Source organism: Nostoc cycadae WK-1, assembly GCF_002897135.1.
Taxonomy (GTDB): Bacteria; Cyanobacteriota; Cyanobacteriia; order Cyanobacteriales; family Nostocaceae; genus Nostoc_B.
This window is the reverse complement of record NZ_DF978433.1, coordinates 155,892-199,822: the sequence shown is the minus strand read 5'-3', so window position 1 is coordinate 199,822 and position 43,931 is coordinate 155,892. Positions and strand designations below refer to the sequence as shown.

The following is a 43,931-nucleotide window of genomic DNA, read 5'->3' as shown; positions in this document are numbered from 1 at the left end:
TACAACCAAGCTCTGCCCCTCAGTCGTGCCGTGGGCGATCGCTCTGGGGAAGCTATTACATTGGCTAATAGAGGTATATTATTTCAAAATACAAATCGACCAAGTGAAGCTATTACTGATTTAGAAAAATCTCTGGAAATCAACTTAGAATTGCGCCGGAGTTTACAGCAAGAAAATCGCCAAAAATTTCTACGGCAAAATGACTGGAGTGCAACTGCTTTAGTTGATGTCTTGATTGATCAAAAGAAATATGACCAAGCTTTTGCCTGGGTTAACCTGTTCAGCACTGCTGATTTAGCTGACTACAATCGTCTAATTAATGCCAAAGTTGCCAACCCCGCAGCCCAACAAGCTATTAATAATTGGAATGAAAAAAATCAACAACTAGAATCTCAACGACAACAACTGCAAAATAACTTTTCCGCAGATGTCGCCCAAAAATTTCGCCAATTAGAAACGCAAGTCTATCAGCAAGCCACAGATATATCTCGCCAATTCCCCGAAGTTGCCGAACTCTTTGAAACCACACCCGCCGATATTGACAAGCTGAAATCATCCATCCCCGCCGACACAGTAGTAATTCAACCAGTCTTGTTGACAAATGTGACATATATACCAAATTCTCTAGCAATATTTATCTTAACTAAAAATAAAGTAAACGTTATTAAAACATCCATCAAACCCGATGAATTTGAGCAACTGCTTACCCAATATCTAGAGCAATTAGAAGATGACAGTGATTTTGGCTTTGCAGAAAATAGCACTAAATTATATGATGTTCTCATTCGACCTGTAGAAGCTGAAATTCAAAAATTACAACCCAAGCAATTAAGCATCATCGCCACAGGCAAATTCAGCTATCTCCCTTTTGAAACCCTCAGAGACAGCAAAACAGACAAGTATTTAATCCAAAAATATCCCGTTAATTATCTCACTCGCATTTCTACAAGTTCTTTAAGTTCATCAAAAGAAACTATAAGCAAAGCACCAAAAGTTTTGGCTTTTGGTAATCCTGTACCTCGTGAATCACAGAATTTACCAGGTGCAGAAACAGAAGTCAACGAAATCAAGAAATTACTACCAGGAAGCGAAGTTTATCTTCATAATAAAGCCACCCTGGCAAATTTCAAGAACAATGCTTTGCGCTTTGGTTTTGTCCATTTAGCAACTCATGGCTGCTTCCAAAATGCCGACTGTAAAGAACTCAATTTAAAAAATAACTCATTGCTATTTGCCGATGCCCAATTTAACATTGCTGATGCGGCATTGTTAGGGTTAAAAGGTACACAATTATTAACCCTTAGTGCTTGTAAAACAGGCGGGAGTGTTGCTTATATATTTGAACGTGCTGGTGCTAAAGCAGTGATGGCGAGTTTGTGGGTAGTTGAGGATCCCGCAACCTCAAAACTCATGATTGATTTTTATGCAAATCTCCAGCAAGGTAAGACTAAAGGAGAAGCACTACAACAAGCCAAGTTAAAGCAAATTGAGCGTCATCCCTTTTATTGGTCGCCATTTGTCATCATTGGCGATGCACGGTGATCGCCCCTACTATAATGATCACCAAATATCTGGATGAATTTCTTTATTAATGCGTAAGTCTTATTTATGATGATTTCTACTCAACGCATAATTTATTGTATAAATCCAACGTGCGATCGCCCGGCTAATTCTATAGAAGAGCGCATCTGTACCAATTGTCAAACTCCTTTAATTCACCGTTACCTCTGGGCTACTGGCACTTTAGCCGCCAATATTCTACCCGAAACGCAAGTTGCAGAGCGATATGAAGTTATTCAACAACAAATATGGCTGGATACTCAACCAGGGCTACCACCAGAAACCTTACAAGACTTACCAAAAGCTGTTATTCCTTACTTAAAGCTATATCAACAGCAGTTACATCTTCCTCAAGTCTATGGGGTGGCTTTTTTTGAGGATGAAGATGATATTCTCTTACTAGAAAATGCGCCGATAGATGCAACAGGCAACCTTTATCCCACCATCACTGATGCTTGGAAACAAGCCACAGCAGTTAGACAAGTTTATTGGCTATGGCAAATTCTTCAACTTTGGCAACCCTTAGCAGAACAGGGAGTTGAGCAAAGTTTACTAATTCCCGATAACTTAAGAGTGCAAGGTTGGTGTGTGCGGTTGTTAGAACTGCATCCAACCCAAGTTGATGAAAAACTCAGCTTACGTGATTTAGGAAAGTCTTGGCAGTCTTTAATAGCATTAGCCCAACCACAGATAGCTCAATCATTGCAGAATATAGTTGAGCAAATGTGCGATCGCCCAGTAGATTTAGAAACTATCACCACTCAACTGAATACGCTGTTACTCTCAGCCGCCGCCGAATTACCTCTTAGTTTGCAAGTTGCAGGCGCAACAGATATAGGCACAGAACTCACCCAAAACGAAGACACTTGCTATCCCAGTACCGATGAACCATATAATCCACTCATGCCGCGCTTATCGATGGTTTGTGATGGCATTGGTGGACATCAAGGTGGTGAAGTTGCCAGCCAAATGGCAGTACAATCATTAAAATTGCAAATCCGTGCCTTATTAGCAGAAGTCGCCGAACAAACTGAACCCGTAGCGCCAAAATTATTGCAAGAACAGCTAGAAGCCAGTTTGCGGGTAGTCAATAATTTAATTTCCTCCCGCAATGATGAGCAAAAACGCCAAGGTAGAGAACGGATGGCGACAACCTTGATAATGGCGCTGCAATTACCCCAAAGAATCGCCACAATCTCAGGATGGACATCTGATAACGCCCATGAACTTTATTTAGCCAATATAGGAGATAGCCGCGCTTACTGGATAACCCGTAACTACTGCCAATTACTCACCGTAGATGATGATGTAGCTTGGAGAGAAGTCCGCTATGGCAGAAGTTTATATCGTCAAGCACTCCAGAGACAAGATGCAACGGCTTTGACTCAAGCATTAGGCACAAAAGATGCGGAATCTCTGCGGCTGTCAATTCAACGATTCATCATCGATGAAGAAGGATTATTATTGCTGTGTTCTGACGGTTTAAGTGATAACGATTGGGTAGAACATTCTTGGCAAGAGTTTGCTATTCCTGTATTAACAGGTGAACTCTCAATTGCAGAAACTGTCCAGAATTTGATTAATTTTGCCAACCAAAAAAACGGTCATGATAACACGTCGGTTGTTCTCACTCTTTGCCGTCTTTCTAAAGAATACTTAGTGCCAGTAACTTTAGTATCGCCACCAGAAGAGATTGTCGAACCAGAAATACCAGAATTAGAAGAACCTGCTTTGGCAGAAAGCGCTCAAGCCTTATTAGATTTGGATTTGACAGAAGAACCAATACCTCCACCAATACCCACACCAATCAAAAAACCTCGTCGAAGTAAGCCTTTAGTACTCGTTGGCGGATTATTCGCCATGTTAGTTGGCGCAACAACTCTGGGATTATTCGCTTGGTGGCTACTAAACCCCCAAACCTTTCAACAAATGTGTGGAAAATTACCCCAACCAATACAGTCAGCCTGTCCCCAGCGTCAGTAATCAAAACCCACACTATTTACACCCCTAAGTTCTCTAACTGTCAAACACAGCATCTAGGAACGTAATATCCATTTGATGTAGAATTGGAACTGTCGTGAAAGCGCACAGAAAAACTAAAATAAGTCTTTCTTAGCCTGTTAGCAGACAAATCCTCAAACAGCGCTTCTGAGACACCCGTAAGCGTGGACAAGTGCAATGAGGAGAAAAAACAGTCAGACATTTGTCGCTGATGATGATTAAAGCCTGCACGGTCAGGCTTTGTTTGTATAAAAGTTGCAAACGCATAAATATAGAGCGTTTGTTTTGATTAGATGGGAAAAAAAACTGTTCTCAACATTTTTTTTTCAACCAGCACGTTCGATGAGGGATGGCTGTGGAGATGCTTGTGGAACCGCAAAAGCTAGGTGTAAATGTTCTTATGAAAGTTGGCGATCGCGTCCGTGTTAATCAATCGGTAGTAGTCTACCATCATCCTGAACATCGCTCTCAAGCTTTTGACCTCAAAGGCTCAGAAGGCGAAATTGTGGATATTGTGACTCAATGGCAAGGTAGACCTGTAAGTGCTAACTTGCCAGTATTAGTTCAGTTTAGTAAAAAATTTAAAGCCCACTTGCGCGAGAATGAGTTAGAAATTATCTAAACTTCTCAAAAGCGGCGAAGGAACCACCGAAAAATGTTGAGTTCGCCGCGCATTTTTTTAAGTTCTTGACGGTGATATTTTGCTTCAGCGTCATACCATTCACAATAACGCTGAAACTCTAAGCGTTGCTGAACTTCATAATAAAATTCATGGGTGGTTTGGTACCCACTAAAAGTTGCTTCAACTTCAGGTTGGGGAGAGGGAATAATATGAGGTAATTCTTGACGCATGATTCTCACAACATAGTGTTCTGGGTCTTGAGAGATTCAACTACCAAAACTTCCAGACTATTGAAATTATAGCTATTAGCAACAACACGACTGGGGCTGAGATAACTGGCTACCACGCAACAATTTTTAAAGCCAGCCTCGTAAGCCATAAATCAAATTACCTATATATTCTTTCAAAGCATTAGTAAATTGATGTAGGTTATCTGTATTCGGTAACAAATTGAGTAAAGCTGCTTTGGGTGTACTACCAAGTTCTTGTAGTTCGCCTTGAGTAACGAGAAAATCAGTCGGCGCAGGGATAGCATCAATGCTTTGACGGCGGAAAATTTTCAGCGATCGCGGCATGTGCATAGCCGAAGTCACCAATAATACTTTGTGAATACCACGAGACTGCAAAATTTTCTTGACATTCACAGCATTTTGATAAGTATTGAGAGATAATGGTTCTTCAATAATTGCCTGTGATGGTACACCGATTTCTGTCAGAATACTGGCCATATCTGTTGATTCTGGCGTACCACCATTTCGCCAGTCGATGCGACCACCACTCACAATAATTACAGGTGCTTTTTTTTGACGATATAGCTGTGCTGCATAGATGATGCGATCGCCTTGTTCACTTAAATCAACATCAGGTCTCGGAAAAAAGGCTGATTTAGTTGCACCACCCAAAACTATAATTGCTTCAGCATTTGGCATTTGCTGAGATGGGAGATTTTGCCATTCTAGCGATCGCACCAGTGCCTTAGCCACCCAAGCATTGCTACAAAGTAATAATAAGCTTAAAGAAAAGGCGATCGCAGCTGTTGCTGTGCGCGGTTGTTTCCATACTGTGATTAAAGCCACTACTAAACTCACACTGGCTAATCCTAAAGGATAAAAAAACAGTGGCAGCAACTTAGAAAGGTATAAAAACATATTGGTTACTAATGCTAAATGAAAACTGAAAAGATGTCAGTAACAATAACTTTTGCCTTTTGCCTTTTGTCTTTTGCCTTTATTCATTACCTTTCCCAAAATCTAAAATTAATCCCTCTAGCGCGACGGAAGCGACGAGTAGGTCTTCTTTTTTGCTGTGTAGTAGATCTGAGGCTTGGTCTTTCTTCTCCCTCTTCTATAGTTTCAACTGGTAGCTGAGTTCTAGTTTCTTCTTTGCTACCCCACCAAGCAATAATCCAGCCGCTACCAATAGCACCTATTCCCCCTAGCAAGATACTCATCGGTGCTGAGTAACCCAACCACACAAAGCCTAGTAAGAAAAATAACCAGTATTTAAGTCCAGCATCAATACCATCAGAAGAGGCGACTGTTGGCGCTTGGGGACTATTTTTACTCACACTGGTCATCCAACCCAAGGTGAACCCACCCAGAATTCCTAAGAAAATACTCAGGGATGCGGGTGAACCAGTCAATATTAAAATGAAGGTTAAAAATGACCCAAATATTAATTGCGAAATAAAGTCAGGGGTGAAATTAAATAAGTTGTTATTTTTAGCCATGAGTCCAGTAAGGGTATAAGGGTATAGGGGTGTAAGGGTGTAGGGGTAGGGACAAAATTTTAACTAATACCTTACCCCCTTACCCTTTAAACCCTTTTTTCGCTCAGAAGTTTTAATTGTGCCTCGTGTGCTTGAGTGGTATCCCAAGTATGAACGTAGGGTGTTTCTGCTTCAGTAAAAGCTTCAGCTTGTTTGAGTTGTGATGCTAATAAATCTACCGTAGCGTCAGCAATATCACCAGTACGATTGATCAGACGCGCTTGAATTACTTCGACGGGTGCTGTGCAGTGGATAATCTGGAGAGGTAGTTGGTAGTTTTTTGCTTGGGAAATAGCTTCTTGGCGTTGTTGTTGTCGGTCATACTTAGCATCTAAAATCACTGTGAAACCTTGATTAGCTAGTATAGTTCCCAAGTTCAACAACCGTGTATATGTTTTCTGGGTCATTTCTGAGGTATACAAATCATCACCCCCACGTTCTGACAAAGAAATTCCTGCCAAATGCTTGCGTACAGAATCTGAGCGAATATGAATCGCATTAAATTGTCGAGCTAAATATTTGGCTGTTGTACTCTTACCAGAGCCTGATAAACCCGACATTAAAATCAGCCGTCCTTGTTTGGGTTGAGTATATTCCCAAGCCAGCTTGTAATATTTGGCTGCGGTTTTTGTCGCCTCTTGTTTTACTTCTGCTGGTACACCAGGATCATCTAATAAAAATGACGTTACTTTTGCCCTTACATAAGACTGCCGATTTAAATATATAGGCAATACCTCTAAGCCTTCCCAATCACCAGTCTGCTCTAAATAAGTATTTAAATAAGCATTACTTAAGTCTTGACGTTCTTGCGCTTCCAAATCCATCACCGCATAAGCAACATCGAACATGACATCAACAAAGCGGAATGGTTCGTTAAACTCTATGCAATCAAATAGCAGAATTTTATCTTGCCACAAACAAATATTGCGGAGGTGTAAGTCTCCGTGACATTCTCGAATACGGTGGTTTTGAATTCTTTTTTGAAATAACTCTTGCCTTTCAGCAAAAAATTTATCTGTATAAGCTTTGCAGTCATCAAATTGCTGCTGTGTCTGGGGGCCACCGATATATTTTTCGGTTTGCTCGTAATTTTCATCAAATGCTGCCCGTACTTGCGATACTTCGCCAAAAGTGCGAATGTAATCATTTGTCTCGGTTTTGGCATGATACTGAGCTACAACCCGTCCCAATTCTTTCAAGTTAGCTTCATTCAACTTGCCCTCTGCAAATAAGTTACTCAATAGGGTTTTTTGGGGAAACTCACGCATTTTGACTACATATTCTACAGCTTCTCCTGTTCCTCCTAGACGATATTCCTCTCCTTCCAAAGTTATGGGTAACACTTCCAAATACAGTTCAGCGGCTCCTCGTTTATTAAGGCGCAACTCTTCCTGACAAAAATGCCGCCGCTTTTCCAAAGTCGAAAAATCCAAAAACCCAAAATTCACTGGTTTCTTCAGCTTATAGGCGTAATCTCCCGTCAGCAATACATAAGAAACGTGGGTTTGGCTGAGTTGAATAGGTTCTGTTACAGGGTGGGGATAAAATCCCGGCTGTAACATCTGCTGAATTAAAGCTGGAAGAGTTACTTCTGTCATATTGCCAGTATTAGTTTTTAAACCGCAGATTATTATCTCAAATCATCGGCGTGCATCGGCGTAAATCGGCGGTTGCAATTTTTAATTTAAATATTCACGTTTGTAGCTTAACAAAAAACCAGGGTTTTACCCCTGGCATCATCAGCAATTATCACTAATTTAGAGTGTTGTTAAAGACAGGTCATACACCTGTTCTAACCTTGATTATTACCAGCATAAAAACTCAAGTGGTAAGGTGTACCCTTGGCTGGATGAACTTGAACTTCTTTTAAAACTGTTTTACCAGTCCACTCAAGATCGGGAATGCTGAGTTCAATTTCTGTCTTGTTAACCGCAGCTTTTTTCAGCAGGCGTTCAACAACTTTGGCATCAATTACCAAAGAAATAGACTCTGTACCGTTATGTCCGTACAAATTGGCGGGGATTAAACCAGAACGACGTAAAGCATTTGGTTTACTGCCTTCTGGGCGCTTTTGAGATTCAACTGTCACAGCCATGTTATTTGTCCTTTGTCAATGGTCAATGGTCGATGGTCAATGGTCAATGGACTATTGACTAAATACTATGCACTCAGCAAGGAGGCGGGTGTGCCGTCTGCGTGCAGTAATGCCCGTTTGGGGCCGTGAATGGGGTCTTCTACAATTATGGTTTGATCGCGGCTTGCGCCTAAAGAGACGATCGCGATCGGCACTTCCATCAATTCTGCTAAGAATTTGAGGTAGTCTAGTGCTTGCTGTGGCAAGTCTTCTAGGGTGCGGCAGTCACTTGTAGACTTCTGCCATCCTGGCATGGTTTTGTAGATGGGGCGACAACGGGCAAACTGACGGGAACTGGTGGGGAAGTGTTCGCAACGTTCACCATCTATGTCATAGGCAATACAAACTTGAATTTCTTCTAATTCGTCGAGAACATCAAGTTTAGTAATTGCCATACAATCCATACCGTTAATGCGGACAGCATAGCGACCAATTACTGCATCAAACCAACCGCAGCGCCGTTTACGTCCGGTGGTTGTGCCGAATTCCGCACCGCGATCGCACAGATGTTCTCCCAAATCTCCGTCTAACTCTGTGGGAAAAGGCCCTTCTCCCACACGGGTTGTGTAGGCTTTGGATACTCCAATTACCCGATCTATCATTGTCGGCCCTAACCCTGTACCGACGCAAGCTCCACCCGCTACGGGGTTAGACGAGGTAACATAAGGATAAGTCCCATGATCTAAGTCTAGGAGTGTGCCTTGCGCTCCTTCAAATAAAATGTTGCGTCGCCGGAGAATGGCATCGTATATTTTCAACGATGTATCAATTACATACGGACGCAATCGATCAGCATACCCCAAATACTCTTCAATTACTTGCTTGGGGTCTAGGGGCGGCAGGTTGTAAAGTTTTTCTAAAAGGACATTTTTATAATTGATTGTCCACTCTAACTGGTCGCGCAGACCTTCTGAGTCCATCAAATCTAAAACTCTGATGCCTGTACGCTCTGATTTATCAGCATAAGTTGGGCCAATTCCTCGACCTGTAGTGCCGATCTTATGAGTTCCCCGCCGTTCTTCTGATGCTTTGTCAATCAACCGATGGTAGGGCATCGTGACGTGGGCTGTCTCAGAGATCAACAGTTTGGCAGTGGAAATATTAAGTTTTTCTAGTTGGTCGAGTTCTGCAATCAAAACCTGTGGATCAATGACTGTCCCACAGCCAATGATGCACTCGGTATCTGGATACAAAATACCAGAGGGAATCAGGTGGAGTTTAAAAGTTTGATTCTGGGCTACGATCGTATGCCCAGCATTGACACCCCCTTGGTAACGTACCACTACATCTGCGGAGCGGCTGAGTAAGTCAGTGATTTTGCCTTTCCCTTCGTCGCCCCACTGAGCACCTATGACAATGACGTTAGCCAAGCGTTTATATTAAGAGGTAAAGTTTCCACAAATTGCTATTCTATACATATACTGCTAATTATGTCAATAATATGGGAGAAAAAACCTCCCATCCTTTGGCTTACATATATTTGAATCTGAATAACAAAGTTTTTATATTAATTTATACTGTCTAGTTCTATATCTGAGCATTTTATAGAGAAAGTACGATCGCACTTTCTCCATAACTCTTTTTATATAAATGCAACTATGCAATTAGTTGAGTTTGTTATATCAAGTTCGGGTAATTAGTGATAATTCCAGAAATCTGTGCAGAAATGTAAAAACCCTCTCCTCTGCTCCCTCTGCGGTCTTAATGATAATTATTTCGAGACTGAACACGATATTAGAGGATATTTGAAAAGTTTTCTGAGGTCAAATTGTTTGATTTGTTTTTTAAATTAAATCAGATGCGAAATTTATACACAAAAGTTAAGGCACGAAAGCCAACACACCCACAGGAGAACCAGAACCACCACGTAATCTGAGAATTGCGATCGCTAATGTAGTACCTTGAGGAGGTAATTTATCTAAATTCGTCAAATTCTCCAAAATAATGCCTTGTTGTGCCAACACTAAACGGTTAGTCGTAAAATTGTGGTCTTGTCCGGGGTCAACACCGTGAGTATCAATTCCGACACCTGCAATTTGTCGTTTATCCAACAAAAACTGCGTAGCATCACTACTAAACCCTGGAAAGTGCATAATTCCTTGAGCATCTTGGTTAAAGAATGCGTTTCTATCTGTCCACTTATGCTGCCAGCCAGTGTAAAGTAGCACTAAACTACCGCTTTTAATAACACCATATTTTTCCTCCCAAGCCAGAATATCAGTGATACTCAAAGCGTAATCAGGATTATCAACTGCAACTTCGCAGATATCTATCACTACCGCCGATAATACTAGTGAGTCCGCCGCATATTCATCAATTCCCGCGCCAGCAGGATCAAAACTATTGGGGGCGTTGATATGGGTAGCACTATGTTCACCCAAAGCAAAACGCCGCAGATAGTAACCATCGTCGGCAATATCCGCAACAGTGGTAAATTCTACTGGTGGGTCGCCCGGCCATAAAGGAATATTTCTATCAATAATATGACTTAAATGTATAACGCGGGAATAATTAATTTGCATAAAAGTGCAGGAACTTTCTTAGCAATTTCCAGTATCCCACCCCTTAGCAACTGAGCGATTTCATACTAATGGCGTTGATTTGTTTATTACTGAAACGTACAGTATGAGTAGGATAAAGGGAATGAGGAAAACTAGAACTTTTCGTGCTTTCTTTAGCTTCCTCTCTTTCCCTATCTACTGAAAAACAACATTTGAGACTATAAAATCACAATCTGTTAACGGAAATTGCCAGGATTTAAGCGAGTCCGATTTTGAGATTGAGTAGGAGTTTGACGGCGAATTGCAACACCATTACGTAATTTTGTCCCAGTTCCACCATCTTTGCGATCGAGAAAAGGTTTGAGATTAATTCCACTTTTTGATGAGCTAACTTGACGATTGCTTCCACCCAAAATTGTGCGACCTATGTTGTAGATTTCATCTACTCCACCTCTATTGTTGCGGAAAGTATTCACAGCCGTAGTTTGTTGACCATCATCCGCAGAAATTAAGTTTTGGAAAATGCTATTGCGGACAGTATATGGGTCTTTGTCCCGTGGTACTGTCAAGACAATGCGACAGCTAGAGTTAGCTTCGGTAGTAACACAGACAATATTTTCGTTATTTAAAAAACCTGTTTGGAGTTCTTGCAAGCCATCGGGACGATATTCTTCTAAGCGTTGAGCAATGGTAACACAACGTTTATAGGGATCCCAACCACCGCCCAATTGTGCAGGAGCCGCCCAAGGAAAGAATCTTCCTGGTTGACTTTCGGGCTGATACATAACAACGTATTGACCATTAGTATTTTGGCAGCTAAATCTAGTACCAGTAACTACAGTACCTGTTGAGGAAGTGGGTACACCTGTTGTTGTATCAACAGGATTTGATGAACCAGATGGATAGGGATCGGAAGTAGTAGGTACAACGATACCACCACCGTCGTTAACTTGGGCAAAGGCGGCAGAATTACCCAAAAACAAGGATAAGCCCAAACCGCTTAAACATAATAGCTTCAAGGGTTGTAATTTCATAAATTATCCTTTAGTAGATATGAGGTTAGCTAATTGATAATTACAGTGACGCAGAAATTTGTTTTTTGATTCATTCAGAACGCAGCTTTTTCTCTTCTCGTTCTTTTTTCTCTTTCAACAGTTGTTTGACTTTTGCTTGAATGGCTGTGTGACGTTCAACTCCTTCGTAGCTGTAGCGGTTGTAGTTACCACGGGTAATCAAGTTTTCTAGATAACTCACTCGTTCTTTACCGCCTGGGTGGGATGATAACCAAGTAGGAGGAGCATTTTTTTGTTGCTTTTGCAGCGTCGCCATTAAGTTACGCAACCCATCAGCAGCATAGCCATTAGCCACAATCAAGCGAGTACCAAGAACATCTGCTTGACGTTCCATTTCACGGCTGTAGCTGAGAGAAAAGAGTTGACCGAATGTACCACCAAAAGGCAGATATTGAGTAACGTTAGAAATCAGGTTTCCTTGGGTAATTAATTGAAAACCGTGGGATAAAACTACGTGAGATAATTCATGACCGATTAACCCAGCTATTTCAGCTTCGGAGTTACTTTTAGCGATCGCACCAGCATTAATAAAAACTTTACCTCCTGGTAAGGCAAAGGCATTTAATTCTTCTTCGGGAATGACAAAAAATTCATATTTAAATTCGGTGCGTCCTGAAACTTTTACTAGTTTTTGCCCAATTTCGTTAATGTAGGCCAGCACTTCCTCATCTTTAACTAATGGTAGCTGTTGTTTGGCTTGTTTAGCTACCGACTCACCCACCGCACCTTCGCCTTGTAGCAGCAAGATGGTAGAGTCTAAGGCAGAAAACGGCCCTAACAAGCTACCTGTGACAGCATACCCAACTGCACCTGTGATGATGTTGGCAAGAGTGTTACCTCTAATTTCTTCGCGGATATGGGCTTTATAGCGTTTGAGATTTTTTTCTGCAAGTTGGGTAAATTCCTCGGCTTGCGGATCACGAGGATAAAGAATGGCAAATTGACGCGCTGCTAAAGATGCTTCCATCCATTTTTTTTCGTCAGCGAGTGCTGTAACTTTGGCTTTAATTAAATCTGGTTGATCGGGATATAGTGATGATGCTCGTTCTAAAATATCTACAGCTTCTTTGGGGCGATTATATTGCTTGAGAATCTCAGCATAGCGAATATGACCAGGAATAAATTCAGGATACTGCTCAACTAATAATTTCAGCGGTACTTCTGTTCTAGTTTGCAATTTAGCTGCAATTCCCGCTTCTGATTCTCGCCAGTAAACTTTGCCAGCTGGTGATAGTTGCATCGGGTCAAGAATCGCTGGTTTGCGTTCTTGAGTTGCAATATCTGTGTTCGTAAATGGTGTTTTTACTTCCCGATAGAGTTTTTCCGCATCAGTAACATTTCCGGCGAGATATAACTTGTCTGCGGCGATAAACTTCTGTTGACGCGCAATTTCTTCGGGAGTGAGTGCAGGTTCCACCGCCGCATCTGGTTTTTCGGTCTGATTTGGCTTTGGACTTTCGGAATTGGGTGTATCTTTTGTTTCTACAGTTGTAGTTGTAGGTTCTTGGGCTGGAACAGGTGCTAAAGGTTGCGTCAGAATAATTACAATTGAAGTACTAACTGACAACAATATCCAACTCAAGGTGAGCAGCAGAGACTTCCTGGTTCGTTTCATGCTGAGTTTGTTTATGCAAAGGGGCTGTTTTAATGCTATGAGTAACTGACCCTATCCGCCTAGAGCGATCGCCACTGTTTTACTACAATCTCAGGGTATAAACTTTCTTATTTTGAAACCAGAATAATTATGATTTCAGAAAGATAAAATAGTTATAAATACTCTATTAAATTTATATTTCTGAAATAGGTGAAATGCCAAGAGAAGAAACGTTATAATAACAATCTTAGGTCTGTTAATGTGATTCAAGTAAATGCTATGCAGCAAAAAGCTGATGAGATTGTCAAAACACTCAAGAGCAAAGGATTGCGAGTGACTCCCCAGCGCTTCGCAGTATACGCAAATCTACTGGCACGAGAAGACCATCCTACGGTAGATCAAATTCTGACAAACTTGAATCAGGATGCGCCAACTTCATCCCAAGCCACTGTTTATGCGGCATTGCAAGCATTACGCGAGGTAGGCTTAGTCCGAGAAGTGCTGTTAGAAGAAGGTGTATCTCGTTATGATGCCAATGTGGGACTACATCATCATTTTCGCTGCAAGTGTTGTGGTGCTATTGAAGATATTGGCTGGGATACATTTGAGTGTATTGATTTGAACAAACTGCGGTCTGGATTGAAAGCAGAAAGATATGAAGTGACTGTGCAGGGAATTTGCGATCGCTGTGAAACAAAGTCTAAAGTGTGAAGTATGAAGTCTGAAATTTTAGACTTCATACTTCAGCTGTCATACTTCACTCCGCATCACTGCATCTAACAACAATCCAGCACCAAAACGCACCGGATCGGTGCAAGCTAAACCGGTTTCGGCTGTAGTTTGGGCGATCGCTTCTTGGGCAGCAAATTCATCTAAATGTGCAGTATTTAATGCTATACCCACCACAGGTACTTTCCCAAAAGCACCACCCGCACTCGCTACAGATTCATACATTTGAATCACTTTCGTTAACGGTGGAATCGGGACATGAGGATTATTCCGGTTGTGGGTTTGTCCCGCCCGATGTACTAATACCAGTTGTGTAGGTTGGGAACCGCGAATCAAAGGCAAGGTAGCTGTAGAACCAGGATGTAACAGCGAACCTTGTCCTTCAATTTGCAGAATTTCATAGTTTTTGCCATAACGCATCACTATTTGTTCCACAGCACCAGCCGCAAAATCTACTCGGACTGCATCTAAAGCTATACCATCCCCTTCTAACATCAAACCAGTTTGACCTGTAGCAATAAACTTAGAACGCCAACCCCGCAACTTTGCCGCCCAGTGTAGTTCTAAACTAGTAGACATTTTCCCAATCGCCATATCTGTTCCCACTGTCAACACACGGCGACAGGGAAGCGTCCGCGCCATCCCACTCGCTACCTCTATATTTGGTGGTTCTTTGCGGACATCCCAAATTAACTGTCCAGGTTTGAGAATTGCATTTAACTCTGCCATTGTCGCCAATGGTGTGTGTAGACCATTCACCAAAGACATCCCAGCCTCTAGCGCATCTTTGATTTCTACCCAATAATCATCGGGTACAGCACCACCTTTTGGGGCAATCCCAATTACCAATACTTCTGGTTTATATGCCAAAGCTGCGGTGACAGATTCCACAATCGGCACATCACGCTTGATACCTGTTAATTCTGGCAAAGACCTACCAGCAGTTACCTTATCAATAACTGCGACAATCGGGGCTTCACTGTAGCGTAAAATTGCCAACCCTGTTTTGCCCTGTGTTCCTGTAGTTCCTTCATGCAGCAGAATAGCGATTCGTTGATTAAGCGGCAAACGCACTGTATTGTACCCCCAAGCCTGGTAAATCGTTTGGTAAAACTTTTCCTTCTACTACTAATGCACCCATAAATGGGTCATCTATTAAGTTGAGGTGACTGTCTAAATCTAAATAATCAGCGAGTGGTGCTAATTGTGCTGCGGCTGTGTTAGCTAGTGAACTGTCAGAATAGCAGCCAAACATCACTTGTAAACCATAAGCCCGCGCTGTGTGTACCATCCGCAATGCTTCGGTTAAACCCCCTGACTTCATCAGTTTGATATTAATTCCATCCACGTAATTCGCCAAATGGGGAATATCAACGCTAGTAAAGCAACTTTCATCAACAAAAATCGGTAGGGGTGACTCTTGTTTGAGTGCGGCTAAACTTTCTTCCTGACCCCTTGCCAGTGGTTGTTCTACATACTTTACACCTAAATCAGCCAGCCAATGACACATCTTAATTGCATCTGGTAAACTCCAGCCACCGTTTGCATCCACAAAAAATTCTAGGTTTGGTGCTTCTTGTTGGACTGCTAATAGCATTTGCTGATCTGCATCAATACCATCGGGACTACCTAATTTCACCTTAAACAGCCGGACATCCAGATAATTTAACCAGTCTCGCGCCCTCTCCCTAGCGCCCTCTGGTGAATTTATGCCAATAGTTACCGAAGTCGGGACAATGAGATTGCGATCGCATCCCCAAATCTGCCACAGTGGTAAGCCAACAAACTTACCCAACCAATCGTGCATCGCCATATCCACCGCCGCCCGCGCCGCAGAAGGAATCTGCTGTTGAATTAATAATTGCTCGACTGGCTGTCTCTGCAAAGGACTAAAAGTTGTTAATAATGGTATAACTTTCTCGATAGCATCTTTGATTTGCTCGGTTTTTTGAGCATGATTTCCGACACCAAATGGTGATGCTTCACCCCAGCCCTCAACGCCATCTTGCGAAATTTTTACCCATACATTCGTTGTCTGTGCAGTTGTACCCCGACTAATAGTTAAGGGAAATCGTTTATTGACAGTAAATACCTTGACTTCTACTTGCATAAGTCTGCTCTATGATGGCTAGGGCAGAAAATAGTTTAAGGGATTTTAGCTGATTTTCTGCATCTGTTATACTTTTTTACATTTGTTAATTAGCATCTATGAGAAATCTCAAGAAATGGAAAATCTTGCAATCAAAAATGGTGTTAAACCATCCTTGGTGTAGAGTCAGGCAAGATAAAATCGAATTACCTAACGGTAAGGTCATTGATGATTATTTTGTCAGTATTAAACCAGAAATTGCCCTTATTTTGCCAATTACCAGTAATCAAGAAATTGTTTTCGTTAGGCAATACCGTCACGCAGTCGCAGATTTTTTTATCGAATTACCAGCCGGACATTTTGACCCTACGCAAGAAAGTGCAGAAATCGCTGCAATCCGAGAATTACAAGAAGAAACTGGTTATCTTGCTCAACAAGTTAAAAAAGTCACTGTTTTTTATGATAAACCCAGCAAAGATACCAACCGCATACATTTATTTTTAGCTGAGAATGTCATAAAAATTGGGGAACAGAATTTAGATATTACAGAAGAAATTGAAGTAATCTTAATTCCTGTTGCCGAAGTGTTAGATAAAATATATCAAGGTGAAATTTCAGTATCAGGAACTATTGCTGCTCTATTTTTAGGCTTACCACTTGTCTCATAGATAATATCGCTGACAAAATTCGCTTATTATTAATTACTAAATTTCCTAATATGCAAATATTACTTAAAAAATAGGCGATCGCATCTATAACTCAAAAGAGTGATCGCCTAAAATTTAGTCCAGTAAATTCAAAGCTTGAGAATTAGTAAATAGAAATTCCCAAAATCAATATTTCTCTCCTTCTCTAATAAAATCGGCAAGAAAATGTAAGAATGCAGAATACAGAAGTAAGATGGTTTAGAGTTTGATAACAAATACTATTAGAATATTAAAATTTCTATCTAGCAGACTCTTTATTTATCTAGGATTCTGACTCGTGAATTCTTACAAACAAATTAATTAGCAACCTGTCTTTTCGACTTCATTTTTAAAGCCAATGCAAGTGTAGCCGCAATCCCAACAACTGCACTTGGTTCAGGAACAGAGGTTGTATCATTTACATATTTGGCGCTGGCTAAGTTATTTACAGATTCTGTATTAGTTATATCAACCAACATTTTTTCAGTATTGTCACTGTAAAAAATATCGTTAACTGCTAAGAATAAAAACTTAGCATTGGTGGGAATCTTAATTGTCATCTCGCCGAAGATTCCAAACACACCATCAAACAATGTTTTTTGACCGCAAGTTCTAGTAGGGTCGCTCAAACTTGCACCATCACACATATAAGCATTTTTTGCTGAATCAAATGTAGCGCCAGCGGCATAACTGGAATCAAATAAAGTATTAGAAGTCCAGCTTGCTTCTGTATAGCCATACTTACTCGCCTCTTCAGAATCAAGGCTAATAGCATCAGTTACGCGCTGTTGAAAAGACGAATCAAGCAATGTATCTGACGCACTGAAGACCCCAATCATATCGTTTCTTTGTCCAGGGTTCCAAACACTCCAGTTAAATGCACCAGATGTACTTAAACGAATTGTATTTCCAGCTTCAAGACCCAAATCTGCTAAAGAGATTGCTTTAGTATTACCAGCAATTGTCTGAACACCATTGTAATAAGTTGTATCAGCTTGGGTTTTCAAAAAGGTATAGGTAGAGTCAATCTCAAAAGAAGCGGCTTGAGCTTTAGCATTAAATAAAGTCCCTAATCCAACTAGGCTAGAAACCATTAAAATACGCCAGATTTTATTCATTTTCTTATACTTATTCCCGACTTCTCTAGCATAAGGAATAAGTTCCGTAGAATGTATAAATTCTTTTATGTATTAAGCAAATTTAGAATAAACTTTATCCTACTATTTTGGTTTGTTTTCTCAGTATATTTCTTTGTCTACTATCTCAAATAAATAATATTTTTAATACTTTATACTCAGTACTTATACGACAGGATACTTACAATTTATCGAAACTTATTATCTTCTCTATCTCGAACCTATCCACCACAAATTGGCTATGAGCCAATAGAACTAAAAGTTCTGCTATGAGATAGCCAGTGCGATCGCAATTTAATCAAAAAAATTGGGTGATCGCACCTAATAATGCAAACTAGCGATCGTCCAAATAAATGTTTACAATAAAAATTTTTCTATTGCTCTGGGGTTACATTTTTCTTAAAGTACGCCTTCTAACTTGATATCAGTAGACGAGAGAGCTAATACTTAGGAGCGATCGCACTTTAATATAAAAAGCGATCGCATCTATAAAACAAGAGATGCGATCGCCCTTGTCGTAATCCAAAAAATTACACAGCCTGAGAACTAACAGCGAAGGTAGCTGTCAAAGGCTTCCAGTTGAAAGCACGACTACCGCCTCTTTCCACCACTACTTTGACTTTTGGTTCCAATTTAGGCAATTCTGCTAAAAACTCAATTTCTTGGTCAGACAGAATATGCCCTTCAATAATCCACAAAACCAAACCCTTAGATTTGGGTGGTAACTGTTCTAGCTGATAGTTAACAATTGGGGGTAAATAGTAGACATTACCCACAGCCGCACCACTACCAGAACTTTTCTTACCCAAGTGAGGCGGTCTCACACCATGAACTCCTGTGAGATAGGCAGCCACATCGCCCAATCCCCTAGCAGTCATATTTAACGTCACATAGCCAGCAGCACGCAGTCGGCGGCGATATCGACCTTCAAAACCTCCCTCTAAAGGGACGTACGTACCGAGAGCGCCAAATTTTTCCAAATCTCGGATGAAACCATTGCCAGTGGTAATTAGTGCCATAGATTTTTGTTTATCCTATCCCACTTACATATCTCTATTATTTACTGTTAAGTAAAATATTTAAGGTGCTGTAGGATAGTAACTATTCCAAAACTGGCGAAAGCCTTCACTGACAAGGCAAATCTCTTCAGACAACTAGCCTCTAATAATTTATTCGCTCAATAATGTATATGTGGTCTTGACTCGCCAAAGCCTTGTCACAAACTATCTTGCAAAATACTCGACAAATATCATCACCCTCATCTATAATGTGAGATTGTGACCAAATGGCAAAATAGCGCTTTTCTTTTTCATTTGTATGGGGATAACATTTAACAGATGATTGAGTAGAATCAGGTTACTATTTATCCCAAGATGGCAAGAGACTGCTAAACTAAGAAAGCCTGAATGTTCACTAACAAAATTATGGCTAAGTAATCAAAGCCATAAGCAGGATAGAATCTATATTCCATCCTGTAGACCGGATAAACTAGGCAAAATCTTGAACAATAGTTTAAGGTGATGTTTAAAGTAGAAACTGAGTCGTAATACTAGCGCTGTAGTAGTACAAGAATCTTAGTTATCAGGATACTGAGTGGTAAATAACTACTTAAGTCCTTCTACAAAATGGAGACAATCCAAAGAGCCGTCTCCAGAGTGTGCCTAAGCAATTGCTTGGACGAAAGCATTGCTGCACAAAGTGCAAAGCTTTAGAGCATTGCCTTAAAGTCAAAAGTTTGTAATTCCTTTGGGAATTCAACTCTTGGCTGTTTTAGTAAGCAACTGAATTCAAGTAAACGGATTCACTAAAAAGTAAGGGAACGGTTTTTGTTTTCCGGATAAGAGAAAGCAGTAATTACTGCTGGAAATTGCTGAGGATCGTCCTCCCTCAGTCGGAACATCGCTGAATATCCCCATGAATCTGCTCAGTAAGTAAAAAGGAGAACCAGTTACTGTGTCTGTAGGTATTCTCGGCACCAAGCTGGGCATGACCCAAGTATTTGACGAAGCAGGAGCAGCAATTCCTGTCACAGTCATTCAAGCGGGGCCATGCACTGTTACCCAAGTTAAAACAAAACAAACTGATGGTTACGCCGCCATTCAACTTGGTTACGGCGAAGTCAAACCAAAAGCACTCAACAAACCCTTGTTGGGTCACTTAGCAAAATCATCAGCCCCAGCTTTACGTCACCTGAGTGAGTTTCGCACAGATAATTCTGGCGAATACACATTAGGACAAGAAATTAAAGCAGATATTTTTAGTGCTGGTCAAATCGTAGATGTAATCGGTACAAGCATCGGTCGCGGTTTTGCAGGCAACCAAAAACGGAATAACTTTGGTCGCGGGCCAATGTCTCACGGTTCCAAAAACCACAGAGCGCCCGGTTCCATTGGTGCTGGTACAACACCCGGTCGTGTGTATCCAGGAAAAAGAATGGCAGGGCGTTTGGGTGGTACCCGCGTCACCATTAGTAAATTGACAGTTGTGCGTGTAGACGCAGAACGCAACTTGTTACTCATTAAAGGAGCAATCCCTGGTAAACCAGGTGCCTTAGTGAGTGTCGTACCTGCAAAGAAAGTTGGTAAATAGTCAATGGTCAATGGTCATTAGTCATGAGTCATTAGTCATTAGCTAAAGACAAATGACAAAGAACAAATGACAAATGACAAAGGACAAATGACAAAGGACAAAAAAATGGTTGAGACTGTAGTTAAAAACTGGCAAGGAGAGGAAGTTGGACAAAAAACGTTCGACTTACGGGTTGCCAAAGAAGAAACAGCGGCGCATATTGTACACCGCGCCTTAGTTAGACAAACGACCAACGCTCGTCAAGGAACCGCTAGTACAAAAACTCGCTCGGAAGTTCGAGGTGGTGGACGCAAACCTTGGCGGCAAAAAGGTACAGGTCGCGCTCGTGCAGGTTCTATTCGTTCGCCATTATGGCGTGGTGGTGGTGTGATCTTTGGGCCAAAACCCAGAGAATACGACCTCAAAATGAACCGTAAAGAACGGCGGTTAGCATTACGAACAGCTTTCGTAAGTCGTGCTGATGACTTAATTGTGGTGGAGGAATTCAGTAACGAACTTTCTCGCCCGAAAACGAAGGACTTAGTTGCTGCTTTGGCACGTTGGGGAGCAAATCCAGAGCAAAAGAGCTTATTAATTTTGTCTGATCTTGCCGATACCATTTATCTGTCTGGACGCAACGTAGAAAATTTAAAAATTATTGCAGCAGATCAGCTCAATGTTTATGACTTGCTGCACGCTGACAAAATTGTAGTCACCGCACCAGCATTAGAAAAAATCCAGGAGGTCTACAGTGCCTAAAATTGACCCCCGTGATCTGCCTGACTTGGTGCGTCGCCCAATTGTTACTGAAAAAGCGACGATTCTGATGGAACAGAATCAATACACTTTTGAAGTAGTACTTAAAGCAACCAAGCCAAATATTAAAGCAGCGATCGAAGACTTGTTTCAAGTCAAGGTAGTCAAAATTAATACTGCTACACAGCCACGTAAAAAACGTCGTGTTGGCAAATTTGTTGGCTACAAGCCTCAATATAAAAAAGCTATTGTCACCGTCTCACCTGGGGACGCACAGAAGATTAGACAGATTCTATTCCCAGAGGTCTAACACAAGATGGGTACTCGTTCTTATCGCCCTTATACCCCCAGCACTCGTCAAGTTACTATCTCCGACTTTTCAGAAATTACCAAAACTGAGCCGGAAAAGTCTCTGACAGTTTATATCCATCGCGCCAAAGGTCGCAATAATCAAGGGCGGATAACCAGCCGTCGTCGGGGTGGCGGACACAAAAAACTTTATCGGATTATCGATTTTAAAAGAGATAAGCGAAACATTCCCGCTACAGTATTAGCAATTGAGTACGATCCCAACCGGAACGCTCGCATTGCCTTGCTGCAATATCAGGATGGGGAAAAACGCTACATTCTCCAACCCAATGGATTGACTGTAGGTAAAACTTTAATTGCTGGCCCTGAGTCTCCTATTGAAGATGGTAACGCCTTGCCATTGGCAAACATTCCTTTGGGTACAAGCGTTCATAACGTTGAGCTTACCGCTGGTAAAGGTGGTCAAATTGTCCGTTCTGCTGGCGCTACAGCCCAAGTAGTTGCAAAAGAAGGTAATTATGTAACTCTCAAGTTACCTTCTGGAGAAGTGCGGATGGTGCGACGTGAATGCTACGCCACCATCGGTCAAGTAGGCAACACCGATGCGAGAAACCTAAGTGCAGGTAAAGCTGGACGCAACCGTTGGAAAGGTCGCCGTCCAAAGGTCAGAGGTAGCGTTATGAACCCAGTGGATCACCCACATGGTGGTGGTGAAGGTAGAGCGCCCATTGGGAGATCTGGCCCAGTCACACCTTGGGGTAAACCAACATTGGGAGCCAAGACACGCAAACCCAAGAAACCTAGCAGTAAGTTGATTGTGCGTCGTCGGCGCAAATCTTCCAAACGTGGTCGTGGTGGTCGTCAGTCTTAAAATTTTAGATTTCAAAATTTGGATTTTAGATTGATACATGATCCGAAGTCCAAATTAATAAATCCAAAATCCCAAATCCTAAATCTTAAATTTAACTATGGGTCGTTCACTAAAAAAAGGGCCTTTCGTTGCCGATCATTTACTCAGCAAAATTGAAAAGCTGAATGATAGAAACGAAAAACAAGTTATTAAAACTTGGTCAAGAGCATCAACAATTCTGCCCCAAATGGTAGGACACACTATTGCTGTTCATAATGGCAGACAGCACGTACCTGTATTTATCAGTGATCAAATGGTAGGACACAAGTTGGGAGAATTTGCCCCAACACGCACCTACAGGGGTCATGGCAAAAGTGACAAAAAAGCGGGTAGATAAGAAAGAGTCCAAAGTCAAAAGTCAATAGTCAAGAGTCCCAACAAATGACCATTGACCATTGACCATTGACCATTGACCGACTCAAGGAGAAAAACATGGCAACTAATACGACAGAAGTAAAAGCGATCGCCCGTTACATACGTATGTCTCCCTTTAAGGTGCGTCGTGTACTTGATCAAATTCGGGGGCGGTCTTATAGAGAAGCGCTGATAATCCTGGAATTCATGCCTTATCGGGCTTGTGAACCAGTACTGAAACTGATCAGAAGCGCAGCCGCAAATGCTGAACATAATGCAGGTCTAGACCGCGCTCAACTGGTGATTACCCAAGCATATGCTGATCAAGGCCCAGTCCTGAAACGTTTCCAACCTAGAGCGCAAGGTCGAGCTTACCAAATTCGCAAACCTACATGTCACATCACAGTAGCTGTAGCTGCTGGCGACACTGCGGAATAATTACCAGAACTTTAGAGGAAGCATTTGTGGGACAAAAAATTCATCCAGTTGGCTTTCGCCTCGGAATTACCCAAGAACACCAATCCCGTTGGTACGCAGATCCTGAACGCTATCCAGAACTTTTACAAGAAGATCACAAACTTCGTAAGTATATAGAACAAAAACTGGGTAGACTTGCTCAAAATAATGCTGGCATTTCTGAAGTCAGAATTGAGCGCAAAGCAGATCAAATTGATTTAGAAGTGCGGACAGCACGCCCAGGAGTAGTCGTAGGACGTGGTGGACAAGGTATCGAATCCTTACGCACCGGACTACAAGATTTGTTGGGTAGCAATCGCCAAATTCGGATCAACGTTGTCGAAGTACAACGAGTTGATGCTGATGCTTACTTAATTTCGGAATACATTGCTCAACAACTAGAACGCCGCGTTTCCTTCCGTCGCGTAGTCCGCCAAGCAATTCAACGGGCGCAACGCGCTGGAATTCAAGGAATTAAAATTCAAGTCAGTGGTCGGCTCAACGGTGCAGAAATTGCTCGGACAGAGTGGACGCGTGAAGGTAGAGTACCCTTACACACCTTGCGGGCTGACATTGATTACGCTTACTGCACAGCAAAAACTGTTTACGGTATTTTGGGCATCAAAGTGTGGGTATTTAAAGGAGAAATTATTCCTGGACAGGAAGAAACTCAACCCCAACCCACAACCCGCGAACGTGAACCTCGTCGCCGCCAACAACAGCGCCGTCGCCAGCAGTTTGAAGACCGTTCCAATGAAGGATAGTCAATATTGACCCTTGACCCTTGACCCTTGACCCTTGACAAATCATGTTAAGTCCTAGAAGAACTAAATTCCGCAAACAACAGCGCGGGCGGATGGCGGGTCTAGCCCATCGGGGTAGCACCCTCAACTTTGGTGATTTTGCACTCCAAGCACAAGAACCAGCTTGGATAACCTCTCGGCAAATTGAGGCTTCCCGTCGGGCGATGACTCGTTATATTCGTCGGGGTGGCAAAATCTGGATTCGGATTTTCCCAGATAAACCTGTTACCATGCGTCCCGCGGAAACCCGGATGGGTTCTGGTAAAGGTAATCCAGAATTTTGGGTAGCTGTAGTTAAACCAGGGCGGATTTTGTTTGAAATCGCTGGTGTTTCGGAAGAAATTGCCCGTGAGGCTATGCGCCTAGCTGCATTTAAGCTGCCAATTAAAACCAAATTTATTGTGCGCCCTCAAATAGAAGAGGAGCAGGAGTAGGTTATGCCGCTTCCCAAGATTTCAGAAGCTAGAGAATTAAGTGACGAGAAATTATCTGAGGAAATTATCGCCACTAAAAGACAACTGTTTCAGTTGCGCTTGCAAAAGGCAACCAGACAACTAGAAAAACCTCACCAATTCCGCCATGCTCGCCATCGCCTCGCCCAACTCTTAACGGTAGAGGGGGAACGCAAACGGGCAGCAAATCAACCGGTTAAGGAAGAAAAATAAGAGATTATGGCAATCAAAGAACGAGTTGGCTTGGTAGTGAGCGACAAAATGCAGAAAACAGTGGTAGTTGCCATTGAAAACCGCGCTCCCCATCCCAAGTACGGCAAGATTGTAGTGAAAACCCGCCGCTATAAAGCTCACGATGAAGAAAATAAATGCAAAGTGGGCGATCGCGTGCGGATTCAGGAAACCAGACCCCTGAGCAAAACCAAGCGCTGGCAAGTCACAGAAATCCTCAACACTAAAAATTCATAAGTTGTTATTCAACTAGCAACTGCACAAGGGAGACCAATTGTGATTCAACCCCAAACTTACTTGAATGTGGCAGATAACAGCGGCGCTCGTAAACTGATGTGTATCCGAGTCCTAGGCGCGGGTAACAGTCGTTACGGTTTTATCGGCGACAAAATTATTGCTGTTGTCAAAGATGCTATTCCTAACATGGCTGTGAAAAAATCAGATGTTGTGGAAGCTGTGATTGTTCGTACTCGTCATAACATTCATCGTGATAGCGGTATGACTATCCGCTTTGACGATAATGCCGCAGTGATCATCAACAAAGATGGTAATCCCAGAGGTACACGGGTATTTGGCCCAGTAGCACGGGAATTACGAGACAAAAACTTTACTAAAATTGTTTCCTTGGCCCCGGAGGTGCTGTAATGGCAAGGCAAAAGGAAAAAGAATTTCATAAAATGCACGTCAAAACTGGCGACACCGTGCAAGTGATTGCTGGCAAAGACAAAGGCAAAGTTGGCGAAATCATTAAAGCATTACCGGAACTGAGTAAAGTTGTTGTTAAAGGTGTCAACATTAAGACTAAGCACCTTAAACCTCAACAAGAAGGGGAATCTGGACGGATAGTTACCCAAGAGTACCCCATCCACAGTTCTAACGTGATGCTCTATTCCACAAAACAAAATGTCGCTAGTCGCGTTTGTTATACCTTTACACCAGAAGGCAAGAAGGTAAGAAAACTCAAAAAAACTGGCGAGATTATTGATTAAGGATGAATTTAAAGCCTGAAGTCTAAATACTCCTTATTTTATCTTCATCCTTCATAATCTTCCCTGACCAAGACCAGGGATAACAGAACAAAAAACTATGGCGACAACAAGACTCAAAACCTTATATCAAGAGACAATCGTTCCTAAACTGACAAACCAGTTTCAATACACCAACGTTCATCAAGTACCGAAGGTGATTAAAGTTACTGTTAATAGAGGTTTGGGCGAAGCCGCACAAAACGCTAAGTCGCTGGAAGCTTCTATCAACGAAATTGCACTGATTACAGGTCAAAAACCTGTAGTGACAAGGGCAAAAAAAGCGATCGCAGGCTTTAAAATTCGTCAAGGTATGCCAGTCGGGATTATGGTCACTCTCAGAGGAGAGAGAATGTATGCTTTCCTCGATCGTCTGATCAGCTTGACACTACCGAGAATTCGTGACTTTCGGGGTATTAGTCCTAAGAGCTTTGACGGACGAGGTAACTATACTCTAGGCGTAAGAGAACAGCTAATATTTCCAGAAGTCGAATACGATAGCATTGATCAAGTTCGTGGTCTGGATATTTCCATCATTACTACAGCAAAAAATGACGAAGAGGGCCGCGCTTTACTCAAAGAATTGGGAATGCCCTTTCGCGATCAATAAGTTCATCTAAAGAGGGAACGATGGCGGCTAACGACACAATTGCAGATATGCTGACGCGCATCCGCAATGCCAACATGGCAAGGCATCAAACAACACAAGTGCCAGCCACTAAAATGACCCGTAGTATTGCCAAAGTACTACAGGAAGAAGGATTTATTTCGGAATTTTCAGAAACCGGAGAAGGCGTAAAACGTCATCTGGTGGTTGCCTTAAAATACAAGGGTAAAAATCGTCAGCCTTTGATTACTGCCTTAAAACGGGTGAGTAAACCTGGTTTACGCGTTTATTCCAACCGAAAAGAATTACCCAGAGTACTAGGCGGCATCGGTATTGCCATTATTTCTACATCTAGTGGCATCATGACCGATCGCGAAGCTCGCCGTCAGAACTTGGGTGGTGAAGTACTTTGCTACGTCTGGTAGAAGTTATAAAGTCAAAAGTCAAAAGTCAAAAGTCAAAAGCCTTTACTGTTGACTATGGACTTTAGACAAAGAACAAAGGACAAAAGATCATGTCTCGTATTGGTAAACGCCCAATTACTATTCCTGCCAAAGTGCAAATCACCATTGATGGCACAAAGGTTGTAGTCAAAGGCCCCAAAGGTGAACTTTCACGAGATCTACCTGTTAACGTGACAGTCAGCCAAGAAGGGGAAACCTTACAAGTAGTTCGTAAAGATGATTCCCGTACTTCTCGCCAAATGCACGGTTTAAGCCGGACATTGGTAGCCAATATGGTAGAGGGAGTTTCCCAAGGTTTTCAACGTCGTTTGGAAATTCAAGGGGTTGGTTATCGAGCGCAAGTACAAGGGCGTAACCTAGTTTTAAACATGGGTTTCAGCCATCAAGTAAACATTGAGCCACCAGATGGAATTCAGTTTGCTGTAGAAGGCAACACTAACGTCATAGTTAGCGGCTATGACAAAGAAATAGTGGGTAATACAGCTGCTAAAATTCGTGCCGTCAGACCCCCAGAACCGTACAAAGGTAAAGGTATTCGCTATGCGGGTGAAGTAGTCAGACGCAAAGCTGGTAAGACCGGAGGTAAAGGTAAGAAATAAACATGAAACTTACTCGTAGAGAATCAAAACAGCGTCGTCATCGCCGCGTCCGTGGCAAGGTTAACGGTTCTCCTGAACGCCCACGCCTAGCCGTATTTCGCTCTAACGAACACATTTACGCCCAAGTAATTGATGATACTCAGCATCAAACCTTAGTAGCTGCATCAACTTTAGATACAGAGATAAAAGCAAATTTAGCTTCTGGTGCTAACTGTGAGGCATCAGCAAAAGTTGGTAAGTTAATTGCAGCGCGAGCGCTCGAAAAAGGCATTAATAAAGTAGTCTTTGATCGCGGTGGTAACTTATATCACGGTCGAATCAAAACACTAGCTGAAGCCGCACGCGAAGCTGGTTTAGATTTTTAAAGTTGTCAAAAGTCCATAGTCCATAGTCAAAAGTAATGACTATTGACTCTTGACTCTTGACTGTTGACTCTTGACTTTTAAAGGCATTGATTATGGCAACAGGTCGTCGTAAAGCTAACCGCGCAAAAAAAGAAGAAACCAACTGGCAAGAGCGCGTAATCCAAATCCGACGCGTGAGTAAGGTCGTTAAGGGTGGTAAAAAACTCAGCTTCCGGGCGATCGTCGTCGTTGGTAACGAACGGGGTCAAGTTGGTGTCGGAGTAGGGAAAGCCTCGGATGTAATTGGCGCTGTTAAAAAAGGTGTAGCCGATGGCAAAAAACACCTAATTGATATTCCCATTACAAAATCTAATTCTATCCCTCATCCGATTGATGGCATTGGTGGTGGTGCAAAAGTCATCATGCGTCCAGCTGCACCTGGTACTGGTGTAATTGCTGGTGGTGCTGTCCGGACTGTACTGGAATTAGCTGGAGTACGTAACGTTCTCGCTAAACAACTCGGTTCTAACAACCCACTTAATAATGCTAGAGCCGCCGTCAATGCTTTATCAACCCTGCGTACTTTAGCTGAAGTTGCTGAAGACCGAGGTATTGCTATTGACAAACTCTACATTTAGTAGAGATTCCCTGAAAGAGTTCTTGTAAAAAAATACTAATAACATCATGAGACTCAACGATGTTAAGCCGCAAAAAGGCTCGAAAAAGCGCCGTCGCCGTGTAGGGAGAGGTATTTCGGCTGGTCAAGGTGCCAGTGCTGGTCTCGGTATGCGGGGTCAAAAATCTCGCTCTGGTAGCAGTACCAGACCAGGATTTGAAGGTGGTCAACAGCCACTGTACCGTCGTATACCCAAGCTGAAAGGCTTTCCACTTGTGAATCGTAAGATTTACACTACGATAAATGTAGAGAAGCTTGCCTCTCTTCCTGCCAATACAGAAGTAACATTGGATTCCTTAAAAGCAGCAGGTATTCTAACCTCTGTCAAGGGTTCATTGAAAATTTTGGGTAATGGGGAATTAAACGTTGCGCTCAACGTCAAAGCGGCAGCTTTCACAGGTCAAGCTCGTAGCAAAATTGAGGCGGCTGGAGGAAGTTGTGAAGTTTTAGGGTGAAGCCCAACCGCGCACTTAAAGACCTGCCAACTCGCTTCCAGTGCCTGGTTCACGACAAAGGTAGCACTCTATGATCAGTCGAGATAAAGCCCCAACGGCTCAAGAAACTTTTATGCAGATGGCACAAGCAGCTGGGCTTAGAGGCAGGCTGCTTGTCACTGTCGGTATTTTAATTTTGGTTCGCCTAGGTATCTTTTTACCTGTACCAGGAATTGATAGAACTAGATTCCACGAAGCCATTTCCGGCAATAATTCCATATTTGGTTTATTGGATATCTTTTCTGGGCGTGGACTTTCTACTTTGGGAGTCTTTGCTTTAGGGATTTTACCCTTTATTAATGCGTCCATTATTATCCAATTGCTGACGGCGGCTATTCCATCTTTAGAAAATTTACAGAAAAACGAAGGCGAGGCAGGACGAAGGAAAATTTCGCAAATTACACGCTACGTGACTGTAGGTTGGGCAATTATCCAAAGTACAGCGTTTTCTGCCTTTTTTCTCCAACAATTTGCTTTAACTCCAGGCCCTATATTTGTAGCTGAAACTGCGATCGCACTTACCGCAGGTTCTATGTTCGTTATGTGGGCATCCGAACTGATCACAGAACGTGGCATTGGTAATGGCGCATCATTGTTGATTTTTGTCAACATTGTGGCTTCGCTACCCAAATCTCTAGGGGACACCATTGACTTAGTACAAGTTGGCGGTAGAGAAATTGTGGGTCGGGTAATTGTCCTAGTGGTGGTATTCCTAGCAACTATTGTTGGGATTGTATTTGTGCAAGAAGGCATTCGCCGCATCCCAATTATTTCGGCTCGTCGTCAAGTAGGCCGGAGAGTATTGGCAGAACAGCGTAGCTATCTTCCCCTACGGCTGAATTCTGGTGGTGTCATGCCAATTATTTTTGCAGCCGCCATCCTCAGTTTGCCTTTGTTAATTGCCAATTTTACAAAAAATCCTGAGTTGGCGAATATCGTCAATACTTATCTCAGTCCTGGTGGTTCTGCACCTTGGGTATACGCTCTGGTTTACTTAACTTCGATTGTTTTCTTTAGCTACTTCTACTCTTCATTGATTGTTAACCCAGTTGATGTAGCTCAGAACTTGAAAAAAATGGGTTCTAGTATTCCAGGAATTCGCCCAGGTAAAGCGACTAGTGAGTATATCGAACGAGTAATCAACCGATTAACTTTTTTGGGAGCGATATTTTTAGGCTTGGTGGCGATTATTCCTACAGCAGTGGAAAGTGCATTGAAAGTACCAACCTTTAAGGGATTGGGTGCTACTTCACTATTAATCCTTGTTGGTGTGGCAATTGATACAGCAAAACAAGTCCAAACCTACGTTATCTCTCAGCGCTATGAAGGAATGGTGAAACAATAGTGACGCGATTAATCTTCTTGGGGCCACCTGGGGCGGGTAAAGGAACTCAAGCTCAAGTTTTGGCAGAACACCTGCAAATACCTCATATTTCCACTGGGGAAATATTGAGGCAAGCAATGAAAGAGCAAACTCCTCTGGGAATTAAAGCTCAAAGTTATGTTGATAGTGGTGAGTTAGTTCCTGATCAGTTGGTGCAAGACTTAGTAGAAGAACGTTTAGCTCAATCAGATGCCAAACCTGGCTGGATTTTAGACGGTTTTCCCCGCAAAGTCACACAAGCAGCTTTTTTAGAAGAATTGCTGGCTAAAACTGCTCAAGGTGGCGAAAGAGTAGTTAACTTAGATGCACCAGATGACATTGTGATCTCACGTTTACTAGCTAGAGGACGAAAAGATGATACCGAAGAGGTAATTCGTCGTCGTCTAGAAGTGTATCGCAATGAAACAGCACCATTGATTGATTACTATAGTCAGCGAGAAAGGCTGCTGACAGTTAATGGTAATCAATCCCAAGAAGAAGTCACTAGTGAATTGAAAAACATTTTCGCTCCCTAGCTTGAGATTAAGGAGTAGTAATTGGGATGTATGGAATTGATAAGCTACTACTCCCAATTCCTCACTCCCGTTTTAAAACCGAATGCGGATCAATTTTAGCTAAGATATATTAATAAACTGTTGATATATTTCTCAAATTGTGTTCTTTTGCAGGTGAATACTGCAACCGAATGGGAAATTGTTGAGTTGAGGAACAAAAAAATTGTCTAAGCAAGATTTGATTGAAATGGAAGGTACAGTTACTGAGTCCTTACCCAATGCGATGTTTCGCGTTGATTTGGACAATGGGTTTAATGTACTAGCACACATTTCTGGAAAGATCCGCCGCAACTATATCAAAATTTTGCCAGGCGATCGCGTCAAGGTTGAACTCACTCCCTATGACCTGACAAAAGGCCGAATTACCTATAGATTGCGGAAAAAATAATTAAATCCAGAAAAAATTAGTTATATGTGAAGGATCTTACCATAAAATCAACTTGTTGGGAGATTCTCATTTACTTAACTGTAATATTTTTCTAGAAATGCTATAATTTTATATTTGGAGTCAATTACAAAAGGCATGAAAGTCCGAGCCTCTGTCAAAAAAATTTGTGAAAAGTGTAACGTGATTCGCCGTCGTGGTCGCGTTATGGTGATTTGCTCTAACCCCAAGCATAAACAACGTCAAGGATAACACTCTCAGTATTGGAGAGTTAACCGCGACTAGGAAAAAATCACCAAAAAAATTCTAGATGTGGCGTATCAATCACCCACATCTTAACCAAGAGAACTTGCGAGAACAACAGGGAGAAATTCATTGTGGCACGTATTGCCGGCGTAGACCTGCCACGCGATAAACGCGTTGAGATTGGTCTGACTTACATTTATGGAATTGGATTATCAAGGTCGCAGGAAATTCTGGCGGCTACAGGTGTCAATCCAGACACCCGCGTTAAAGACTTAAGTGATGCCGATGTCGCAGCCCTACGTGCAGAAATAGAAAGTAACTATCAAGTAGAAGGTGACTTGCGGCGCTTGGAAGGTATGAACATCAAGCGCTTAATTGACATTGGCACCTACCGAGGTCGCCGCCACCGTATGGGTTTACCAGTCAGAGGACAAAGAACCCGTACTAATGCTAGAACCCGTCGTGGTAGAAGGCAGACAGTGGCTGGTAAGAAGAAGGCTCCTGGTAAATAATTGTTCATTGCTTGCTCATCAGAGCAAGTTTTTCCTTAAATTAACTAAACAAATATGGCGAGACAACCAACTAAAAAAACTGGGAGTAAAAAGCAAAAGCGGAACGTACCCAACGGACTTGCTTATATCCAATCTACCTTCAACAATAGCATTGTCACCATCACCGATCAAAATGGCGATGTCATTTCTTGGGCAAGTGCTGGTTCCAGTGGTTTTAAGGGAGCTAAAAAGGGAACTCCCTTTGCTGCACAAACCGCTGCTGAAAGCGCAGCCCGACGAGCTATTGATCAAGGAATGCGTCAAATTGAGGTGATGGTCAGTGGCCCTGGTGCAGGTAGAGAAACTGCAATTCGCGCCCTTCAAGGAGCAGGACTGGAAATTACACTTATTCGGGATATTACTCCAATTCCTCATAATGGTTGCCGTCCACCAAAGCGCCGCCGAGTCTAGATAGAACTTTTAGGGCAACAAAAACAAGAAGTTTAATCAGAAATTCACCTGTAATAGCTACCAAAGCTTTGATGTGAAGACAAAATAACTTCTGATGGCTTGAGCGGGAAAAAGCCAGTTAGCTCTTCCCAGAGGGAGAGCTGCTGTATTTTCTCAAACGCCATATTTATGGATAATCGTCCGTAGGCAAAATTAGGAAATCAAACATTGCCATCATAGTGTTGGCAGTTTGAACAACCTACAGAAAGCTTAGGGCAAAAGCAAATTGAATAGGCAATTAATTGTTAGCAGCACCTTAATTAAGGGAGGCTACTCCGTGGCGCAGTTTCAAATTGAATGTGTAGAGTCTAGTACAGAGGAAAGTCGGAGCCATTACAGCAAGTTTGTCTTAGAACCCCTAGAGCGTGGTCAAGGGACAACTGTTGGTAATGCACTAAGGCGAGTGTTACTGTCTAATTTGGAAGGGACAGCCGTTACCGCAGTCAGAATTGCTGGTGTTACACACGAGTTTGCCACAGTTCCAGGTGTGCGAGAAGACGTGCTAGAAATTTTGATGAGAATGAAAGAAGTCATTCTCAAAAGCTATTCTTCTCAACCCCAAATTGGCAGATTACTTGTTACTGGGCCAGCAACAGTCACAGCAGCCCATTTTGATTTGCCAAGTGAAGTAGAAGTTGTTGATCCTACCCAGTATGTCGCTACTCTAGCTGAGGGCGGGAAGCTGGAAATGGAATTTCGGATCGAAAGAGGCAAGGGTTATCGCACTGTAGAAAGAGGAAGAGAAGAAGCTACATCTTTGGACTTCTTGCAAATCGACTCGGTATTTATGCCAGTACGAAAAGTCAACTACAGCGTTGAAGAAGCCCGTGCCGATGGCTCGATTACAAAAGACAGATTGTTATTAGAAGTTTGGACGAATGGTAGTGTTTCTCCCCAAGAAGCACTATCCTCAGCTGCCAGTATTTTGGTAGATTTGTTCAACCCACTGAAAGATATTTCTTTAGAACCAACAGATATTGGTTCTGACGTTCCAGATGACCCAACTGCTCAGATTCCCATCGAAGAATTACAACTTTCTGTGCGGGCATATAACTGTCTCAAACGCGCACAAGTTAATTCTGTGGCAGACTTATTGGATTTTACCCAAGAAGATCTGTTAGAAATCAAAAACTTTGGTCAAAAATCTGCGGAAGAAGTTGTAGAAGCCCTGCAACGACGCTTGGGAATTACCTTACCGCAAGAAAGAAGCTCCAAACACAGCTAAAGCAAAACCTTTCATAGTTCATAGTCCACTATTATGCGCCACCGTTGTCGGGTTAAAAAACTTGGTAAACCAGCTGACCAGCGTCGCGCTCTGCTGCGTACCTTAGCCACTGAGCTAATTCGTCATGGTCGAATTACCACCACTTTGATCAGAGCGAAAGCTTTACGAAGTGAAGTAGATAAAATGATTACCTTAGCTAAAGACGGCTCCTTAGCATCACGTCGAGCAGCTTTAGGTTACATATATGACAAACAACTGGTTCATGCTTTGTTTGAGCAAGCTCCTACTCGGTATGGTAATCGCAGTGGTGGTTACACCCGGATTCTCCATACTGTGCCTCGGCGCGGAGACAATGCCGAAATGGCAATTATTGAACTGGTGTAAGTAAGTCAAAAGTCAAAAGTCAAAAGTCAAAATTATTGAGACGAATGACGAATGACACAAAATCTGTATGCAAGAAACTGACCAGCCGAAACAAACTCAGCGAGTAGCCTTGGTAATTCAATACCTAGGTACTCATTTTCATGGCTGGCAAAGACAAAATAGTCAGCGTACAGTCCAAGAAGAAATCGAAACAGCGATCGCGAGTATTCTTGGTTATCATGTCACACTGCATGGAGCAGGACGTACTGATGCTGGAGTTCATGCGGCTGCACAAGTAGCCCATTTTGATGCTACAGGTTTAATCCCGGCTCACAAATGGTCAGCAGTTATCAATAGTTATCTGCCGCCAGACATCATCATCAGGGCTTCAGCAGCCGTAAGTAACGCCTGGCACGCGCGTTTTAGCGCAGCTTATCGGCGATACCGCTACACGATATACACTGAAAAACGACCAAATTTGTTCGTTAAGCCCTTCAGTTGGCATTATTATCATCAGCCTCTGGATGAATTATTAATCCAGTCTGCTATGAAGCCTCTGCTGGGTAAGCATCATTTAGCGGCCTTCCATCGGGCAGGCTCCAAGCGATCGCATTCTTGGGTAGAAGTACAAGCCGCAGAATGCCATCGTAGTGGGTCATTGCTCAATATAGAAATTCAAGCAGATGGATTTTTATACGGTATGGTCAGGCTGCTTGTGGGAATGCTAGTACAAGTAGGGACTGGACAGCGAACCTTGGCTAACTTCGCCGAAATTTGGCAAGAAGAACGCCGAGAAGAAGTAAAATATGCCGCACCTGCTCAGGGTTTGTGCTTGTTGCGAGTCGGCTATCATGATTTTCCTTTTTCTCCAGATATTTGGTACGATACCCAGCCAAAATTTAGTTTTTAGTCAATAGTCATAGGTCATTGGTAATGACGAAAGACAAAGGACGAATTACAAAGGACAAACAAACATGAGTAAAACCTACCTTCCTCCTCAAGCTTCTCTTGAGCATGATTGGTACGTAGTAGATGCTACTGACCAACGTCTTGGTCGCCTCGCTACCGAAATCGCTATGATTCTCCGAGGCAAAAAGAAACCTGAATATACACCTCATATAGACACAGGTGACTTTGTGATTGTGATTAACGCCGAAAAAATCGCAGTCACAGGTAAAAAGCGGACTCAAAAACTTTATCGTCGCCATTCTGGTCGTCCTGGTGGGATGAAGACCGAAACTTTTGCCAAGCTGCAACAGCGTGTACCCGAAAGGATTATAGAACACGCGATTAAAGGTATGCTACCTAAAAATAGCTTGGGTCGACAGTTGTTTACCAAGCTCAAAGTTTATGCTGGGCCGACTCATCCCCACGAAGCTCAACAACCTAAAGAATTAAAGATTAGTACAATTCCTGGAGAAGAAAGCTAATGGTAGTAGCAGAAGCCAATAGCGGCCGTGCCGTGTACTGGGGTACTGGCCGCCGTAAATCCGCAGTAGCAAGAGTACGCCTTGTTCCTGGTAGCGGTCAATTGACAGTCAATGGCAAAGCAGGGGATTTATACTTCCAATTCAATGCTAATTACTTGGGAGTCATTAAAGCCCCTTTAGAAACGCTGGGCCTAGAAAGCGAATATGACATCTTGGTCAAAGCGGAAGGTGGTGGCTTAACTGGTCAAGCTGATTCCATCCGTTTGGGTGTTGCTCGCGCTTTGTGCCAACTAGACCCAGAAAATCGCTCACCGTTAAAAACCGAAGGTTATTTAACTCGTGATCCTAGAGCTAAGGAACGCAAAAAATATGGTTTGCACAAAGCTCGGAAAGCTCCTCAGTACTCAAAACGATAAGTTACTGGGTTGGGTATGGAAAAGTCAAAAGTCAGCAGTGAGCCACTGCCTTGGGCGATTTTACCGACTTGTTCGCGCAGCGTCTCCGATTAGAAGAAGCAAGTGGCGAACTCCTTTGGAGTTAAAAGCCAAAAGCGTTTTCCCTTTTGACTTCCGCGCCCTCATCTTTAACTCGATCAAAAAGTTATAATTTATATAGATTCACCACAAAAGGAACAATGGCTAAACCTGATATTCATCCCCAGTGGTATCCAGAAGCTAAAGTCTACTGTAACGGTCAAGTTGTGATGACCGTGGGTTCTACTAAACCAGAATTACACGTAGACCTTTGGTCTGGAAATCACCCTTTTTATACTGGTACTCAAAAAATTATTGACACAGAAGGTCGCGTAGAACGCTTCTTGCGGAAATACGGTAAGTCAAGCGAGCAAGACTCCGGCACCAAAAAGAAAAAGTAGCGGTTTGGCTCTGCTGTTAACGACGACCCTGCGAATGCTGGGTCGATTGTCATTTTTTGAGCCAAGTTGTTATTTTAAGGAGCGATCGCACTCGTCATGGCTGAATCATACCTGCTGGAGAAATTAAAATCTGTTGAACAAACCTTTAATGAACTGACACGCCGCCTTGCTGATCCGGATACCGCAAAAAACCCTGATGAGTATCAGCAAATAGCTAAGGCTCGTTCTTCTTTGGAAGAGGTAGTGAATACCTATGAAACTTGGAAAGTATCCCAAGAAGACTTAATGGGAGCGCGTCAAGTTTATAAAGAAGCAGCCAGTGACCCAGAAATGCAAGAAATGGCAGCACTGGAAGTTAGTGAATTAGAAGAAAAAATAGAATACTTAGAGGCTCGCTTAAAAATATTATTACTGCCCCGCGACCCCAACGATGAGAAAAATATCATGTTGGAAATCCGTGCTGGGACTGGTGGTGATGAAGCGAGTATTTGGGCTGGCGACTTGATGCGGATGTATACTCGTTACGCTCAAACTCAAGGTTGGAAAGTTTCGCTCGTCAGCGAATCTTTGGGAGAAATGGGCGGTTGGAAAGAAGTCATTCTCGAAATTAAAGGTGACAACGTTTACAGCCAGTTAAAGTTTGAAGCTGGAGTGCATCGCGTACAGCGTGTACCAGTCACCGAGGCGGGAGGACGGGTTCACACATCTACAGCCACGATCGCAATTATGCCAGAAGTGGATGACGTGGAAATTCACATTGACCCCAAAGATATTGAAATGACCACGGCTCGTTCTGGCGGTGCTGGTGGACAAAACGTCAACAAGGTGGAAACAGCCGTTGACTTAATGCACAAACCGACAGGAATACGAATTTTCTGTACAGAAGAGCGCAGCCAGTTGCAAAACAAAGAGCGGGCGATGCAAATTTTGCGGGCGAAACTGTACGAAATGAAGTTACGCGAACAACAAGAGGAAGTAACTTCGATGCGGCGATCGCAAGTTGGTACAGGATCGCGATCGGAAAAGATTCGCACTTATAACTATAAAGATAACCGTGTGACCGACCACCGCTTAGGTCAAAACTTCTCCTTAAATCCTGTTCTGGAAGGTGATTTAGAGACAGTGATTCAATCTTGCATCTCTCAAGATCAGCAAGAACGGTTAGCGGAGTTAGCAACTTCTGGAAATATGAACTAACCTTTGTTTTGAAAATTAATTTAACTGAAAACCGTCTGGTGTGTTTTATCTTTAATCCACAGACGGTTTTTTAATTTGAACTTGTTTCAGCAAATATACATAGTTACACACATATAAATAGTTTTAAAATGGTGAGCATTAAATTTTTATAGGTGCAGCTATGTCCTTGTTACGTAATGAACCTTCAGATTGGCAATCTCATACAGAAACATCTTATATACCTATTTATCATAAAGGGAGTTTAGTTGGTTTCTTTAAGCAAGAATATGTGAATGAAATTCTTTATTTTTTAAATGAAGAAGAAGTTTTAAAAAAAGCTCTCAAGAAAGCTTGTAGTGATTTACTTAAAAAGACTGGTGGTGATACGAGTAAAGTTAATTATTTAGTACAGAAATATATAAAAGTTAGTGAACGTCCTAAGTTTGGAATGAGAGCGATCGCACTGTTATTACAAGAGCGACAAAAAGAACTTGACCTCAATAATCAGGAATTTGCTAAATTCTGCGATACCTTTAAAATTTCTCCTACAGAACTCAATAATATTTATGCGGGAGAAGCTATTGATGATAATTTGTTAGCGCCGATATCACGGGTATTAGGGATATCCAAAGAGCGTGTCCAAGAAGTGCGGGATGGTGGAGAAGCGCAAACAGGGACATAATTATTTATGTAAAATTATCTACTCTTATCCATCTGTGAAAACAGACAGCGTATTTTATCGCCTATTTCAAGAATTTCCCGATATCTTCTTTGAACTGATTGGGGATTCTCCTGATACTGCTAGTATTTACCAATTTTCGTCAGTTGAAATTAAACAAACAGCATTCAGAATTGATGGTGTATTTGTTCCGAATATTGAAATTGATCAGCCAATTTATTTTGTGGAAGTACAGTTTCAAGTAGATACAAAGATTTATTCGCGCTTGATTGCCGAAATCTGCTTGTATTTGCGTCAAAATCAACCTGTCAATGATTGGAGTGCTGTTGTTTTATACCCAAGCAGAAGTATAGACATAGGAGATATCAAGCACTACAGAGAATTTTTTATTAGTCAGCGAGTTAGGTGTATTTATCTGGATGAATTAAGCTCTGAACCGTCGCTACCAATTGGCATTGCAACTGTTAAATTAATTGTCACATCTGAAGACACAGCAATAATAGAGGCTAGAGATTTAATCGAAAGGACAAGATTAGAAATAAACTCACCAATAAAACAACAGCAATTATTACAATTAATAGAGACAATCTTGTTATACAAGTTTCCCACGATGACTAAAGAGGAGATGGAGAAAATGTTTAGCATCAGTGAATTAAAAAATACCAGATATTTTCAGGATGTTTTTCAGGAAGGGAAGGAAGAAGGTCAGCGTCAAGAAAAGCTAAGAATGGTCACTCGCTTTTTGAAACTGGGTTTGACAGTGGAACAAGTAGCGGAGGAGCTTAGTTTAAGTATTGAAGAAGTAAAGCAAGCTGCACAAAATTTGTAAGTAACCAAAATTCAGTGGTAGTTGAGGTTAATTACAACTTACTAGGAGGAATTCTTGGTTAATTTTTGTTAATATTGGACACGGTGTTGGTACTTCGTCCTTAACCATCTATTTCCTACCTGAGAGAAACTCGATGCTGCGACTCGAACATATCAGTAAAATTTATCCAACAGGCGAAGTCCTCAAGGATATCAACTGGGAAGTCAAACCAGGCGATCGCATTGGCTTAGTCGGCGTTAACGGTGCGGGAAAATCTACCCAGTTGAAAATTATCTCTGGGGAAATGGAACCTACCGCTGGCGAAATCATTCGTCCTGCTAGTTTACATATCGCTTACCTCAATCAAGAGTTTGAAGTCGATCCCAGCCGCACCGTTAGAGAAGAATTTTGGACAGTATTTAAAGAAGCAAACGAAGTACAGCTATCTCTGACAGATGTACAGCACGATATGCAAACTGCGACACCAGAGGAATTGGATCGACTGATTCACAAGTTGGATCGTTTGCAGCGTCAGTTTGAAGCTTTGGATGGTTACGGTTTAGAAGCACGCATCGGTAAGATTTTACCAGAGATGGGATTTGACCAAGAAGATGGCGATCGCCTCGTTAGTGCTTTCTCTGGTGGTTGGCAAATGCGGATGAGTTTGGGTAAAATTCTGCTGCAAGCACCCGATTTACTGCTGTTAGACGAGCCGACAAACCATTTAGACTTAGAAACCATTGAGTGGCTAGAAACTTACCTCAAAGGCTTAACAACGCCGATGGTGATAGTTTCCCATGACCGAGAATTTTTAGACCGCCTCTGCACGCAAATTGTCGAAACTGAACGCGGCGTTTCTAGCACCTACCTGGGTAACTACACGGCGTACTTGCAACAAAAAGCCGAAAATCAATCAGCACAACTGAGTGCTTACGAACGCCAGCAAAAAGAACTTGAGAAACAGCAAGCCTTTGTTGATCGATTCCGTGCCAGTGCTACCCGCAGTACCCAAGCCAAAAGCCGGGAAAAACAACTAGACAAAATTGAGCGCATCGAAGCACCCACCGCGGGAGTGAGAACTTTGCATTTTCGCTTTCCCCCAGCGCCTCGCAGTGGACGGGAGGTTGTGACGATTAAAGATTTAACTCATACCTACGATGATAAAATCTTATTTCTAGGAGCGAATCTGCTGATTGAAAGAGGCGATCGCATTGCCTTTTTAGGCCCCAACGGTGCGGGAAAATCTACCCTATTGCGAATAATTATGGGTACGGAACCAGCCACCGAAGGTACTGTTAGCTTAGGCGATCATAATGTAATTCCTGGTTACTTTGAGCAAAATCAAGCCGAAGCTTTGGACTTGAAAAAGACAGTTATGGAAACTATTCATGATGAAGTTCCTGACTGGAAAAACGAAGAAGTCCGCACCCTCCTGGGCAAATTCTTATTCACTGGCGACACTGTATTTAAATGTGTTGAAGCCTTAAGTGGAGGAGAGAAAGCGCGTTTAGCATTGGCAAAAATGCTCTTGCGTCCAGCCAATTTACTGATTTTAGATGAGCCTACCAACCATCTAGATATTCCCGCCAAAGAAATGTTGGAAGAAGCGCTGCAAAACTATGATGGGACGGCAATTGTAGTTTCCCACGACCGTTATTTTATTTCTCAGGTAGCTAACAAAATTGTGGAAATTCGGGATGGTGAATTCCGAGTTTATTTAGGAGATTATCACTACTACCTGGATAAAATTGCCGAAGAGAAAGAACAAGCAAAATTAGATGCGATAGCTGCGGAAAAAGCTGCTAAGAAAGCAGCCAAAGCAGCCAAGGCTGGCAGTAAGAAAAAATAAAATATCAAGTTAGTAGTATCATCCTAGGTTTACTACTAACTAATTAACCAACCTGGAATATCACAAAATATATGTAACAGTTGCAAAAAGTAAAAAAAATCTAAAAAATCTGTCAATAAGTTATAAAACAAGTTAATAAGCAGAAATTCACTTGCAGCTGTGGTTAGCAGTGGTATCATTCGGGTATTACAAAAAGTAAAGGGCAATTTTATTATGACCAAGGCACCTGTTGCTCCTGTGGTGCTAGTCATTTTAGACGGATGGGGCTACTGCGAGGAGACGCGAGGAAACGCTATTGTGGCGGCGAAAACGCCGATTATGGACAGCTTGTGGGTGGCGTACCCGCACACCCTCATCCGCACATCAGGAAAAGCCGTAGGCTTGCCAGATGGTCAAATGGGTAACTCAGAAGTTGGTCATTTGAATATCGGCGCTGGGCGAGTTGTTCCACAAGAGCTTGTACGCATCTCCGATGCAGTGGAAGACGGTTCAATCCTCAGTAACCCTGCACTGGTCAAAATTTGCCAGGAAGTTCGTTCTCAAAATGGCAAGTTGCACTTAGTGGGTCTTTGTTCTGATGGAGGGGTACACTCGCATATTACCCACCTGTTCGGACTACTTGACTTAGCCAAGGAACAGCGAATTTCAGAAGTTTGTATTCATGCGATCGCCGATGGTCGGGATACTTCCCCTAGCGAAGGGATCAAAGCAATTCAACAACTGCAAGATTACATTGATCGTGTAGGAATTGGGCGCATCGCTACCCTCAGCGGCCGTTACTACGCGATGGATCGCGATCGCCGTTGGGATAGAGTCAAACGGGCGTATGATGTCATGACCCAAGATGGCGCAGGCGATGGGCGCACAGCCGCACAAGTCTTGCAAGCATCTTACGCCGAAGGGGTGACAGACGAATTTATTAACCCAGTTCGCATTGCTCCTGGCGCAGTTGAACCAGGAGATGGGGTAATATTTTTCAACTTCCGCCCTGACCGTGCTAGACAATTAACTCAAGCCTTTGTCAGTTCTGAATTTACAGGCTTTGAACGACAGCAAATTCAGCCACTATCCTTTGTTACTTTTACCCAGTACGATTCAGACCTACCAGTAACAGTAGCTTTTGAGCCGCAGAATTTAACTAATATTCTCGGTGAAGTCATTGCTAATCATGGTTTGAAGCAGTTACGTACCGCCGAAACAGAAAAATACGCCCACGTTACTTATTTCTTTAACGGTGGTTTAGAAGAACCTTTTCCAGGGGAAGACCGAGAACTTGTCAGTAGTCCAATGGTAGCGACCTACGACAAAGCCCCAACTATGTCAGCCGCTGCTGTCACAGACGTAGCGATCGCCGCCATTCAAAAAGGTATATACTCTCTCGTTGTGATTAACTATGCTAACCCAGATATGGTAGGGCATACTGGTCAAATACCAGCCACAATCACGGCAATTGAAGAAGTTGACCGCTGTGTGGGTCGCCTCCTCGAAAGCATTATCAAAGCTGGCGGGACAACAATTATTACCGCCGACCACGGCAACGCTGAGTATATGCTAGATGAAGAGGGTAATTCCTGGACGGCGCATACTACCAACCCAGTACCCATGATTTTGGTGGAAGGCGAAAAAGCCAAAATTCCGGGACATGGAACAAATGTCGAACTGCGTAGCGATGGCAAACTGGCGGACATTGCACCTACCATTCTGGATATTTTACAGCTGCCTCAGCCACCAGAAATGACCGGGCGATCGCTCGTCAAACCAATCGAATTTGACCTTAAACGCGATCGTACCCCTATGCCAATTGGTCTGTAAATAAGTTTCAGAGAAAACAGCTAACTGTTTTCTCTGTGCTGATTTTTCTGTTTTTAAACCGTTATAAATGAGATTGCTAACATGACAGTTACAAATATCGTACAAATTGTTTGGTCATTAGCCGCCGTTGGACTAATTGTTTTAGTATTACTGCATAGTCCCAAGGGTGATGGCATTGGTGCTATTGGTGGACAAGCACAATTATTTAGCAGCACCAAGAGTGCAGAAAACACCTTAAACCGAATTACTTGGGCTTTGACAGTAATTTTTCTCGGTTTAACAGTGGTGTTAAGTGCAGGTTGGCTACCTAAATAAGGATAGGGAAATGGGGAAAATTACCCTAAACCCGATGTTAAATATTAAAAAATTCCTAACAGCCCTTGTATTAACTATAAGTACAGGGCTGTTAATTATTTTGGCGAACTTTCCATCCAGCGCCGTATCTCCACCTACCCCAAAACTTCATTACCTACCAGGTACACTAGCTCAGTGGAAAGATAGTCAAAATAGTGGTGATTACTTTTCTCAAGTTGCAACAACTGAAATAGGTTATTTAGTTTGGTCAAAATTTCCCGTTCAAGTTTATATAGAACGACCAATAAATGTTAGCAATCAACAGACAGAAACATGGGTAAAAAGTGTTTCGCAGGCTGTACAGGAATGGAGTATGTATTTGCCTTTAACATTAGTAAAAAAGCCAGAAATTGCTGATATCCAAATTGAAAGAAAAGCACCACCATTACAATTATCATCAGATAAAAAAATTCCCCGTGCGCGTTCTGCTTTAACTACATACCAGTTGTATACCAGCAACAATGTTTTATTACACCGTTTTACTATTCTCTTGAGTCCTAGTCAGACAGGTAATTATGTCGTTGCTGCTGCACGCCATGAACTTGGCCACGCCTTGGGAATTTGGGGTCATAGTACATTACAAACTGATGCTTTATATTTTTCCCAAGTCCGCAACCCGCCGACTATTTCAGCTAGAGATGTGAATACCTTAAAGCGAGTTTATCAACAGCCAACAAGTTTAGGATGGACTTTAAAGGATAATTCAAAGATGAATTTATCAACAGATAGATTATTCAAGTCAAAAGGCTACTAATAGTCACATATAGTAGGAAAAATCCTATGACTAACTTGAGCGTACAGCTACCTGAATCTTTGTATAAACCTGACTTTTCCCGTTAAGTCTTGAAAG

General features: G+C 42.3%; 55 protein-coding genes. 42 read left to right on the top strand and 13 right to left on the bottom strand.

Annotation, left to right across the window (positions count from 1 at the left end; genetic code table 11):
- The 3 genes from NCWK1_RS19715 to NCWK1_RS19705 form a co-directional block, all read left to right on the top strand.
- On the top strand, positions 1–1,542 hold a 1,542-nt coding region (locus NCWK1_RS19715; RefSeq protein ID WP_245894949.1), incomplete at its 5' end, for a CHAT domain-containing protein.
- Between the two features lie 69 nt (positions 1,543–1,611).
- The gene (locus NCWK1_RS19710; RefSeq protein ID WP_103125894.1) at positions 1,612–3,543 is read left to right on the top strand and encodes a 4-Cys prefix domain-containing protein; all 1,932 of its coding nucleotides are present in this window, start codon (positions 1,612–1,614) and stop codon (positions 3,541–3,543) included.
- 367 nt (positions 3,544–3,910) lie between these two features.
- Positions 3,911–4,183 (top strand): ferredoxin-thioredoxin reductase variable chain, encoded by a 273-nt coding sequence (locus NCWK1_RS19705; RefSeq protein WP_096584594.1) that lies wholly within the window; start codon positions 3,911–3,913, stop codon positions 4,181–4,183.
- Positions 4,184–4,188: 5 nt separating this feature from the next.
- On the opposite strand, the gene NCWK1_RS19700 is transcribed toward NCWK1_RS19705, so the two are convergent.
- The 9 genes from NCWK1_RS19700 to NCWK1_RS19660 form a co-directional block, all read right to left on the bottom strand.
- The gene (locus NCWK1_RS19700; RefSeq protein WP_103125872.1) at positions 4,189–4,413 is read right to left on the bottom strand and encodes a hypothetical protein; all 225 of its coding nucleotides are present in this window, start codon (positions 4,411–4,413) and stop codon (positions 4,189–4,191) included.
- 126 nt (positions 4,414–4,539) lie between these two features.
- Complete coding sequence (locus NCWK1_RS19695; protein WP_103125871.1) at positions 4,540–5,331, bottom strand: YdcF family protein; 792 nt, start codon at positions 5,329–5,331, stop codon at positions 4,540–4,542.
- 86 nt (positions 5,332–5,417) lie between these two features.
- Positions 5,418–5,912, bottom strand: coding sequence for a hypothetical protein (locus NCWK1_RS19690; RefSeq protein ID WP_096584585.1), 495 nt, complete (start codon positions 5,910–5,912; stop codon positions 5,418–5,420).
- Positions 5,913–5,998: 86 nt separating this feature from the next.
- Positions 5,999–7,549, bottom strand: a complete 1,551-nt coding sequence (locus NCWK1_RS19685; RefSeq protein WP_103125870.1) for a bifunctional aminoglycoside phosphotransferase/ATP-binding protein — start codon at positions 7,547–7,549, stop codon at positions 5,999–6,001.
- Positions 7,550–7,743: 194 nt separating this feature from the next.
- Positions 7,744–8,046: a 50S ribosomal protein L25 gene (rplY, locus tag NCWK1_RS19680; RefSeq protein ID WP_096584582.1), complete on the bottom strand. Its 303-nt coding sequence runs from the start codon at positions 8,044–8,046 to the stop codon at positions 7,744–7,746.
- A gap of 65 nt (positions 8,047–8,111) precedes the next feature.
- On the bottom strand, positions 8,112–9,455 hold the full coding sequence (locus NCWK1_RS19675) for an adenylosuccinate synthase (RefSeq protein ID WP_103125869.1): 1,344 nt from the start codon (positions 9,453–9,455) through the stop codon (positions 8,112–8,114).
- 450 nt (positions 9,456–9,905) lie between these two features.
- Positions 9,906–10,607, bottom strand: coding sequence for a cyclase family protein (locus NCWK1_RS19670; RefSeq protein WP_103125868.1), 702 nt, complete (start codon positions 10,605–10,607; stop codon positions 9,906–9,908).
- Positions 10,608–10,822: 215 nt separating this feature from the next.
- Entirely contained in the window at positions 10,823–11,620 is a 798-nt protein-coding gene (locus NCWK1_RS19665; protein WP_103125867.1) for a COP23 domain-containing protein, read from the bottom strand.
- A gap of 70 nt (positions 11,621–11,690) precedes the next feature.
- Positions 11,691–13,274: a M48 family metallopeptidase gene (locus NCWK1_RS19660; protein ID WP_103125866.1), complete on the bottom strand. Its 1,584-nt coding sequence runs from the start codon at positions 13,272–13,274 to the stop codon at positions 11,691–11,693.
- A gap of 258 nt (positions 13,275–13,532) precedes the next feature.
- Between NCWK1_RS19660 and NCWK1_RS19655 the strand changes: the two genes are divergently transcribed.
- Complete coding sequence (locus tag NCWK1_RS19655) at positions 13,533–13,964, top strand: Fur family transcriptional regulator (protein ID WP_096585772.1); 432 nt, start codon at positions 13,533–13,535, stop codon at positions 13,962–13,964.
- 39 nt (positions 13,965–14,003) lie between these two features.
- Here NCWK1_RS19655 and NCWK1_RS19650 read toward each other — a convergent pair whose 3' ends face one another.
- Both NCWK1_RS19650 and NCWK1_RS19645 read right to left on the bottom strand, forming a co-directional pair.
- On the bottom strand, positions 14,004–15,056 hold the full coding sequence (locus tag NCWK1_RS19650; protein ID WP_103125865.1) for an N-acetyltransferase DgcN family protein: 1,053 nt from the start codon (positions 15,054–15,056) through the stop codon (positions 14,004–14,006).
- Positions 15,040–16,092, bottom strand: coding sequence for a dipeptide epimerase (locus tag NCWK1_RS19645; protein WP_103125864.1), 1,053 nt, complete (start codon positions 16,090–16,092; stop codon positions 15,040–15,042). The genes NCWK1_RS19650 and NCWK1_RS19645 overlap by 17 nt, the downstream gene beginning before the upstream one ends.
- A gap of 98 nt (positions 16,093–16,190) precedes the next feature.
- Between NCWK1_RS19645 and NCWK1_RS19640 the strand changes: the two genes are divergently transcribed.
- Positions 16,191–16,739 carry an NUDIX hydrolase gene (locus NCWK1_RS19640; protein ID WP_103125863.1) on the top strand — a complete coding sequence of 183 codons (549 nt, stop codon included), beginning with the start codon at positions 16,191–16,193 and terminating at the stop codon, positions 16,737–16,739.
- A gap of 335 nt (positions 16,740–17,074) precedes the next feature.
- Here NCWK1_RS19640 and NCWK1_RS19635 read toward each other — a convergent pair whose 3' ends face one another.
- Both NCWK1_RS19635 and ndhN read right to left on the bottom strand, forming a co-directional pair.
- Positions 17,075–17,875, bottom strand: a complete 801-nt coding sequence (locus NCWK1_RS19635) for a hypothetical protein (RefSeq protein WP_146034011.1) — start codon at positions 17,873–17,875, stop codon at positions 17,075–17,077.
- Positions 17,876–18,423: 548 nt separating this feature from the next.
- Positions 18,424–18,912: an NAD(P)H-quinone oxidoreductase subunit N gene (ndhN, locus tag NCWK1_RS19630; RefSeq protein WP_096584557.1), complete on the bottom strand. Its 489-nt coding sequence runs from the start codon at positions 18,910–18,912 to the stop codon at positions 18,424–18,426.
- A gap of 934 nt (positions 18,913–19,846) precedes the next feature.
- On the opposite strand from ndhN, the gene rplC reads away from it, so the two are divergent.
- The 37 genes from rplC to NCWK1_RS19445 all read left to right on the top strand — a co-directional run bounded on the left by rplC (position 19,847) and on the right by NCWK1_RS19445 (position 43,835).
- Positions 19,847–20,482, top strand: coding sequence for a 50S ribosomal protein L3 (gene rplC / locus NCWK1_RS19625; protein ID WP_096584554.1), 636 nt, complete (start codon positions 19,847–19,849; stop codon positions 20,480–20,482).
- A 105-nt stretch (positions 20,483–20,587) separates the two neighbouring features.
- Entirely contained in the window at positions 20,588–21,220 is a 633-nt protein-coding gene (rplD, locus tag NCWK1_RS19620; protein WP_096585769.1) for a 50S ribosomal protein L4, read from the top strand.
- Positions 21,213–21,527 (top strand): 50S ribosomal protein L23, encoded by a 315-nt coding sequence (locus tag NCWK1_RS19615; RefSeq protein ID WP_096584551.1) that lies wholly within the window; start codon positions 21,213–21,215, stop codon positions 21,525–21,527. Before rplD ends, NCWK1_RS19615 begins: the two co-directional genes overlap by 8 nt.
- 6 nt (positions 21,528–21,533) lie before the next feature.
- The gene (gene rplB, locus NCWK1_RS19610) at positions 21,534–22,397 is read left to right on the top strand and encodes a 50S ribosomal protein L2 (protein ID WP_096584548.1); all 864 of its coding nucleotides are present in this window, start codon (positions 21,534–21,536) and stop codon (positions 22,395–22,397) included.
- Between the two features lie 97 nt (positions 22,398–22,494).
- The gene (gene rpsS, locus NCWK1_RS19605; RefSeq protein ID WP_015113427.1) at positions 22,495–22,773 is read left to right on the top strand and encodes a 30S ribosomal protein S19; all 279 of its coding nucleotides are present in this window, start codon (positions 22,495–22,497) and stop codon (positions 22,771–22,773) included.
- 95 nt (positions 22,774–22,868) lie between these two features.
- Positions 22,869–23,228 carry a 50S ribosomal protein L22 gene (gene rplV / locus NCWK1_RS19600; RefSeq protein WP_096584545.1) on the top strand — a complete coding sequence of 120 codons (360 nt, stop codon included), beginning with the start codon at positions 22,869–22,871 and terminating at the stop codon, positions 23,226–23,228.
- A 26-nt stretch (positions 23,229–23,254) separates the two neighbouring features.
- Positions 23,255–24,010, top strand: a complete 756-nt coding sequence (gene rpsC, locus NCWK1_RS19595; protein WP_096584542.1) for a 30S ribosomal protein S3 — start codon at positions 23,255–23,257, stop codon at positions 24,008–24,010.
- A gap of 44 nt (positions 24,011–24,054) precedes the next feature.
- On the top strand, positions 24,055–24,483 hold the full coding sequence (gene rplP / locus NCWK1_RS19590) for a 50S ribosomal protein L16 (protein WP_015113424.1): 429 nt from the start codon (positions 24,055–24,057) through the stop codon (positions 24,481–24,483).
- Between the two features lie 3 nt (positions 24,484–24,486).
- Positions 24,487–24,714, top strand: a complete 228-nt coding sequence (gene rpmC, locus NCWK1_RS19585; protein ID WP_015113423.1) for a 50S ribosomal protein L29 — start codon at positions 24,487–24,489, stop codon at positions 24,712–24,714.
- A 6-nt stretch (positions 24,715–24,720) separates the two neighbouring features.
- A complete protein-coding gene (gene rpsQ / locus NCWK1_RS19580) occupies positions 24,721–24,969 on the top strand; it encodes a 30S ribosomal protein S17 (RefSeq protein WP_015113422.1) in 249 nt (82 codons plus the stop codon).
- Positions 24,970–25,008: 39 nt separating this feature from the next.
- Entirely contained in the window at positions 25,009–25,377 is a 369-nt protein-coding gene (gene rplN / locus NCWK1_RS19575; protein WP_015113421.1) for a 50S ribosomal protein L14, read from the top strand.
- Complete coding sequence (gene rplX / locus NCWK1_RS19570; RefSeq protein ID WP_096584539.1) at positions 25,377–25,721, top strand: 50S ribosomal protein L24; 345 nt, start codon at positions 25,377–25,379, stop codon at positions 25,719–25,721. Before rplN ends, rplX begins: the two co-directional genes overlap by 1 nt.
- Before the next feature lie 97 nt (positions 25,722–25,818).
- Complete coding sequence (gene rplE / locus NCWK1_RS19565; RefSeq protein ID WP_103125861.1) at positions 25,819–26,367, top strand: 50S ribosomal protein L5; 549 nt, start codon at positions 25,819–25,821, stop codon at positions 26,365–26,367.
- A gap of 20 nt (positions 26,368–26,387) precedes the next feature.
- Positions 26,388–26,789 (top strand): 30S ribosomal protein S8, encoded by a 402-nt coding sequence (rpsH, locus tag NCWK1_RS19560; protein ID WP_015113418.1) that lies wholly within the window; start codon positions 26,388–26,390, stop codon positions 26,787–26,789.
- Positions 26,790–26,878: 89 nt separating this feature from the next.
- Positions 26,879–27,427, top strand: a complete 549-nt coding sequence (gene rplF / locus NCWK1_RS19555; protein ID WP_096584533.1) for a 50S ribosomal protein L6 — start codon at positions 26,879–26,881, stop codon at positions 27,425–27,427.
- A 2-nt stretch (positions 27,428–27,429) separates the two neighbouring features.
- Positions 27,430–27,792 (top strand): 50S ribosomal protein L18, encoded by a 363-nt coding sequence (gene rplR / locus NCWK1_RS19550; protein WP_015113416.1) that lies wholly within the window; start codon positions 27,430–27,432, stop codon positions 27,790–27,792.
- Positions 27,793–27,884: 92 nt separating this feature from the next.
- On the top strand, positions 27,885–28,409 hold the full coding sequence (rpsE, locus tag NCWK1_RS19545) for a 30S ribosomal protein S5 (RefSeq protein WP_096584530.1): 525 nt from the start codon (positions 27,885–27,887) through the stop codon (positions 28,407–28,409).
- 46 nt (positions 28,410–28,455) lie between these two features.
- Positions 28,456–28,902: a 50S ribosomal protein L15 gene (gene rplO, locus NCWK1_RS19540; protein WP_015113414.1), complete on the top strand. Its 447-nt coding sequence runs from the start codon at positions 28,456–28,458 to the stop codon at positions 28,900–28,902.
- 70 nt (positions 28,903–28,972) lie between these two features.
- On the top strand, positions 28,973–30,286 hold the full coding sequence (gene secY / locus NCWK1_RS19535) for a preprotein translocase subunit SecY (RefSeq protein WP_096584527.1): 1,314 nt from the start codon (positions 28,973–28,975) through the stop codon (positions 30,284–30,286).
- Positions 30,286–30,840, top strand: a complete 555-nt coding sequence (locus NCWK1_RS19530; protein ID WP_103125860.1) for an adenylate kinase — start codon at positions 30,286–30,288, stop codon at positions 30,838–30,840. Before secY ends, NCWK1_RS19530 begins: the two co-directional genes overlap by 1 nt.
- A 202-nt stretch (positions 30,841–31,042) precedes the next feature.
- Positions 31,043–31,267: a translation initiation factor IF-1 gene (infA, locus tag NCWK1_RS19525; RefSeq protein ID WP_006276978.1), complete on the top strand. Its 225-nt coding sequence runs from the start codon at positions 31,043–31,045 to the stop codon at positions 31,265–31,267.
- 135 nt (positions 31,268–31,402) lie between these two features.
- The gene (gene rpmJ, locus NCWK1_RS19520; protein ID WP_015113411.1) at positions 31,403–31,516 is read left to right on the top strand and encodes a 50S ribosomal protein L36; all 114 of its coding nucleotides are present in this window, start codon (positions 31,403–31,405) and stop codon (positions 31,514–31,516) included.
- Positions 31,517–31,641: 125 nt separating this feature from the next.
- Positions 31,642–32,022 carry a 30S ribosomal protein S13 gene (gene rpsM / locus NCWK1_RS19515; RefSeq protein ID WP_096584522.1) on the top strand — a complete coding sequence of 127 codons (381 nt, stop codon included), beginning with the start codon at positions 31,642–31,644 and terminating at the stop codon, positions 32,020–32,022.
- 54 nt (positions 32,023–32,076) lie between these two features.
- Complete coding sequence (gene rpsK / locus NCWK1_RS19510) at positions 32,077–32,472, top strand: 30S ribosomal protein S11 (RefSeq protein WP_015113409.1); 396 nt, start codon at positions 32,077–32,079, stop codon at positions 32,470–32,472.
- A gap of 316 nt (positions 32,473–32,788) precedes the next feature.
- Positions 32,789–33,736: a DNA-directed RNA polymerase subunit alpha gene (locus NCWK1_RS19505; protein ID WP_015113408.1), complete on the top strand. Its 948-nt coding sequence runs from the start codon at positions 32,789–32,791 to the stop codon at positions 33,734–33,736.
- A gap of 33 nt (positions 33,737–33,769) precedes the next feature.
- Complete coding sequence (rplQ, locus tag NCWK1_RS19500) at positions 33,770–34,120, top strand: 50S ribosomal protein L17 (protein ID WP_096584519.1); 351 nt, start codon at positions 33,770–33,772, stop codon at positions 34,118–34,120.
- Between the two features lie 67 nt (positions 34,121–34,187).
- Positions 34,188–35,009 (top strand): tRNA pseudouridine(38-40) synthase TruA, encoded by an 822-nt coding sequence (gene truA / locus NCWK1_RS19495; RefSeq protein ID WP_096584517.1) that lies wholly within the window; start codon positions 34,188–34,190, stop codon positions 35,007–35,009.
- A gap of 64 nt (positions 35,010–35,073) precedes the next feature.
- Positions 35,074–35,529 (top strand): 50S ribosomal protein L13, encoded by a 456-nt coding sequence (gene rplM / locus NCWK1_RS19490; protein ID WP_096584514.1) that lies wholly within the window; start codon positions 35,074–35,076, stop codon positions 35,527–35,529.
- Entirely contained in the window at positions 35,529–35,945 is a 417-nt protein-coding gene (gene rpsI / locus NCWK1_RS19485; protein WP_096584511.1) for a 30S ribosomal protein S9, read from the top strand. Before rplM ends, rpsI begins: the two co-directional genes overlap by 1 nt.
- Positions 35,946–36,163: 218 nt before the next feature.
- The gene (rpmE, locus tag NCWK1_RS19480; protein WP_096584508.1) at positions 36,164–36,403 is read left to right on the top strand and encodes a 50S ribosomal protein L31; all 240 of its coding nucleotides are present in this window, start codon (positions 36,164–36,166) and stop codon (positions 36,401–36,403) included.
- 96 nt (positions 36,404–36,499) lie between these two features.
- Entirely contained in the window at positions 36,500–37,600 is a 1,101-nt protein-coding gene (gene prfA, locus NCWK1_RS19475) for a peptide chain release factor 1 (protein WP_096584504.1), read from the top strand.
- Between the two features lie 160 nt (positions 37,601–37,760).
- Positions 37,761–38,261 (top strand): hypothetical protein, encoded by a 501-nt coding sequence (locus tag NCWK1_RS19470; RefSeq protein WP_103125859.1) that lies wholly within the window; start codon positions 37,761–37,763, stop codon positions 38,259–38,261.
- Positions 38,262–38,295: 34 nt separating this feature from the next.
- Entirely contained in the window at positions 38,296–39,087 is a 792-nt protein-coding gene (locus tag NCWK1_RS19465) for an Rpn family recombination-promoting nuclease/putative transposase (RefSeq protein ID WP_103125893.1), read from the top strand.
- 133 nt (positions 39,088–39,220) lie between these two features.
- Complete coding sequence (locus NCWK1_RS19460) at positions 39,221–40,915, top strand: ABC-F family ATP-binding cassette domain-containing protein (protein WP_096584497.1); 1,695 nt, start codon at positions 39,221–39,223, stop codon at positions 40,913–40,915.
- 213 nt (positions 40,916–41,128) lie between these two features.
- The gene (gene gpmI, locus NCWK1_RS19455; protein ID WP_103125892.1) at positions 41,129–42,727 is read left to right on the top strand and encodes a 2,3-bisphosphoglycerate-independent phosphoglycerate mutase; all 1,599 of its coding nucleotides are present in this window, start codon (positions 41,129–41,131) and stop codon (positions 42,725–42,727) included.
- Positions 42,728–42,808: 81 nt separating this feature from the next.
- Positions 42,809–43,042, top strand: a complete 234-nt coding sequence (secG, locus tag NCWK1_RS19450; RefSeq protein ID WP_096584494.1) for a preprotein translocase subunit SecG — start codon at positions 42,809–42,811, stop codon at positions 43,040–43,042.
- A 10-nt stretch (positions 43,043–43,052) separates the two neighbouring features.
- Positions 43,053–43,835 (top strand): peptidase, encoded by a 783-nt coding sequence (locus NCWK1_RS19445; protein ID WP_103125858.1) that lies wholly within the window; start codon positions 43,053–43,055, stop codon positions 43,833–43,835.
- Positions 43,836–43,931 lie beyond the last annotated feature (96 nt).

Excerpts from the sequence above, each read along its gene's own strand:
- NCWK1_RS19710 (WP_103125894.1), top strand. The coding sequence starts at position 1,612 with ATGATTTCTACTCAACGCATAATTTATTGTATAAATCCAACGTGCGAT.
- NCWK1_RS19705 (WP_096584594.1), top strand. The coding sequence starts at position 3,911 with ATGGCTGTGGAGATGCTTGTGGAACCGCAAAAGCTAGGTGTAAATGTT.
- NCWK1_RS19700 (WP_103125872.1), bottom strand. The coding sequence starts at position 4,413 with ATGCGTCAAGAATTACCTCATATTATTCCCTCTCCCCAACCTGAAGTT.
- NCWK1_RS19695 (WP_103125871.1), bottom strand. The coding sequence starts at position 5,331 with ATGTTTTTATACCTTTCTAAGTTGCTGCCACTGTTTTTTTATCCTTTA.
- NCWK1_RS19690 (WP_096584585.1), bottom strand. The coding sequence starts at position 5,912 with ATGGCTAAAAATAACAACTTATTTAATTTCACCCCTGACTTTATTTCG.
- NCWK1_RS19685 (WP_103125870.1), bottom strand. The coding sequence starts at position 7,549 with ATGACAGAAGTAACTCTTCCAGCTTTAATTCAGCAGATGTTACAGCCG.
- rplY (WP_096584582.1), bottom strand. The coding sequence starts at position 8,046 with ATGGCTGTGACAGTTGAATCTCAAAAGCGCCCAGAAGGCAGTAAACCA.
- NCWK1_RS19670 (WP_103125868.1), bottom strand. The coding sequence starts at position 10,607 with ATGCAAATTAATTATTCCCGCGTTATACATTTAAGTCATATTATTGAT.
- NCWK1_RS19665 (WP_103125867.1), bottom strand. The coding sequence starts at position 11,620 with ATGAAATTACAACCCTTGAAGCTATTATGTTTAAGCGGTTTGGGCTTA.
- NCWK1_RS19660 (WP_103125866.1), bottom strand. The coding sequence starts at position 13,274 with ATGAAACGAACCAGGAAGTCTCTGCTGCTCACCTTGAGTTGGATATTG.
- NCWK1_RS19655 (WP_096585772.1), top strand. The coding sequence starts at position 13,533 with ATGCAGCAAAAAGCTGATGAGATTGTCAAAACACTCAAGAGCAAAGGA.
- NCWK1_RS19645 (WP_103125864.1), bottom strand. The coding sequence starts at position 16,092 with ATGCAAGTAGAAGTCAAGGTATTTACTGTCAATAAACGATTTCCCTTA.
- NCWK1_RS19640 (WP_103125863.1), top strand. The coding sequence starts at position 16,191 with ATGAGAAATCTCAAGAAATGGAAAATCTTGCAATCAAAAATGGTGTTA.
- NCWK1_RS19635 (WP_146034011.1), bottom strand. The coding sequence starts at position 17,875 with ATGAATAAAATCTGGCGTATTTTAATGGTTTCTAGCCTAGTTGGATTA.
- ndhN (WP_096584557.1), bottom strand. The coding sequence starts at position 18,912 with ATGGCACTAATTACCACTGGCAATGGTTTCATCCGAGATTTGGAAAAA.
- rplD (WP_096585769.1), top strand. The coding sequence starts at position 20,588 with ATGGTTGAGACTGTAGTTAAAAACTGGCAAGGAGAGGAAGTTGGACAA.
- rplB (WP_096584548.1), top strand. The coding sequence starts at position 21,534 with ATGGGTACTCGTTCTTATCGCCCTTATACCCCCAGCACTCGTCAAGTT.
- rpsS (WP_015113427.1), top strand. The coding sequence starts at position 22,495 with ATGGGTCGTTCACTAAAAAAAGGGCCTTTCGTTGCCGATCATTTACTC.
- rplV (WP_096584545.1), top strand. The coding sequence starts at position 22,869 with ATGGCAACTAATACGACAGAAGTAAAAGCGATCGCCCGTTACATACGT.
- rplP (WP_015113424.1), top strand. The coding sequence starts at position 24,055 with ATGTTAAGTCCTAGAAGAACTAAATTCCGCAAACAACAGCGCGGGCGG.
- rpmC (WP_015113423.1), top strand. The coding sequence starts at position 24,487 with ATGCCGCTTCCCAAGATTTCAGAAGCTAGAGAATTAAGTGACGAGAAA.
- rpsQ (WP_015113422.1), top strand. The coding sequence starts at position 24,721 with ATGGCAATCAAAGAACGAGTTGGCTTGGTAGTGAGCGACAAAATGCAG.
- rplX (WP_096584539.1), top strand. The coding sequence starts at position 25,377 with ATGGCAAGGCAAAAGGAAAAAGAATTTCATAAAATGCACGTCAAAACT.
- rplE (WP_103125861.1), top strand. The coding sequence starts at position 25,819 with ATGGCGACAACAAGACTCAAAACCTTATATCAAGAGACAATCGTTCCT.
- rpsH (WP_015113418.1), top strand. The coding sequence starts at position 26,388 with ATGGCGGCTAACGACACAATTGCAGATATGCTGACGCGCATCCGCAAT.
- rplF (WP_096584533.1), top strand. The coding sequence starts at position 26,879 with ATGTCTCGTATTGGTAAACGCCCAATTACTATTCCTGCCAAAGTGCAA.
- rplR (WP_015113416.1), top strand. The coding sequence starts at position 27,430 with ATGAAACTTACTCGTAGAGAATCAAAACAGCGTCGTCATCGCCGCGTC.
- rpsE (WP_096584530.1), top strand. The coding sequence starts at position 27,885 with ATGGCAACAGGTCGTCGTAAAGCTAACCGCGCAAAAAAAGAAGAAACC.
- rplO (WP_015113414.1), top strand. The coding sequence starts at position 28,456 with ATGAGACTCAACGATGTTAAGCCGCAAAAAGGCTCGAAAAAGCGCCGT.
- secY (WP_096584527.1), top strand. The coding sequence starts at position 28,973 with ATGATCAGTCGAGATAAAGCCCCAACGGCTCAAGAAACTTTTATGCAG.
- rpmJ (WP_015113411.1), top strand. The coding sequence starts at position 31,403 with ATGAAAGTCCGAGCCTCTGTCAAAAAAATTTGTGAAAAGTGTAACGTG.
- rpsK (WP_015113409.1), top strand. The coding sequence starts at position 32,077 with ATGGCGAGACAACCAACTAAAAAAACTGGGAGTAAAAAGCAAAAGCGG.
- rplQ (WP_096584519.1), top strand. The coding sequence starts at position 33,770 with ATGCGCCACCGTTGTCGGGTTAAAAAACTTGGTAAACCAGCTGACCAG.
- truA (WP_096584517.1), top strand. The coding sequence starts at position 34,188 with ATGCAAGAAACTGACCAGCCGAAACAAACTCAGCGAGTAGCCTTGGTA.
- rplM (WP_096584514.1), top strand. The coding sequence starts at position 35,074 with ATGAGTAAAACCTACCTTCCTCCTCAAGCTTCTCTTGAGCATGATTGG.
- rpsI (WP_096584511.1), top strand. The coding sequence starts at position 35,529 with ATGGTAGTAGCAGAAGCCAATAGCGGCCGTGCCGTGTACTGGGGTACT.
- rpmE (WP_096584508.1), top strand. The coding sequence starts at position 36,164 with ATGGCTAAACCTGATATTCATCCCCAGTGGTATCCAGAAGCTAAAGTC.
- prfA (WP_096584504.1), top strand. The coding sequence starts at position 36,500 with ATGGCTGAATCATACCTGCTGGAGAAATTAAAATCTGTTGAACAAACC.
- NCWK1_RS19470 (WP_103125859.1), top strand. The coding sequence starts at position 37,761 with ATGTCCTTGTTACGTAATGAACCTTCAGATTGGCAATCTCATACAGAA.
- NCWK1_RS19460 (WP_096584497.1), top strand. The coding sequence starts at position 39,221 with ATGCTGCGACTCGAACATATCAGTAAAATTTATCCAACAGGCGAAGTC.
- gpmI (WP_103125892.1), top strand. The coding sequence starts at position 41,129 with ATGACCAAGGCACCTGTTGCTCCTGTGGTGCTAGTCATTTTAGACGGA.
- secG (WP_096584494.1), top strand. The coding sequence starts at position 42,809 with ATGACAGTTACAAATATCGTACAAATTGTTTGGTCATTAGCCGCCGTT.
- NCWK1_RS19445 (WP_103125858.1), top strand. The coding sequence starts at position 43,053 with ATGGGGAAAATTACCCTAAACCCGATGTTAAATATTAAAAAATTCCTA.